General features: G+C 38.5%; 58 protein-coding genes, 2 tRNA genes and 2 pseudogenes (2 of these 62 cut by a window edge). 33 read left to right on the top strand and 29 right to left on the bottom strand.

Annotated features, from left to right (window positions below; genetic code table 11):
• Both FY048_RS09060 and FY048_RS09055 read left to right on the top strand, forming a co-directional pair.
• A protein-coding gene (locus tag FY048_RS09060) for an ion channel (RefSeq protein ID WP_003654029.1) crosses the window boundary here: on the top strand, window positions 1-437 show its 3' portion. Its footprint begins 256 nt before the window's first position; the window shows 437 of its 693 coding nt (coding positions 257-693); its start codon lies beyond the left edge, outside the window; the stop codon is at window positions 435-437.
• Window positions 438-604: 167 nt separating this feature from the next.
• Window positions 605-2572: a BCCT family transporter gene (locus FY048_RS09055; protein ID WP_446090904.1), complete on the top strand. Its 1968-nt coding sequence runs from the start codon at window positions 605-607 to the stop codon at window positions 2570-2572.
• A 60-nt stretch (window positions 2573-2632) separates the two neighbouring features.
• Here FY048_RS09055 and omp33-36 read toward each other — a convergent pair whose 3' ends face one another.
• Window positions 2633-3541, bottom strand: a complete 909-nt coding sequence (gene omp33-36 / locus FY048_RS09050) for a porin Omp33-36 (protein WP_005038066.1) — start codon at window positions 3539-3541, stop codon at window positions 2633-2635.
• Between the two features lie 1007 nt (window positions 3542-4548).
• Between omp33-36 and FY048_RS09045 the strand changes: the two genes are divergently transcribed.
• Both FY048_RS09045 and FY048_RS09040 read left to right on the top strand, forming a co-directional pair.
• On the top strand, window positions 4549-6258 hold the full coding sequence (locus tag FY048_RS09045; protein ID WP_446090903.1) for a GGDEF domain-containing protein: 1710 nt from the start codon (window positions 4549-4551) through the stop codon (window positions 6256-6258).
• A 254-nt stretch (window positions 6259-6512) separates the two neighbouring features.
• Entirely contained in the window at window positions 6513-7469 is a 957-nt protein-coding gene (locus tag FY048_RS09040; RefSeq protein ID WP_446090902.1) for a helix-turn-helix domain-containing protein, read from the top strand.
• A gap of 48 nt (window positions 7470-7517) precedes the next feature.
• Here the strand turns inward: FY048_RS09040 and uvrA are convergent, their stop codons facing one another.
• Window positions 7518-10349 carry an excinuclease ABC subunit UvrA gene (uvrA, locus tag FY048_RS09035; protein WP_446090901.1) on the bottom strand — a complete coding sequence of 944 codons (2832 nt, stop codon included), beginning with the start codon at window positions 10347-10349 and terminating at the stop codon, window positions 7518-7520.
• A gap of 295 nt (window positions 10350-10644) precedes the next feature.
• Between uvrA and FY048_RS09030 the strand changes: the two genes are divergently transcribed.
• The 4 genes from FY048_RS09030 to FY048_RS09015 all read left to right on the top strand — a co-directional run bounded on the left by FY048_RS09030 (window position 10645) and on the right by FY048_RS09015 (window position 13041).
• Window positions 10645-11247, top strand: a complete 603-nt coding sequence (locus tag FY048_RS09030) for a TetR/AcrR family transcriptional regulator (RefSeq protein WP_132070575.1) — start codon at window positions 10645-10647, stop codon at window positions 11245-11247.
• 3 nt (window positions 11248-11250) lie between these two features.
• Window positions 11251-12228, top strand: coding sequence for a zinc-binding dehydrogenase (locus FY048_RS09025; protein ID WP_209831738.1), 978 nt, complete (start codon window positions 11251-11253; stop codon window positions 12226-12228).
• 65 nt (window positions 12229-12293) lie between these two features.
• Window positions 12294-12647, top strand: coding sequence for a DUF1304 domain-containing protein (locus FY048_RS09020; RefSeq protein WP_004639914.1), 354 nt, complete (start codon window positions 12294-12296; stop codon window positions 12645-12647).
• 52 nt (window positions 12648-12699) lie between these two features.
• Entirely contained in the window at window positions 12700-13041 is a 342-nt protein-coding gene (locus tag FY048_RS09015) for a GlpM family protein (protein WP_198496636.1), read from the top strand.
• 42 nt (window positions 13042-13083) lie between these two features.
• On the opposite strand, the gene FY048_RS09010 is transcribed toward FY048_RS09015, so the two are convergent.
• The 3 genes from FY048_RS09010 to tenA all read right to left on the bottom strand — a co-directional run bounded on the left by FY048_RS09010 (window position 13084) and on the right by tenA (window position 15105).
• On the bottom strand, window positions 13084-13890 hold the full coding sequence (locus tag FY048_RS09010; protein ID WP_446090900.1) for an SDR family NAD(P)-dependent oxidoreductase: 807 nt from the start codon (window positions 13888-13890) through the stop codon (window positions 13084-13086).
• 102 nt (window positions 13891-13992) lie between these two features.
• Window positions 13993-14364: a MerR family transcriptional regulator gene (locus FY048_RS09005; RefSeq protein ID WP_446090899.1), complete on the bottom strand. Its 372-nt coding sequence runs from the start codon at window positions 14362-14364 to the stop codon at window positions 13993-13995.
• A 66-nt stretch (window positions 14365-14430) separates the two neighbouring features.
• A complete protein-coding gene (gene tenA / locus FY048_RS09000) occupies window positions 14431-15105 on the bottom strand; it encodes a thiaminase II (RefSeq protein WP_446090898.1) in 675 nt (224 codons plus the stop codon).
• Window positions 15106-15367: 262 nt separating this feature from the next.
• Between tenA and FY048_RS08995 the strand changes: the two genes are divergently transcribed.
• From FY048_RS08995 to ssb, 3 genes are all read left to right on the top strand, one after another.
• Entirely contained in the window at window positions 15368-16450 is a 1083-nt protein-coding gene (locus FY048_RS08995) for a DUF475 domain-containing protein (RefSeq protein ID WP_045433654.1), read from the top strand.
• 147 nt (window positions 16451-16597) lie between these two features.
• On the top strand, window positions 16598-17962 hold the full coding sequence (locus FY048_RS08990; RefSeq protein ID WP_348948554.1) for an MFS transporter: 1365 nt from the start codon (window positions 16598-16600) through the stop codon (window positions 17960-17962).
• A 51-nt stretch (window positions 17963-18013) separates the two neighbouring features.
• Window positions 18014-18607 (top strand): single-stranded DNA-binding protein, encoded by a 594-nt coding sequence (gene ssb, locus FY048_RS08985; protein ID WP_004639902.1) that lies wholly within the window; start codon window positions 18014-18016, stop codon window positions 18605-18607.
• Between the two features lie 40 nt (window positions 18608-18647).
• Here ssb and FY048_RS08980 read toward each other — a convergent pair whose 3' ends face one another.
• Both FY048_RS08980 and FY048_RS08975 read right to left on the bottom strand, forming a co-directional pair.
• A complete protein-coding gene (locus tag FY048_RS08980) occupies window positions 18648-18971 on the bottom strand; it encodes an AzlD domain-containing protein (protein ID WP_004639900.1) in 324 nt (107 codons plus the stop codon).
• On the bottom strand, window positions 18968-19663 hold the full coding sequence (locus FY048_RS08975; protein WP_446090897.1) for an AzlC family ABC transporter permease: 696 nt from the start codon (window positions 19661-19663) through the stop codon (window positions 18968-18970). Before FY048_RS08975 ends, FY048_RS08980 begins: the two co-directional genes overlap by 4 nt.
• Before the next feature lie 68 nt (window positions 19664-19731).
• Here FY048_RS08975 and FY048_RS08970 point away from each other — a divergent pair, with 68 nt between their 5' ends.
• Together FY048_RS08970 and FY048_RS08965 are read left to right on the top strand one after the other, a co-directional pair.
• Entirely contained in the window at window positions 19732-20280 is a 549-nt protein-coding gene (locus FY048_RS08970) for a helix-turn-helix domain-containing protein (protein ID WP_017388639.1), read from the top strand.
• A gap of 326 nt (window positions 20281-20606) precedes the next feature.
• Window positions 20607-22049, top strand: a complete 1443-nt coding sequence (locus tag FY048_RS08965; RefSeq protein WP_446090896.1) for an amino acid permease — start codon at window positions 20607-20609, stop codon at window positions 22047-22049.
• A 66-nt stretch (window positions 22050-22115) separates the two neighbouring features.
• On the opposite strand, the gene pdxR is transcribed toward FY048_RS08965, so the two are convergent.
• A complete protein-coding gene (pdxR, locus tag FY048_RS08960; RefSeq protein WP_446090895.1) occupies window positions 22116-23615 on the bottom strand; it encodes a MocR-like pyridoxine biosynthesis transcription factor PdxR in 1500 nt (499 codons plus the stop codon).
• Between the two features lie 154 nt (window positions 23616-23769).
• Between pdxR and gabT the strand changes: the two genes are divergently transcribed.
• Together gabT and FY048_RS08950 are read left to right on the top strand one after the other, a co-directional pair.
• On the top strand, window positions 23770-25062 hold the full coding sequence (gabT, locus tag FY048_RS08955) for a 4-aminobutyrate--2-oxoglutarate transaminase (protein WP_446090894.1): 1293 nt from the start codon (window positions 23770-23772) through the stop codon (window positions 25060-25062).
• Window positions 25059-26507, top strand: a complete 1449-nt coding sequence (locus FY048_RS08950; protein WP_446090893.1) for an NAD-dependent succinate-semialdehyde dehydrogenase — start codon at window positions 25059-25061, stop codon at window positions 26505-26507. The genes gabT and FY048_RS08950 overlap by 4 nt, the downstream gene beginning before the upstream one ends.
• 102 nt (window positions 26508-26609) lie before the next feature.
• Here the strand turns inward: FY048_RS08950 and FY048_RS08945 are convergent, their stop codons facing one another.
• Complete coding sequence (locus tag FY048_RS08945; protein ID WP_446090892.1) at window positions 26610-27584, bottom strand: LysR substrate-binding domain-containing protein; 975 nt, start codon at window positions 27582-27584, stop codon at window positions 26610-26612.
• 20 nt (window positions 27585-27604) lie between these two features.
• Complete coding sequence (gene ycaC, locus FY048_RS08940) at window positions 27605-28231, bottom strand: isochorismate family cysteine hydrolase YcaC (protein WP_191104694.1); 627 nt, start codon at window positions 28229-28231, stop codon at window positions 27605-27607.
• Window positions 28232-28508: 277 nt separating this feature from the next.
• Here ycaC and FY048_RS08935 point away from each other — a divergent pair, with 277 nt between their 5' ends.
• The 4 genes from FY048_RS08935 (at window position 28509) to FY048_RS08920 (ending at window position 32384) form a co-directional block, all read left to right on the top strand.
• A complete protein-coding gene (locus FY048_RS08935; protein ID WP_016139912.1) occupies window positions 28509-29375 on the top strand; it encodes a pirin family protein in 867 nt (288 codons plus the stop codon).
• Window positions 29376-29820: 445 nt separating this feature from the next.
• Entirely contained in the window at window positions 29821-31119 is a 1299-nt protein-coding gene (locus tag FY048_RS08930; protein WP_446090891.1) for an FAD-dependent oxidoreductase, read from the top strand.
• 4 nt (window positions 31120-31123) lie between these two features.
• Entirely contained in the window at window positions 31124-31969 is an 846-nt protein-coding gene (locus tag FY048_RS08925) for an SAM-dependent methyltransferase (protein WP_446090890.1), read from the top strand.
• Window positions 31959-32384 (top strand): GFA family protein, encoded by a 426-nt coding sequence (locus tag FY048_RS08920; protein ID WP_446090889.1) that lies wholly within the window; start codon window positions 31959-31961, stop codon window positions 32382-32384. Before FY048_RS08925 ends, FY048_RS08920 begins: the two co-directional genes overlap by 11 nt.
• Before the next feature lie 228 nt (window positions 32385-32612).
• On the opposite strand, the gene FY048_RS08915 is transcribed toward FY048_RS08920, so the two are convergent.
• The 4 genes from FY048_RS08915 to sxtP form a co-directional block, all read right to left on the bottom strand.
• On the bottom strand, window positions 32613-32996 hold the full coding sequence (locus tag FY048_RS08915) for a hypothetical protein (RefSeq protein ID WP_111855155.1): 384 nt from the start codon (window positions 32994-32996) through the stop codon (window positions 32613-32615).
• A 478-nt stretch (window positions 32997-33474) separates the two neighbouring features.
• A tRNA-Thr gene (locus tag FY048_RS08910) sits at window positions 33475-33550 on the bottom strand.
• A gap of 111 nt (window positions 33551-33661) precedes the next feature.
• Window positions 33662-33988: a gamma-glutamylcyclotransferase family protein gene (locus FY048_RS08905; protein WP_446090888.1), complete on the bottom strand. Its 327-nt coding sequence runs from the start codon at window positions 33986-33988 to the stop codon at window positions 33662-33664.
• Between the two features lie 25 nt (window positions 33989-34013).
• Window positions 34014-35255: a multidrug efflux MFS transporter SxtP gene (gene sxtP / locus FY048_RS08900; protein ID WP_446090887.1), complete on the bottom strand. Its 1242-nt coding sequence runs from the start codon at window positions 35253-35255 to the stop codon at window positions 34014-34016.
• A 141-nt stretch (window positions 35256-35396) separates the two neighbouring features.
• Between sxtP and sxtR the strand changes: the two are divergent.
• A pseudogene (gene sxtR, locus FY048_RS08895) lies at window positions 35397-36342 on the top strand (multidrug efflux pump transcriptional activator SxtR).
• Here the strand turns inward: sxtR and FY048_RS08890 are convergent.
• Both FY048_RS08890 and gntB read right to left on the bottom strand, forming a co-directional pair.
• Window positions 36316-37200: a DMT family transporter gene (locus FY048_RS08890; protein ID WP_446090886.1), complete on the bottom strand. Its 885-nt coding sequence runs from the start codon at window positions 37198-37200 to the stop codon at window positions 36316-36318. The pseudogene sxtR and the gene FY048_RS08890 overlap by 27 nt on opposite strands.
• Window positions 37193-38056 (bottom strand): annotated as a pseudogene (gntB, locus tag FY048_RS08885) (guanitoxin biosynthesis L-arginine gamma (S) hydroxylase); the annotation flags it as partial. The gene FY048_RS08890 and the pseudogene gntB, both read right to left, overlap by 8 nt.
• 568 nt (window positions 38057-38624) lie before the next feature.
• Here gntB and FY048_RS08880 point away from each other — a divergent pair.
• Together FY048_RS08880 and FY048_RS08875 are read left to right on the top strand one after the other, a co-directional pair.
• The gene (locus FY048_RS08880; RefSeq protein WP_446090885.1) at window positions 38625-39368 is read left to right on the top strand and encodes a hypothetical protein; all 744 of its coding nucleotides are present in this window, start codon (window positions 38625-38627) and stop codon (window positions 39366-39368) included.
• 21 nt (window positions 39369-39389) lie between these two features.
• Window positions 39390-39782, top strand: a complete 393-nt coding sequence (locus FY048_RS08875) for a hypothetical protein (protein WP_446090884.1) — start codon at window positions 39390-39392, stop codon at window positions 39780-39782.
• A gap of 45 nt (window positions 39783-39827) precedes the next feature.
• Here FY048_RS08875 and FY048_RS08870 read toward each other — a convergent pair whose 3' ends face one another.
• Entirely contained in the window at window positions 39828-40829 is a 1002-nt protein-coding gene (locus FY048_RS08870) for an aldo/keto reductase (RefSeq protein ID WP_446090883.1), read from the bottom strand.
• A 111-nt stretch (window positions 40830-40940) separates the two neighbouring features.
• Window positions 40941-41843, bottom strand: a complete 903-nt coding sequence (locus FY048_RS08865) for a helix-turn-helix domain-containing protein (protein WP_446090882.1) — start codon at window positions 41841-41843, stop codon at window positions 40941-40943.
• 1132 nt (window positions 41844-42975) lie between these two features.
• On the opposite strand from FY048_RS08865, the gene FY048_RS08860 reads away from it, so the two are divergent.
• Window positions 42976-43524 carry a TetR/AcrR family transcriptional regulator gene (locus tag FY048_RS08860; protein ID WP_446090881.1) on the top strand — a complete coding sequence of 183 codons (549 nt, stop codon included), beginning with the start codon at window positions 42976-42978 and terminating at the stop codon, window positions 43522-43524.
• A 34-nt stretch (window positions 43525-43558) separates the two neighbouring features.
• On the opposite strand, the gene FY048_RS08855 is transcribed toward FY048_RS08860, so the two are convergent.
• Window positions 43559-44233 carry a hypothetical protein gene (locus FY048_RS08855; protein WP_446090880.1) on the bottom strand — a complete coding sequence of 225 codons (675 nt, stop codon included), beginning with the start codon at window positions 44231-44233 and terminating at the stop codon, window positions 43559-43561.
• A gap of 80 nt (window positions 44234-44313) precedes the next feature.
• On the opposite strand from FY048_RS08855, the gene FY048_RS08850 reads away from it, so the two are divergent.
• From FY048_RS08850 to FY048_RS08840, 3 genes are read left to right on the top strand one after another with little or no spacing between them, the layout of a single operon-like run.
• Window positions 44314-44676 carry a hypothetical protein gene (locus tag FY048_RS08850; RefSeq protein ID WP_017390909.1) on the top strand — a complete coding sequence of 121 codons (363 nt, stop codon included), beginning with the start codon at window positions 44314-44316 and terminating at the stop codon, window positions 44674-44676.
• Window positions 44673-45824, top strand: coding sequence for a DUF2515 family protein (locus tag FY048_RS08845; protein WP_446090879.1), 1152 nt, complete (start codon window positions 44673-44675; stop codon window positions 45822-45824). Before FY048_RS08850 ends, FY048_RS08845 begins: the two co-directional genes overlap by 4 nt.
• Window positions 45808-46689 carry a hypothetical protein gene (locus FY048_RS08840; RefSeq protein WP_446090878.1) on the top strand — a complete coding sequence of 294 codons (882 nt, stop codon included), beginning with the start codon at window positions 45808-45810 and terminating at the stop codon, window positions 46687-46689. Before FY048_RS08845 ends, FY048_RS08840 begins: the two co-directional genes overlap by 17 nt.
• Window positions 46690-46746: 57 nt before the next feature.
• Here the strand turns inward: FY048_RS08840 and FY048_RS08835 are convergent, their stop codons facing one another.
• Both FY048_RS08835 and FY048_RS08830 read right to left on the bottom strand, forming a co-directional pair.
• Window positions 46747-46965: a DUF6500 family protein gene (locus tag FY048_RS08835; protein ID WP_042895615.1), complete on the bottom strand. Its 219-nt coding sequence runs from the start codon at window positions 46963-46965 to the stop codon at window positions 46747-46749.
• A gap of 27 nt (window positions 46966-46992) precedes the next feature.
• Window positions 46993-47328, bottom strand: coding sequence for a winged helix-turn-helix transcriptional regulator (locus tag FY048_RS08830; protein ID WP_056482292.1), 336 nt, complete (start codon window positions 47326-47328; stop codon window positions 46993-46995).
• Window positions 47329-47444: 116 nt separating this feature from the next.
• Here FY048_RS08830 and FY048_RS08825 point away from each other — a divergent pair, with 116 nt between their 5' ends.
• Window positions 47445-48002 (top strand): NAD(P)H-dependent oxidoreductase, encoded by a 558-nt coding sequence (locus FY048_RS08825; RefSeq protein ID WP_446090877.1) that lies wholly within the window; start codon window positions 47445-47447, stop codon window positions 48000-48002.
• Window positions 48003-48107: 105 nt separating this feature from the next.
• On the opposite strand, the gene FY048_RS08820 is transcribed toward FY048_RS08825, so the two are convergent.
• Window positions 48108-48641, bottom strand: coding sequence for a GNAT family N-acetyltransferase (locus tag FY048_RS08820; protein WP_446090876.1), 534 nt, complete (start codon window positions 48639-48641; stop codon window positions 48108-48110).
• A 142-nt stretch (window positions 48642-48783) separates the two neighbouring features.
• Here FY048_RS08820 and FY048_RS08815 point away from each other — a divergent pair, with 142 nt between their 5' ends.
• Both FY048_RS08815 and FY048_RS08810 read left to right on the top strand, forming a co-directional pair.
• The gene (locus FY048_RS08815; RefSeq protein WP_446090875.1) at window positions 48784-49242 is read left to right on the top strand and encodes a hypothetical protein; all 459 of its coding nucleotides are present in this window, start codon (window positions 48784-48786) and stop codon (window positions 49240-49242) included.
• Window positions 49243-49322: 80 nt separating this feature from the next.
• Window positions 49323-49664, top strand: coding sequence for a DHCW motif cupin fold protein (locus FY048_RS08810; protein ID WP_446090874.1), 342 nt, complete (start codon window positions 49323-49325; stop codon window positions 49662-49664).
• Window positions 49665-49722: 58 nt separating this feature from the next.
• Here FY048_RS08810 and elbB read toward each other — a convergent pair whose 3' ends face one another.
• The 3 genes from elbB to FY048_RS08795 all read right to left on the bottom strand — a co-directional run bounded on the left by elbB (window position 49723) and on the right by FY048_RS08795 (window position 51513).
• Window positions 49723-50385, bottom strand: a complete 663-nt coding sequence (elbB, locus tag FY048_RS08805; protein WP_446090873.1) for an isoprenoid biosynthesis glyoxalase ElbB — start codon at window positions 50383-50385, stop codon at window positions 49723-49725.
• 89 nt (window positions 50386-50474) lie between these two features.
• A complete protein-coding gene (locus FY048_RS08800; protein ID WP_446090872.1) occupies window positions 50475-51287 on the bottom strand; it encodes a helix-turn-helix transcriptional regulator in 813 nt (270 codons plus the stop codon).
• A gap of 136 nt (window positions 51288-51423) precedes the next feature.
• A tRNA-Ser gene (locus FY048_RS08795) sits at window positions 51424-51513 on the bottom strand.
• Window positions 51514-51631: 118 nt separating this feature from the next.
• On the opposite strand from FY048_RS08795, the gene FY048_RS08790 reads away from it, so the two are divergent.
• Window positions 51632-53509, top strand: coding sequence for a potassium transporter Kup (locus FY048_RS08790; protein ID WP_446090871.1), 1878 nt, complete (start codon window positions 51632-51634; stop codon window positions 53507-53509).
• Window positions 53510-53564: 55 nt separating this feature from the next.
• On the opposite strand, the gene FY048_RS08785 is transcribed toward FY048_RS08790, so the two are convergent.
• Window positions 53565-53978 carry a hypothetical protein gene (locus tag FY048_RS08785; protein WP_446090870.1) on the bottom strand — a complete coding sequence of 138 codons (414 nt, stop codon included), beginning with the start codon at window positions 53976-53978 and terminating at the stop codon, window positions 53565-53567.
• A 255-nt stretch (window positions 53979-54233) separates the two neighbouring features.
• On the opposite strand from FY048_RS08785, the gene FY048_RS08780 reads away from it, so the two are divergent.
• The 3 genes from FY048_RS08780 (at window position 54234) to FY048_RS08770 (ending at window position 56299) form a co-directional block, all read left to right on the top strand.
• On the top strand, window positions 54234-55313 hold the full coding sequence (locus FY048_RS08780; protein ID WP_446090869.1) for a DNA/RNA non-specific endonuclease: 1080 nt from the start codon (window positions 54234-54236) through the stop codon (window positions 55311-55313).
• A 98-nt stretch (window positions 55314-55411) separates the two neighbouring features.
• The gene (locus FY048_RS08775; RefSeq protein WP_446090868.1) at window positions 55412-56011 is read left to right on the top strand and encodes a LysE family translocator; all 600 of its coding nucleotides are present in this window, start codon (window positions 55412-55414) and stop codon (window positions 56009-56011) included.
• Between the two features lie 45 nt (window positions 56012-56056).
• A complete protein-coding gene (locus tag FY048_RS08770) occupies window positions 56057-56299 on the top strand; it encodes a hypothetical protein (protein ID WP_252060981.1) in 243 nt (80 codons plus the stop codon).
• Between the two features lie 10 nt (window positions 56300-56309).
• On the opposite strand, the gene FY048_RS08765 is transcribed toward FY048_RS08770, so the two are convergent.
• From FY048_RS08765 to FY048_RS08755, 3 genes are all read right to left on the bottom strand, one after another.
• The gene (locus FY048_RS08765) at window positions 56310-56474 is read right to left on the bottom strand and encodes a hypothetical protein (protein ID WP_446090867.1); all 165 of its coding nucleotides are present in this window, start codon (window positions 56472-56474) and stop codon (window positions 56310-56312) included.
• A gap of 47 nt (window positions 56475-56521) precedes the next feature.
• Window positions 56522-57211 carry an aquaporin Z gene (gene aqpZ, locus FY048_RS08760; protein ID WP_446090866.1) on the bottom strand — a complete coding sequence of 230 codons (690 nt, stop codon included), beginning with the start codon at window positions 57209-57211 and terminating at the stop codon, window positions 56522-56524.
• A gap of 132 nt (window positions 57212-57343) precedes the next feature.
• A protein-coding gene (locus FY048_RS08755; protein WP_446090865.1) for an AraC family transcriptional regulator ligand-binding domain-containing protein crosses the window boundary here: on the bottom strand, window positions 57344-57671 show its 3' portion. Its footprint extends 677 nt past the window's final position; 328 of the gene's 1005 nt are visible here — the last part of the coding sequence; the start codon falls outside the window, past its right edge — the gene reads right to left on this strand; it ends in the stop codon at window positions 57344-57346.

Here is a 57671-nt window from a genome sequence, read left to right as displayed (position 1 = left end):
ATGGCAATTTATACGTTCAGGTTTTTGCACATGGCTGTGAAGCGCTAGCCTACTTTTCAGCAGCTTATGGCTTATTTCGTTATATGTTTGCCGATCAGTATTTAACAAGAGACGAGTTGTTTGCGGCAGCAGCGGTTTTTACGCTTATTGCTTGGGGTTTTGCATTTTTATATAACATTTGTCAGCTTATTCTTCCGTCTAGCTTTCAAAATCCAAATAACGTTCACCATTTACAGACGTGGTTAGATCTATTATTTCTCAGCTTTAGCTTGCAATCGGCTACAGGTTTATCTGACTTAATGCCTCTGAGCCCACCAGCGCGCGTTTTAGCCATGCTGCAAATGTTCTGTGGAGTCATGTATTTGGCTTTAATCGTAACTCGATTAATTGCTTTACAATATATTACCCACCTCCCTAAAAAAAATTCAGATAAATAATGGAGGAGGTGTTTTAATTTATTTACACCTTTGTAACTGCAATATTCTTTAAGTTTATTTAGAGTGTTATCGGCTTTCTCTATTGAAAGCCCTAGCTTTGTTCATTCTATGAATATCTTATCGGCATTTAAGCCTGTCACTTGTCATTAAAATAACATGGAGGATTTATGCCTTCCAAACAGTCCGGTTGGTTCGCAAACGTTAATCCTAACGTATTTTTTGGTACGGTCATTATTATTGCTTTGTTTTTAGCAGTAGTGGTGATTGCTCCGAGTTCTTTTGAGCTTCTAACGCAACAATTAAAACAATGGATCACTGATTCATTTAGCTGGTTTTATGTTTTATCTGTTGCTTTCTTTCTCATCTTATTGATTTATATCGCCTGTTCATCGATTGGACGTATTAAATTAGGGCCTGATCATAGCCAGCCTGATTATAATAATGGGTCCTGGTTCGCCATGCTGTTTACAGCAGGGATGGGGATTGGTTTGATGTTCTTCGGTGTTGCTGAACCCGTCATGCATTACGTTAACCCCCCAAGTGGTGAGGCTCAAACGATTGATGCAGCACAGCAAGCACTAAGAGTAACCTTTTTCCACTGGGGGTTACATGCGTGGGCGATTTACGCTGTAGTCGGACTGGCTTTAGCTTATTTTGCCTATAGACATAATTTACCTTTGAAGACCCGTTCCGCACTTTATCCTCTGATTGGAAAAAAGATTTATGGCCCATTGGGCGATAGCATTGATATTTTTGCAACGATTGGAACCGTATTTGGTGTCGCGACATCTCTTGGTTTTGGGGTAACCCAGATCAATTCTGGTTTGCATTATTTATTTGGTGTAGAGCAAAGTACTCATGTTCAAGTTCTACTCATTATTTTTGTGAGTATTTTGGCCTCTTTATCCGTATTTTTAGGTCTGGATAAAGGTGTAAAACGTTTATCAGAAATAAACTTAGTTCTTGCTGTAATTCTATTAGTATTTATTTTTATTGCTGGCCCAAGCATTTATTTACTTCAAACCACTATTCAAAACACTGGGCAATATCTCTCTAACCTTTTTACCATGACGTTCAATTTATATGCCTATCAGCCAAATGGATGGATTGGGGGCTGGACGATCTTGTATTGGGCTTGGTGGATTTCTTGGTCGCCATTTGTGGGAATGTTTATTGCCCGCGTGTCACGTGGTCGTACCATTCGAGAATTTATTGTTGGAGTTTTGCTTATCCCAACAGGCTTTACCATTATTTGGATGGGCTTTTTAGGAAATGCTGCATTATTTAGCATTATCCATGAGCATCAAACCACCTTAATTCAGGCGGTTCAACAAGATTCATCAGTCGCATTATTTGAATTTCTAAATCATTTACCTTTCTCTGGGGTAATGAATGTCTTGGCAACTGTTTTAGTAGTTTTATTTTTTGTGACCTCGGCCGACTCAGGTGCATTAGTCACCGACTATTTAACTGCAAAAACAGAAAACTCACCGACTTGGCAACGTCTGTTCTGGACAGTGCTTATGGCTGTACTCGCCATTATTTTATTATTGGTGGGTGGGTTGGCTGCACTTCAGTCCTCAATCATTATGAGTGCATTACCATTTACTGTCGTCATGCTGTTAATGAGTTGGGGATTAATCAAAGCATTGCATCTTGATGTCACTAAAATGACTGCTATCCAAGAAGCACGAATCACACCGCGTGCTATTCATAATCCACGAAGCTGGCAACAGCGTCTAGGATTAATCATGCACTATCCTCATAGTGAAGACGAAGTAAAGCAATATATTGAAAATCAGGTAAGCCGTGCTTTTGAAAATATTAAGCATGAATTGAAACGCCGTCATTTAGAAGTTTCAATTACTCAGCTTGAAGATGGTATGCAGCTTAGGGTAGACCATCACAATGAAATTAATTTTATTTATAAAGTTGTTTCACGTGAAACATTGCCACCAAGTTTTCTTATGGGGCGTATAGAAGCAGAAGATGGGCAATATTTCCAAGCTGAAGTTTTCTTAAGAGAGGGTGGTCAGAACTATGATGTAATGGATTGGACGCAAGAAGATTTAATTCAAGACATTATTGATCAGTACGAACGTCATCTGTATTTCTTAAATATTGTGCGGAGCTGATATTTAGGTGTAAAAAAAGGACTCAATTGAGTCCTTTTTTAATTCGATTTCTAAATTAAATTAGAAACGGAATTTAGTATTTAAGCCGATAGTTTGTGTATCGTAGCTAGTAGACGCATTTTTAACGTCAGCTTTCATGTACGATGCACCAACTGCTAAAGCAGGAGTAATGAAGTAGTTTACGTTACCACCCCAAGCTTGACGGAATTCACCAAGGTCATTACCTTTGATGTCAGCTACGCCATCGTTACCCACGAAAGATGCGCCAACACTTAACTTAGGAGTTAAGTAAAGGTCAGTTTTTAAACCGTATTGGTTTTCTTCACCGAAAGCACCAGCAGCTTCAAAACCAATTGCCATGTTAGTTCCATCGATTGGACCTACATATTTAGCACGTGCAGTAATAGCATCTTGGTCATTTTGGATCGCAGCAGTTTGGTTTACAGCAGAGTAGATACCGTTGCTGATGATGCCAAAGTTGTCTAAAGCGAATTGGTTAGCAACACTTGTATAACCAACAGTCATCAAGAAGTTAGGTAACAACATAGCACCAACTTCTAATGCATAACGGTCACCGTTGTCATCTTTAGAGAAGTTGTTTTTACCATCAACATCAGTGTGGTTGTAAGTTGCACTAGCATATACAGGAAGGTAAGGAGTAGGAACGTAAGCCTCACCTTTAACGCCGTATGTACCAACGTGGTAGTTTAAACCATTGTTTTGGTCATACTGCTGGTAGCTATAACCTAAAGATACGCTAGAAGCTTGATTCAAGAAAGCTGCTTCAGCTAATGGACCTTTAGCGGTATCAACATTTTTTAAATAGAATGTACCAGCAACGTCACCAGTGAAGTTTTTATCGTTTGCAGTTGTGTCAACATATTCAGATTGACCTTGAACTTCAAATTGATAAGCATGAGCACCGGTCATGGCTAATAATACAGCAGTGGCTAAACCAAGTTTTTTCATAATCATTTCCAGCAATAACAAGAGATAAAGCTGGGGTCATTGTATTGTAACAATTTATGAAGTCAATAATGAAAAAAAGGAATGTTAAAGATATTTGACACTTATGTTAAAATTGGTGAAAAACTAATCAAATGAAAAGTAAATTGTCAACCTGATAAAAAAATGAACATTTACAAGAGGCTAATAATTATATTTCATAGGGAATTTAGAAATAAATGTTTAAAAGTTATTACAATTATTATTGGAAAAACAGATTATATTAATCGGTTTTAACATTAACAAAAGTATAATATTGTTTACAATGCGAATAAAAAACCATCAATTTATTATCGAATTTGTAATATTTTGAGGAATAGTTAACAATATTTCGATTAGTTTAACTAAAAAATTTAACTATTTTTAATTATTATATAAGTGAATAAAATAAAAGAAATCTCTATTTTAAGTTGAAAAATCGATTAAATTTTGAATTCTGATTAATTTAATCGACTTTACAAAAGTAGAGATAAGTCACATAATTCAATTGCAAAGTTCACTACCTAACGTTTTTAGGGTTTAAAGTGCTTTCCCAGATACGATGTGCGTAACACATCAGATTTTACGAGCTCAGCTTTCCCCAAGGTTGAGCTTTTTTTTATCTATAAGAAAATCTTAAAATTATAATAATAATTACATGAAATTTATTTAAAAAAATATTAGGCCAAAAAGAACCCAGCTTAAAGCTGGGTAGTGGATGCTGGGAGAAGTGCATCCAAGAGGATATTTAAATATGTTTTACTATCATCACTAAATTTCTTTCATCTGTAAAATAGAGTTTTTTTATAAAAAACATTCAATTTTTCGATACTAGTTATTTAAGCTTACTAAAATGTAGAAGCCGTATAATTATTAAAAGAGAAATGAAGGTTTTATTGATGAAATTCTAGTTATTAAAATGCTAGGATGAATTTAAGCCTAATTTATATCGTAGTAAAAATGGCAGGACATTTACGGAGTACCAGCTAGAAATGTCAGGGTTACGTTCAGAGCATATTAGTAATCGACTGTTCTTTTTTATGCTGGTTATTATTTTGTCCTTATTATTCATGGCGATTCCCCTCATTGTGGGAAGCTATCAGGATTATATAAAAACTAGACAAGCCTTAGCCGAAATAAAAAGTTTAAGAGCTGTAGCCGATATTGCCTATAAAATTTCTAAGGAGCGTGCTCCAGCTAATAAAATGATGTCGAGCAGTCCTCATGATTTATTAAAGAATCAGCAAGAATTAAAAAAATTTCGTTTAATTGTTGATGCGCAAATTGATACAAGTATCCTTATCTTACAACAAGCAGGTTATGTTTCATTAGCAAATGAGCTGCAAACCAACTTCAAAGAAAATCTTAGACAAGCTCGGCATGTAGTCGACTACTATGGTGAAATTCCATATGGAGCACGAACTTCCGTCCAAATGGATAATGCTATTTTAGGGATGTTTGGAGCATGGGATAATTGTAGGGAAATACTGCAAAAACTGATGTTGCAGCTAAAAAGTAAAGATAGCCGTATTTCTAATTACTTTACACTCATTATCGTTCTGACGGACATGCGTGATCAAGCGGGACGGATGGCATCTAATATTATTGCTCCTGTGAGCTTTAATGAAGAAATTCCAAGTAATAATCGCGCACGCTCTCTACAAACTCAGCATCAATCTAGATATTTATGGATTTTGGTTGATACCTTGCAACCTGAACAGGCAAAGACCCCTGAATACCGTCGGTTATATGCCCGAGTGAAATCAGAATTTATAGATAAGGGTATTCCGATTGTACAAAACCTATTAGAAGAAAGCCAAAAAGGGGAGCCATATGATTTAAATGGCACTCAATTGACAGAAGCAATCGTGGGTAAATTTACCACTGTGGTTGATTTACAAAGTTATATTCTTGATGAAAGTGTCGTGATTGCAACTCAAGAAAATGTAATTGCTCGAAATGGTTTTCTTTTAACTTTATTAATATCTTTAATTTCTTTAGCTACAGCGTTACTTACGCTTAATTATGCACAAAGAAGGGTATTTTCTCCTTTAATAAAAGCAAGGACTTTAATTTTAGATTTATCGCGTAGTTCTAATCATTGGACAGATGAGATGAATATGACAACAAAAGGTGAATTTCTTTCCCTTTTTGAAGCGATTGATCGATTACAGCGTATGTTGCAGCAGCGCGATGCTTTTGAATTTCAATTAAAGAATATTGCCAATACAGATCCATTAACTGGTGTGTCCAACCGTCTAGCTTTATCTGAATATTTAAAAATTGTTGAAAGTTACCCTCAAAAATTTACGCAGACCTGTTTAATGATTATAGATATTGATCGTTTTAAACAGGTGAATGATCAATATGGGCATATTGTGGGTGACCATGTCATTGTCAGTATCGCCGAGCAATTAAAGCAAAATATTCGAAGTTCAGATTTAATTGTTCGTTATGGCGGAGATGAGTTTTTAATATTATTAGAACAGGTGCAATTTGTAGATGCCCGTCTTTTAGCAGAGAAAATTCGGATTGCGATTTCCTTAGAAGAGATTTGTTTATCTGGTTCAGATGAAAAATTGCATGTGTCTGTAAGTATCGGGTTTGCTATAGGTGCGGCGAGTTGGATAGAGCTTTTAGAGAAAGCTGATCGTTCACTATTAAGAGCTAAGGCCCGAGGTCGGAATGCAGTTGAGGGGTAAGGTCTTATTACTATTTCATAAAAGAATTTATATAACTTAATTTGTGTATGCAGATTTCCTTACCTTACCATTAGAATTCAAAACTCTGTTTTTTAATAATATTTTCAATTAATTATTTGGTTTTCTTTTAATTTTATCTTATGAAATATTCTATCCATTTTTATAGTTGAATTTTTGAATTTGTTTTCAGTGGGTTGACATGGTTTTAAATGGGGTATAACTTTTTGTATAATTTATACGTATAACTTTTAACAATGAAATTATCTGCTTTAAAAAAAGTTCGTCTAGCAAACATGATGACTCAAACTGCAGTTGCAAAAGCTATGGGAGTCAGCCAACCTAATTATCAACGTTGGGAATCTGGAGCTGCCTCTATTCCTAAGAGTAAGCAAGCAAAATTAGCGAAAATTCTAAATTCAACTGTAGATGAAATACTTGGTAATCCTCGACCTTTTGATAATTTAGGAATTCATGATGAGATTAGTGATGAAAATACATATTTTGGAGAAATAGCATTTCATTTCAGATCTGGAAAAGGGCTTTTATTCCCAATTACTGAGGCTGAAAGATCTAGACTACACTATCGATTGAATAGTAAAGGCGACTTTATAGTTGTTGAATCTCTAGATAATAGAATCGCCTTTATTCGTCGAGCTTCAATACAAGATGTTTATCTCTCAAGTGAAGCATTTGATACTTTTGGTCCTGAAAAATATAAAGATTGGTTAGGATTGGATAGAATTGAAGATGAGGAATGGCTGGTTATAGAGAATATTGAGTGTTTAGAGTATGTAACAGATCTAATAAGTGAAGAAAAAGTAAAAAACTATGTAAAGAAAATACTTTTAACCGAAGAAGAGTTAGATGCATTAATTGAACAAGATCATATAAAGAAGGAAGATAGGGAAAAGGTTAAAAGAGATGCATCTAAACAATTAAAAAAATTGTATGCCAGAGCAACAGAAATTCAATGGCAATTTACTAATGGAAAAATAAGAAGAGAGCCGATGTTTGAGGATCGCAAGTTGTATGAGGCTTTTTCCTGTCTTGAAATAGATCCAGAAGATGCAGACGAAATTATCTATTTACCTACAGAGGGATATCATAGGACAATTTTTATAAATATTTTAGAATTAGATTATATTTTTATTCCCGCACATAAATTTAATTATGGTCGTTTAGAGAGTTTAGAAGAAGAATTAGGTGAATAATAATCAGGCTAGAGGTCATTTAACCTTCTAGCCTAATTTAATTAAACTTTATTTAAGCATCGGTTTTAAGAAGCGCCCAGTGTGGGAAATCTCAACCTCGGCCACTTGTTCAGGTGTACCTTCAGCAATGATCATGCCACCGCCTGAACCACCTTCAGGACCTAAGTCGACAACCCAATCCGCTGTTTTAATGACATCAAGGTTATGTTCAATCACCACAATGGTATTACCCTTGTTACGTAGCTCATGCAAAATGTCGAGTAACTTAGCAATATCGTGGAAATGTAGACCTGTTGTTGGTTCATCCAAGATATATAAAGTTTTACCCGTATCTCGTTTAGCTAACTCACGTGCGAGTTTTACACGCTGTGCTTCACCACCAGAGAGCGTGGTTGCAGCTTGACCTAAACGAATATAGCCTAAGCCCACCTGAGTTAAGGTTTCTAAACGGCGATGGATGACTGGAATTGCACTAAAGAATTCAGCAGCATCTTCAACAGTCATTTCTAAAACATCAGAAATGTTTTTGCCTTTATAGCCGACTTCAAGCGTTTCACGGTTATAACGTTTGCCATGACACGCATCGCAAGGCACATACATGTCTGGTAAAAAATGCATTGCAACTTTAATCATGCCGTCGCCTTCACAGGCTTCACAGCGGCCACCTTTCACGTTAAACGAGAAACGACCAGCACTATAACCACGCGCTTTTGCCTCTGGCGTTTGAGAAAATAACTCACGGATTGGCGTAAATAAGCCTGTATACGTTGCAGGATTAGAGCGTGGTGTACGTCCAATCGGGCTTTGGTCAATATCAACGACTTTATCTAGGTGTTGAAGACCATCAATTGAATCAAACTTCTCGGCTGTTAATGTCGTTGCACCATTGAGTTGTGTAGCTGCCAATGGAAGCAAAGTACGGTTAATCAGCGTCGATTTTCCTGAACCTGAAACGCCAGTCACACAAGTCATAATGCCGAGTGGAATAGTTAAATCGACATTTTTTAAGTTATGGCCTGCTGCACCTGAAAGTTTGATGAATTCATCTGGACGTGGTGATTGAGTCCGTTGTTTTGGTATCTCAATTTTGCGTTTGCCCGAAAGGTATTGACCTGTGAGTGAGTCAGCATGGTTAGCCAATTCATCATAAGTTCCTTCGGCAATAATCACGCCACCATGTATGCCAGCTCCCGGACCGATATCAATAATATGGTCGGCTGCACGAATTGCATCTTCATCGTGTTCAACAACTAACACCGTATTACCTAAATCACGTAAGCGAATCAGCGTTTGTAATAGGCGATCATTATCGCGTTGATGTAAGCCAATCGATGGTTCATCGAGTACATACATCACACCCATTAAACCTGCACCAATTTGCGAAGCGAGACGAATACGCTGAGCTTCACCACCGGACAAGGTTTCTGCCGAACGAGCGAGGCTGAGATAATTTAAACCGACACTGACGAGGAAATGTAAACGCTCGCGAATCTCTTTAAAGATTTTATCGGCGATTTCACCTTTAGCGCCTTCAAGATTGAGATCTTGATAATAGTTTTCAGCATCACCAATCGACATCTTGGTGATTTGTGCAATGGTCTTATCTTTGACTCGAACGTTGCGTGAAATTTCATTTAGACGTGAACCGTCGCAGGCATCGCAAGCGGCATTCGATAGATATTGGGCTAAATCGTCTCGTACATAGTTACTTTCAGTTTCACGGTAACGACGTTCAAGGTGCGGCAAAATTCCTTCAAAAGGTTGTACGCGCGTGTGTTTGCGGCCACGTTCATCGATATAACTTAAATCGACTTTTTCTTTGCCCGTACCTTGTAAAAATTTCTTTTGAGTATCTTTATCTAACTGGTTCCAAGGCGTATCAAGTTGGAAACCAAAATGGTCGGCAACTTTTTGCAGCATCGAATAATAATATGGACGTTGACGATCCCAACCACGAATTGCACCTTCACTAATCGCAAGCTCAGGATTTGGAATGAGCTTTTCAGAGCTAAAATGACTGCGTGTACCTAAACCATCACAAACAGGGCAGGCACCAAACGGGTTGTTAAATGAAAATAAACGAGGCTCAAGTTCTGCTACAGCTCGATCACATTTAGGACATGAGTGTTTTGCAGAAAAAACGCGGTCTGGGTGTTCGCCATTCATCCATGACAAAACAGCAATATCACCACCTAAACGTAAAGCAGTTTCAAATGATTCGGCAATACGGTTACCTAAATCTTCGCGTACTTTAAAACGGTCAACTACAACTTCAATGGTGTGCTTTTTCTTTTTGTCGAGTTCAGGTGGCGTATCAATATCAATGATTTCGCCATCAACACGCGCACGAACAAAACCTTGGCCTTGTAGCTGTTCGAACAAGTTGCTGTATTCACCTTTACGTTCACGAACTACAGGGGCAAGCAACATCAGTGCTGTGCCTTCTTCAAGTGTTTTTACTGCATCGACCATTTCAGAAACAGTTTGCGCAACCATCGGCAAGTCGTGTTCAGGACAGTAAGGTGTACCGACACGCGCATAGAGCAAGCGTAAATAGTCATAAATTTCGGTAATGGTACCCACGGTTGAACGTGGGTTATGACTGGTAGATTTTTGCTCAATCGCAATCGCTGGAGATAAACCTTCAATCGAGTCTACTTCAGGCTTTTCCATTTGCGATAAAAACTGACGGGCATAGGCCGAAAGTGATTCGACATAGCGGCGTTGTCCTTCGGCGTAAAGGGTATCGAAGGCAAGAGAAGATTTTCCTGAACCTGATAACCCCGTAATTACCACAAATTTATCGCGTGGAATATCGAGAGACACATTTTTTAAATTATGGGTACGTGCGCCTCGAATACGGATATGACTTTGGCTCATAAAACATCTCAATTATGTATTAATGAAAATTTAGGTGTTGATTGATCAGTCTCGTGCAGTGTGACTGGTTATAAACAACAGACCCTATATATGATAACGATTTAAAATTGTTCAAGTGGTACAAAATGATTTAAAGCGACAAATTGTGACGGTTAAACGACAATCGACAAAATTTGTTTAATTAAGCAGGTTGTATTTTTAACATTCCTCTCTTTTGATTTCTACTCTTAGCAAATTTTAATGAGCAACATAATTTTACTAGACGACTGGTCTAATAGTGGAGTATTGTGTATGCATGAAACGACTAAATAAAAGTGAAACCACGCGACAACACATTTTGGATACCAGTTTTGAGCTGGTATTACACAAAGGATTTGTCGGCGTTGGTTTACAAGAAATCTTAAAGGCTTGTGACGTACCTAAAGGTTCGTTCTATCACTACTTTGCTTCGAAAGAGGCGTTTGGCTGTGCGTTGCTAGAGCAATACATGGCTGACTATAAAGTTCGTATGGAACAACTTTGGCAGCACAGTGAACAAAGTGCCCACGCCCGTTTAATGGCGTTATGGCAGGCATGGATTGATGATCCGGTAAATGGTAGCTGGGCTGAAAATTGCCTGATTGTGAAACTGGCAGCCGAAGTTTCCGATTTATCGGAAGACATGCGCCAAATTCTCAATGAAGGTGTGTACAAATTAACGCAGCGTCTGGCTTTGCTACTCAAAGAAGGGCAACAAGAAGGGTCAATTCCAAAACACATTGACCCTTTAAAAACTGCGCAAGTCATGTATCAGTTATGGTTAGGTGCTGCTTTACTCACGAAATTATCGCAAGACAAAGCACATCTACATCTAGCTTTAGAAACTACCCAACAACTCTTAAAACCGATAGAGGAATAAAGCATGCGAAGTATTATCCATGGTAATTTTGGCGAACCTGTAGACGTTTTAGAGCAGGCGGATATGCCAAAGCCAGAACCAAAAGCAGGCGAAGTTCGTATTAAAACAATCATGTCTCCAATCCATAATCATGATGTATGGACGGTACGCGGAAGTTATGGCTACAAGCCTACTTTACCCGCTATTGGTGGTAGTGAAGCCGTTGGTATTGTAGATGCGCTGGGTGAAGGCGTTACTCATGTACAGGTAGGGCAGCGTATTGCAGTTGCGGCTGTGCATGGCAGTTGGGCTGAATACTTTATTGCACCAGCGCAAGGGCTTATTCCACTCAATAATGAAATTGATGATGAAACAGCAGCACAGCTGATTGGTATGCCAATTAGTGCTCTCATGTTATTGGACTTTGTAAATGTTCAACCGGGTCAATGGCTCATTCAAAACACGGCAAATGGTGCAGTAGGTAAAACGGTTGCCATGATTGCACAGGCACGTGGTTTACCAGTGATTAATCTGGTTCGTCGTACTGATGCAATTGCAGAGATGCAAGCTTTAGGCATTCAACATGTTGTAGCAACCGATCAGCCTAACTGGAAAGAGCAAGTTAAACAGCTTCACGGTGACCAACCTTTAATTGCTGGTGTAGACTCGATTGGCGGAAGTGCAAGTGGTGAGATGCTGAACTTGCTTAGTGAAAATAGCCTATTGGTTTCGTTTGGCAGTATGACAGGTGAAACCATGCAAATTTCATCTGGTGATCTCATCTTTAAACAAGCAACTGTAAAAGGTTTCTGGGCGAGTGTGGTCAACAAAGAAATGCCAGCAGAACGTAAAAAAGAGCTTATTGTCGAGTTATTAACGCTAGCAACTCAGAAAAAATTAACTCTGCCTGTTGAAGGTGTATTTAGTTTTGATGAGATTAAAACTGCTGCCCAAAAAGCAACACAAGGTGCTCGTCAAGGCAAAGTATTGTTAAAGCCGTAAAATATTAAAAGATCAGTCGAGAGACTGATCTTTTTTCATATCTTTAAAATAAAAAGGAAAATTGTATGATCGGACAAGTTTTAGTGGGTTTAATTGCAATATTACATGTCTATATTTTAGTGTTAGAGATGTTTTTGTGGGACAAGCCCTATGGCATGAAAGCCTTTGGAAATAATGCAGAAAAAGCAAAACTCACCAAAGTCATGGCACAAAACCAAGGTCTTTATAATGGCTTTTTGGCTGCGGGTTTATTCTGGGCTTTATTTGCAGATGCACCGTTTGCGACATCGATTGCCAACTTCTTTTTAGGTTGCGTGCTCATTGCAGGTATCTATGGTGGACTGACAGCCAGTAAAAAGATTATTTATATTCAGGCAGTTCCTGCACTGATTGCTTTGGTTGCTGTTAATTTTCTCTGAAAAGCGCACAATACAGCGTTTTGATATGGAAATGACCAGATAGGATCAGCGCATGTGGGCGTTATTTTTAAAATGTATGTTGGGGGCTGGGGTTGTTCTCATCATCTCGGTTTTATCGAAAAGTAAGGCATTTTATATTGCAGGTTTAGTCCCGCTTTTTCCTACCTTTGCTTTGATTGCCCATGTGATTGTTTATCAGCAAAAAGGAGCTGAGGCTTTACAGAAAACAGCGCTGTTTGGCCTATGGTCACTTATTCCATATGCCATTTATTTAGTGGCGGTCTATGTACTTGCAACGCGTTTGTCGATGTGGTCATGTCTAGGCTTCGCAACACTGTGTTGGGTAGTTGCCGCGGCAGGTTTAATTTATGGCTGGCAACTATTTCAGCATTAAAAGATTAAGAGATAGCCCTTAATCTTTTAAATTGAACTAGCTTTATGACGGATCGACAACGCGGGTTCTGAGCATCCCTTCAACTAAATTGATCATCTTTTTGCGAGAAAGAATTCGAGGCAGTTGAGACGTTAAATAGTTGCTACAACCTACAACAAGAGTTGGTTTATTCTTATCTAATGCTTTAACCGTTGCAGATACAACATCCTCAACTGTAGAGCTTTTCATACCGCTGGTATCGGCATTAGCGACCTGAGTAAAATTGGTTTCCGTATTGCCCGGACAAACTGCCAAAAATTTAACACCCGAAGATGCATATTCTCCTGCGAGCGCCTCAGTAAATTGTAATACGTAAGATTTACTTGCCCCATAGACGGCAATATAGGGGAGAGGTTGGAATGCTCCTGTAGATGAAATATTAATCATGATGCCTTTTTTGTTAGCAAGCATGTGAGGCAGGAATAAATAACATAAAGACGTTACGCTGCTGATATTCAGCGTGATCATTTCTTGATAGGTAGATACAGATTGATCTAGAAATTTAGTCCATTTTCCAAATCCTGCGTTGTTAATTAAAATTTCTACCGATAATTTTCTAGCTTGCACTTCATCAAATAATATTTGAGCTGAATTCGCTTGAGCTAAATCTAAAACGATAACCTCAACATTTACGTTATATTTTTTTCTAAGTTCATCAGCTAAATCATTCAGCTTTTGTTCGGAGCGTGCAGTCAAAATTAAATGAATGCCTAAAGATGCAAGTTTTTGAGCATAGGCTTTGCCTATTCCTGAAGATGCTCCTGTAATTAATGCTGTTGAATTTTTAAATGTAGAAAGATGAGCGCTCATTTTATTTATCCGTAATAAACGAAGTCATTACGATAAACCTTTACCCTAAGGGCAGAGTCAAGCACTCATTTTGAAAGCTATTTCAAATTTTAATGGGCTGTTTTAAGCTGAAATCTTATTGGTAATATAAGTGTGAATAATCTCATTCTCAAGTTGCTTTAAATCTTCTTGTAAACGCGTTAACGCTTCTTTTTGCTTAATAATTTGTTGATTCTTTTTCTGAATGAGCTGTTGTGCAACTTCTACAGGAAATCGATTATTTTTATATTTTAAAGCTGACAAGTCATACAGTTCTGAAAGGCTAAATCCGACAGCTTGCGCGAGGCGAATCATCTTAACTGATTGAACATCAATCGCTTCATAAATACGATAATTTCCCTTTCTTTTTGCCACAGGTAGCAAGCCTAATTTCTCATAATGCCGAATGGCTTTAGGAGTGGCTCCAGTTAAAGATGCTAATTCGCCGATATACATATCTGTCTCGCATTTTAGTGAAAATCGATCAGAGTATTGAACCATCTGACCGATTCTTTTGAAGTTTTAAATATGATCTAAACCTAACCATTGTCTTTGGTGGTAGGCACTATCCCAAAATAACCACTCAAGTTTTGCACCCATGGTGTACGCGGCATGCATTTTCTCTAAAGTATCTGCATCACAACGTGCTGCAACTTTATCAACTGTCGCAATTACATTGCGAACGGCAGTATGGAACTCTTCGCCTGCATAGGTATCGACCCACGCTTGATAAGGGTTATTAGGTATAGATTTGTTCACAATATCTTTACCGACTTCGGCATAAATCCAGAAGCAGGGTAAAAGTGCAGCCAGTACCACAGGATAGCTCTCAGACCAAGCAGTTGCGGTTAAAAATGAAGTGTAATGATGGCCGGCCAACGTTAATGGCGTATTTTTAAATTCGTCTTTGGTTACGCCAAAATTTTTCATGAAGTCATCATGTAAACTGCGTTCAACCACAATTGCAATTTTAGCTGCATCTGAAAATTGCATGATATCGTCAGCATCAAAAGCCTTTGCTGCTGCAACGGCTAAAACGCGGCCATAGGCCACTAAATATTGAGCATCTTGAATGACATAATGACAAAACGCTTCTTTATCTAAAGTTCCACTGGCAAGTTCCTGATTAAAAGGCAGGTCTAGAATTTTCTGATATAAATTTAAATTACGTTGCCAGAGTTCTTGAGAAAAAAGCATAAAATCATTCCATTTAAAATAAGACAGCTGAACCGGATTTTAAATCAATTTTAAAATACAAAAATAATAATGATAGATATATCGCAAGAAAATATTTAATACGATTAATAAGTTAATTAAAAATTATAAATTTCTTTATTAAACATAGAGATAAAGTAAAGGTAATAACGGCACAAAACAACATCGTTTTGTGGTTAATTATCGATATAATAGCCACGGTTTTAAGAAAGATTAAATTTAGTTCTTGGTATAGGTCTGATCCATGAAGCATTTCCGATTTTCGATATTTTTTACGGTGGTGTGTTTAGCGCTATCCGCTTATTGGGGTTTTACCCATGGACCTGAAGCAGGCGTGTCTACCATGCTTAAAGCTTTAACGATTACAGCCATTTTAGCTGTAATGGAAGTTTCTTTATCTTTTGACAATGCTGTTGTCAATGCATCGGTTCTGCGTAATTGGGATCCTTTCTGGAAAATGCTGTTTTTGACGGTGGGTATTTTAATCGCCGTTTTTGGTATGCGTTTAATTTTCCCAGTGGCGATTGTTGCCGTGACTGCGGATATGGGAATGATTGAAGTGGCTAAATTGGCACTCAACGATCCAAAAACTTATTCTGAACGTTTAATGGCCCACCACGCTGAGATTTCAGCTTTTGGTGGAACATTCCTATTATTGGTTTTCTTAAACTTCTTCTTTGATGAGGAAAAAGAAACTCATTGGTTCAGATGGCTTGAAGCTAAACTTTCTAGCTTAGCTAGCGTACCGGCAATGTCTGTTTTTATTGCTTTAATTGCGATGTTAATTATGGCAGCCAATGTTGATGAATCGCAGCGCCTTGTTGTGACTATGGCTGGTATTTGGGGCATTGTGGTTTATATCGGTGTAGAAGTATTAAGCCATATGTTAGGCGGTGAACCTGAAATTGATGAAGATGGCAACGCCATTATGAAAGATGGATCAGGCGCTGCTTCTGGTGTAGTTAAAGCGGGTATCGGTGGCTTCTTATATCTAGAAGTATTAGATGCATCTTTTAGTTTTGACGGTGTGATAGGTGCATTTGCAATTACCAGCGATGTTGTCGTGATTATGCTTGGTCTTGCAATTGGTGCTATTTTTGTCCGTTCAATGACAGTTTATCTTGTTGAAAAAGGCACGTTAGATGCTTATGTGTTCTTAGAACATGGTGCACATTATGCAATTGGTGCTTTAGCATTCATTATGATTGCAAGTGGTACAGGCGTACATGTACCGGAAGTGGTAACAGGTTTAATTGGTGTAGCATTTATTGTTTGGGCTGTATTTGCTTCAATTCAATATAGTAAACGCCATTCACATTCGTCTTAAGTTAATTTTCAGTAAAGATGTTTAGAATAAAGAGGCTAAATGCCTCTTTATTTTTTTAAGCTGAAATCGTTAATTTAAATAAGGCGTCCCGTATTTTTAGAAACGAATCGGCTTATAATTTGCCTAGTTTGATAAACGTGTATTGATATGATGAATGCTTTGGAACGTCGCTCAACTTTTGCCTTAAGTAGTATTTTTGCGCTACGCATGTTGGGTTTGTTCATGATTATTCCTGTCTTTTCTGTAGTCGGGCAGTCATATCAATATGCGACTCCAGCACTCATTGGTTTGGCTGTGGGTGTCTATGGTTTAAGTCAGGCGATTTTACAGATTCCATTTAGCTTACTTGCTGACCGTTTTAGCCGGAAACCTCTTGTGGTGCTTGGCTTATTACTCTTTGCTATTGGCGGTGCAATTGCCGGTTTATCTGACACGATTTATGGCGTGATTATTGGCCGTGCCATAGCAGGTGCGGGTGCAGTTTCAGCAGTCGTGATGGCGCTTTTAGCCGATGTGACGCGTGAAGAGCAGCGCACTAAAGCCATGGCTGCCATGGGCATGAGTATTGGTCTGTCTTTTGTGGTGGCTTTTAGTCTTGGACCTTGGCTCACAAGCCTTGTCGGCATTTCTGGTTTGTTCTTTGTCACGACCATTATGGGCTTAATCGCGATTTTGATGCTCTTGCTTGTACCTAAAGTGACTCGTCATCATCGTAATTATCAGCAAGGCTATATGGCGCAGCTTAAGCAAGTCATTCAAATGGGTGACTTAAACCGTTTGCATGTCTCGGTTTTTGCACTGCACTTACTGCTTACCGCCATGTTTATTTATGTGCCTTCACAGCTCATTGAGTTTGCACATATTCCTTTAGCAAGTCATGGTCTGGTGTATCTGCCGCTGTTAGTAATTAGTCTGTTCTTTGCATTTCCAAGCATTATCGTGGCTGAAAAATATCGCAAAATGCGAGGAATTTTCTTAACTGCAATTACAGGGATTATTGCAGGTTTACTGTTACTCATATTTGGTTATCAATCAAAATATGTATTACTCGCAGGCCTAGGTATTTTCTTTATTGCCTTTAATGTGATGGAAGCATTATTGCCATCGTGGTTATCAAAATGTGCTCCAATCCAGTCAAAAGCGACTGCTATGGGTGTAAATGCCAGTAGTCAGTTTTTAGGTGCTTTTTTTGGTGGCACACTAGGTGGTCAATTATTGATGTTACATAATACTGCGATTGGATGGAGTGTCTTAACAGGGATTGCTATAATATGGTTGCTAATTAGTTTTGGTTTAGCTCAGCCGCGGTATTTGTCATCTATTGTGTTGCCATTGCCGCAAGTGCAACAGGTGAATGAGTGGACCACACAGCTATTGGCAATTCGTGGTATAGAAGAAGTTGTGGTGATGCCTGACCAGCAAGTTGCTTATATTAAAGTCGATAAACAGACTCTTGATGAGGCTGCGCGACGTGATTTAACGCAGTTGTTCGGTAAAGAGGTAGCCATTTAAGCATAACTCTTATAAAGTAAAACATAGAAATGTATAGGATGAAGACAGCTAATGCGTGGTGTAAATAAGGTTATTTTGGTTGGTACTTTGGGTCGTGATCCTGAAACAAAAACCTTTCCAAATGGGGGTTCGTTGACTCAATTTTCAATCGCGACAAGTGAAGCTTGGACCGATAAAACTTCAGGTGAACGTAAAGAACAAACAGAATGGCACCGTATTGTTTTGCATAACCGTTTAGGGGAAATTGCTCAGCAGTTCTTACGTAAAGGTTCTAAGGTTTATATTGAAGGTTCATTACGCACGCGTCAGTGGACTGATCAAAATGGTCAAGAGCGCTATACAACAGAAATTCGTGGCGAACAGATGCAAATGTTAGATGGGCGTCAACAAGGTGAACAAGGGTTCGCTGGCGGTAATGATTTTAATCAACCACGTTTTAACGCACCTCAACAAGGTGGTAATGGTTATCAAAATAATAATAACCAAGGTGGTGGTTATAACCAAAATAGTGGTGGCGGCTATGGCAGCAACCCAGCTGGTTTTGGTAATGGTGGCAACAGCCCGCAAGGTGGTGGCTTTGCTCCTAAAGCACCACAGCAACCAGCTTCTGCACCAGCAGATTTAGACGATGATTTACCGTTCTAATCAAAGTTTCGAAAAAGGCGAGTATATCTCGCCTTTTTTATTACTCAATTCCAAGCAAACGTAACAGTGCTGTACCAGCGGCTGCCAAGCAAATTACCAATAACAGCGGTACTTTTTTCCAAACTAATAAAAGCGCAAATCCAACACCCAATATACGCGCGAATCCCGCAAAATCTTGGCCTTCAAAAAATGTCGTCGTGACCGCAATCGCACAGAGCAAAACAGTTGCGCCGTTTGACAATAAAACTTGGTATTTTTCAGAAAAAGTAAACTTGGCACCTAAGTGAAAACCAGCAAAACGAATCCCATATGTTCCAAGTGCTAGCAAGCCTATGCCCAAAATAATCAGTAATTGTTGACTCATTTTTTTCTACCAAATATCAAGCCAAAAAGTGAAATCAGAATGGGAAGTCCTGAGGCCAAAAAAGGTGTGGTAATCAGTGCCAAAGTTGATCCAGAAAATGCAGCTTTTCGAGTAGATTTATTCTTTAAAGCATTAAAAGTAAGTGCAATTAAAATGGCAGGGAAAATGGCATCTAGACCAAATGTTTTTGGGTCTGGAATAGCAGTTCCAATAAAATAACCCGCCGTTACACCGAGAGGCCAACTCAGCATAATGCCTATACCACACAACCAATAAGCGGCTTTTTTAGTCTCGAAATCAGGCTGTGCCATGCCAAACAAAACGCTTTCATCGTTCATGATATGGGCCCCGAAATATCGAGAGAATTTACCTCTGATTAATTCATTGACCGCAATCCCAAAAGGTAAATGCCGTAAATTGACGAGTAGTCCTGCAATTGCAGCAGCAATTGGGCTACCACCTACTGCTAAAAAACCAATAAAGATAAATTCAGCAGTTCCTGCGAGCACAAATATGGATAGGCAAAGCGGGATCCAGAGCGCTAAGCCATAACTTGCAGCCAGTGAACCTAAAGACATACCAACGACACTCGTCGCTAGACACACAAAGAAAATCGAGCGGGTAGTATCTTTACTAAGTTTCTTAATGAGAGTGTATGTGGTCATAGCATGATATAACGAACGATTTTCCATTATAATGAATAAGTCTGATTGTTTTGTCAAAACGAACGATCGTTTTTTTTATAGAACGGATGTGGTGGATGTCTCAGCCAATTGAAATTATTGCTAAAGGTTTAAACCGTGAACGCCAAAGAGCGGGGCTTTCTTTGGCAGAGGTTGCTCGTCGTGCAGGCGTTGCCAAATCTACACTTTCACAATTAGAGGCAGGGCAAGGTAACCCAAGCATTGAAACCTTATGGGCACTTTGTGTTGCACTAAATATTCCTTTTGCGCGTTTGATGGAAGAGCCAAGCAATCAGGTGCAAGTGATTCGTTGTGGAGATGGCCCAACCGTTAGCTCTGAAATTGCCAATTACAAAGCGATTTTGTTGGCGACTTGCCCGCCACATGCGCGTCGAGATGTTTATTTACTGATTGTTGAACCGGGTGAAGACCGTCTTTCAGAGCCACACCCCGTTGGTTCTGTGGAGCATATTATTGTGGTGGAAGGTAAGGCTCTGGTTGGTCTAATTGATGAGGCCGTTGAGCTCGGCGTTGGAGATTACATTTGTTACCCTGCCGATCAAAAACATATATTTAGAGCTTTAGAAAAAGGTACGAAAGCTTTATTAATTTCTGAGCAAAACTAAATAATTCCAATCTAATTAATATAAAACTTATTCATTTTTAAAATAAAAACTAAAAACCATTTCCCTACATGCAATCTAAAAAGAGCCAATTTTGCGTATAAATTTTGCAATTGGCTCTCTCTTTTATTACAAAAATGGCTCTCGTTTCTTCAGGGCCGAAACGACAAATTAAAGCCATTGGAAGTATGCATACGGAAGCGCCGGATAAGCTCAGTGAATTTTCTGTTTTAGGAATTGGGCAAAACGGCTAAATTTTTAGGGGATATAGTTGGCTTCGGAGGATTTCCGAGATTGGCCGATATCCTCCATATATTAAGGAAAATGATATGGCAGCTCATCAAAATGGTTCTGAAGCCAATCACTCCCAAAGTTTAAAACATGGACTTAAATCACGCCACCTAACGATGATCTCAATTGCAGGGGTTATTGGTGGTTCTCTATTCGTGGGCTCAGGTAGCATTATTTACAATACGGGCCCTGTTGTTTTTCTAACTTACGCTTTGGGTGGTCTGCTCGTTTGGTTCATCATGCGGATGTTAGGCGAGATGGCCGTTTTAAACCCAGACAGTGGCTCTTTCTCAACTTATGCAGACCGCGCGATTGGTCGTTGGGCAGGCTTTTCAATTGGCTGGTTGTACTGGTGTACTCTCGCAATGCTCATGGGATGGGAAGCCTATGTGGCAGGTAAAATTCTAAACAATTGGTTCCCATTTATACCAATCTGGGCCTATATGGTCGTGGTCATTGTCGCATTGGTCGCAGTCAATTTACAAAACGTGAAAAATTATGGTGAATTCGAGTTCTGGTTCGCCCTTATCAAAGTTATCGCGATTGTTATTTTCCTTGTGATTGGTAGTTTGGCCATCATGCATTTATGGCCGTGGGGTAATCCGGCTGCTTCTGGTATTAGTAACTTAACCTCTCAAGGCTTTATGCCAAATGGAGGATCATCCGTCATTACCGCCTTGCTTGGGGTCATGTTTGCCTATATTGGCGCTGAAATTGTTACTGTAGCGGCGGCAGAATCGGCAAATCCCTCTAAAGAAATTCGTAAAGCTTCTAACTCAGTGGTTTGGCGAATTATTTTGTTCTATGTGGGATCAATGTTTGTCGCGGTATGCTTAATTCCTCACAACAATGAACTTTTGAAAGATTCGACTTGGGGAACCTATAGCGTAACGTTAAGTGCACTTGGTATTCCGGGGGCTCGCCATATTGTGAATTTTGTGGTGTTAACGTCGGTGTGTAGCTGTTTTAACTCAGCACTTTACACGTGTTCACGTATGTTGTTCTCTTTAGCTAAACGTGGTGATGCGCCGAAAAGTTTTGGTTCTGTGAACAGTAAAAGCAGCCCGTGGGTTGGTGTGATTGTTTCATGCTTTTTCTCTGTGATTGCCGTGATTTTAACTGCAACCAAGAGTATGGATGTTTATGACTTTTTCATGCTAACGACGGGTGCGGCAACATTGTATGTGTACCTGACCATTGCTTACTCTCAACTTCGCATGCGTAAAAAACTAGAAGCTGAAGGGGTGAAAATTGACTTTAAAATGTGGATGTTCCCTTATCTGACTTATGTGGTGATCTTTGCAATTATTGGGGCAATTCTCATCATGCTGATTGAAGGCACATATTTCAAAGAAGTGATTTACACCACAGCATTGTTCGGCATTATTGTGTTCTTCGGAATATTGTCGGAAAAACTGGGTTGGGGTAAAGAGCGTAGAACAACTCATCTTACTCATACTCAAGAAGAAAAGTTAGTTTAATATTTTAGAAACCAAAAGAGCCTCTTTATGAGGCTCTTTTTTATTCAGTATGATGAGATTAAAGAATTAATTCAGGGTTGATACACCTGCCTCACGTAAGCACTGGAGTAGCACACCAAAAGCCATCACCATGTCTTTTTCATTGACGCAGGCAAAGCCCATGAGCAAACCACGTTGCGCGTGGGCATGTGATTGCATGTAATACTGTGAAAGTGGGCGAACTTTGACACCACGTTCAAGTGCAGTGGCTGCAATCGCGACATCATCGCAAGAGTTTGGTAGTTTTAAAACCAGATGTAACCCTGCTGCTTCATCGTATTCGTGGATGAATTCAGGCCCTAGGTAGCGTTTAATCAGGCTCACCAAGTAATCACGCCGTTTGCCATAGAGCAGACGCATACGACGAATATGAGCTTCATAATGGCCTTCACGAATAAATTCTGCTAGGGCCTTTTGCTCAAGCAAATGTCCACCACGATACAGTTCAGCTGCCACAATACGTAGCGGTGAAAAGAGCGGCTTAGGCACTACCAGATAGCCAATTCTTAAAGATGGATAAATGGTTTTACTAAACGTGCCCATGTACAGCACAGGTGCATCATTTTCTAAACCTTGTAAAGACGGATACGGTTGGCCTGAGAAACGGAACTCACTGTCGTAATCATCTTCTACAATCCAGCTATTGTGCTGGCGGGCAATCTCAATCAATTTGCGTCGACGATCTAGGCTTAAATGCGAACCCAGCGGATATTGGTGCGATGGTGTGACAAAAATTAATTTGGGTGGTTTTGCTGGATTTTCTTCGGGAATAATACCTTCGGCATCGACTGGCATGGGTTGAATATCTACGCCATTAATACGTAGCATGTTGCGCATTCCCCAATAGCCCGGATCTTCAATCCAGATGCGATCACCAATATCGCTAAGTGCACGCGAAACTAAGTCAATCGCTTGGTGAATACCTTCGGTAATAATAATCTGGTCAGCATCGCACTGGACTGAACGTGCAACGCGTAAATAGTCTGCCAACGCACTTCGAAGCTCAATACATCCACCCGCATTGCTGTAAATTAAGCGGGTAATGTCAGGCTCTCGGCTTAGGCGGGCCTGAATGCGACTAAAAATATGATGTGGAAACTCAGTTACGTCGGGCGCTCCTGGCACAAAAGCTCCCCATTGGTGTGGCGAGGCTGCGGCATAGCCTAATAAGTTTGAGCCACGGTTGGAGAGCGTATAAGAGTTTTGAACTTTTGGACTTGAAGCTGCTTTTTTCTTATTTTGTGTATTTAAAAAACTCTCTGGTAATTTTTCGGCAACCCACGTGCCATGGCCTGTACGAGCCTCTAAATAGCCTTCAGCCTGTAGTTGTTCGTAGGCGGTAAGAACTGTATTTCTCGAAACATGAATTTCACTGGCTAAGTCACGTGAAGCGGGCAAGCGTGTTTTAGGCTGAATGACGCCATCAATAATGGCGCCACGCAGACAACGGAAAAGGCGCTGATGTAGTTTACCTTCGGTGTCCTGTTGGAGCCGTTGTAATAAATGATCTCCAAGCAAACTACGCAATTGGCTCTCTCCTACAGTTAAAAAATGGCTCTCGTCAGTTGCCGCCAGACGAGCGAAATTACATGCATAGGCAGTCGTTGTAAAGCACCCTGAAAATTAAGCACAGGATGTAAGACCAAAGCTGCAACTGATGATGAAAATATGAGGGAATCAAATGGATAATCAACATTCTGCACTTAACACACGTAAACAGCAAGCAACTCCACGTGGTGTAGGCGTGATGTGTCAGTGGTATGCGGAAAAAGCTGAAAACGCGACGCTTTGGGACAAGGAAGGCAACCAATTTATCGACTTTGCTGGTGGTATTGCGGTTTTAAATACAGGCCATCGCCACCCTAAAGTCATTGCAGCGGTGACTGAACAACTCACTAAATTTACTCATACTGCCTATCAAGTAACACCTTATGAAAGCTATGTGGCTTTAGCTGAGCGTATTAATGAGCGTGCGCCAATTGCGGGTCCTGCGAAGTCAGCTTTTTTCACTACAGGCGCAGAAGCAGTTGAAAATGCTGTGAAGATTGCTCGTTGTTATACAGGCCGTCACGGCATTATCACTTTTGGTAATGGTTTCCACGGTCGTTCATTTATGACCATGGCAATGACAGGTAAAACTGCACCTTACAAACGTGATTTCGGTGTTATGCCAGCGGGTGTGTTCCACGCACGTTACCCTGTGCCTGCTAAAGGTATTTCTGTAGACGCGGCAATTGAAAGCGTTGAAGATATTTTCAGTGAAGATATTGCACCACACGATGTTGCAGCAATCGTACTTGAACCAGTACAAGGTGAGGGTGGCTTTCATGTTGTACCAGCTGAGTTCTTAAAACGTTTACGTTCAATTTGTGACAAGCACGGTATTTTATTGGTTGCTGACGAAGTGCAATCAGGTTTTGCCCGTACTGGTAAATTGTTTGCGATGAACCATTTCGAGACTAAAGCAGACCTCATCACTATGGCGAAAAGCTTAGGTGGTGGTTTCCCAATTTCAGGTGTTGTTGGTCGTGCAGAAGTCATGGATGCACCAAACCCAGGTGGACTAGGCGGTACTTACGCAGGTAGCCCGATTGCGGTTGCTGCTGCGCACGCGGTTATTGATGCGATTGAAGAAGAAAACTTATGTGAACGTGCAAATGAACTAGGTGCTGAGTTAGTTGTTGCACTTAAAGATATTCAACAAGCAACAGGCGACATAGTAACTGATATTCGTGCATTAGGTTCAATGGTTGCAGTAGAGCTTGAAACGGCTGAGCAAGCAAAAGTTGTACAAAACTATGCAATGGAAAACGGGTTGTTACTTCTTACTTGTGGTAAATACGGTAATGTAATTCGTTTCCTATATCCATTAACCATTCCTGCTGAGCAATTCCGTCAAGGCCTTGATATCCTGAAACAAGGTTTTGCGACACTCAAAGCAGGTAGTGCAAAAGCGATGGAGCAATCTGCATGATTCAAAATAATTTGCAGTATTTATTAAAACATCCTGATATTTCATTAGAAGCACCTGCATCAAATGACTATATCGAGGTGAATGATGCTGCTACGGGTGAAACTTTGGCATGGGTGAAAACCTATGACCGCGCAGGGGTTGAAGCCGCAATTAATCGTTCAGCAAAAGCGCAGGCCGCTTGGAAAAAGCAAACTGCCTTGGCTCGTGCTGATGTGTTATTGGCATGGTACAACCTCATGCTTGAGCACAAAGAAAATATTGCTCAGATTTTAACGGCTGAGCAAGGTAAACCATTGGCAGAAGCACGTGGTGAAATTGGTTATGCAGCATCATTCATTCGTTGGTTTGCAGAGCAAGCCCGCCGTGTTGATGGTGAAGTCTTAACACCTACTTTACCGAACCAACGTTTGCTCGTGATTAAACAAGCGATTGGGGTAACTGCTGCGATTACGCCGTGGAACTTCCCAGCTGCCATGATTACGCGTAAAGCAGGTCCGGCAATTGCTGCGGGTTGTTCAATGTTGGTTAAACCAGCAGAACAAACGCCGTTAACAGCATATGCCCTTGAAGTATTGGCATTACAGGCAGGCTTACCAGCAGATGTTTTAATTAACATTAGTGGTGATGCGGTTGAAGTGGGTAAAACCCTATGCGAAAGCGATATTGTTCGTAAGTTAAGCTTCACGGGTTCAACCCAAGTGGGTCGTATCTTGATGCAACAATGTGCGCCAACCATTAAGAAACTTTCACTTGAACTTGGTGGTAATGCACCAGTTGTGGTATTTGACGACGCTAATCTTGAGCAAGCTGTTCAGGGCATTATGGCAAGTAAATATCGCAACAGTGGTCAGACTTGTGTTTGCGCTAATCGTATTTATGTTCAAGACGGTATTTACGATGCGTTGGCAGACCGTTTGGTTGAAGCCGTGTCTAAATTGAAAGTTGGTGACGGACGTCAAGAGGGTTCAACTCAAGGACCTTTAATTGATGAAGATGCAGTTGCAAAAGTTCAGTCTCATATTGCAGATGCAACCGAGAAAGGCGCGACAGTTCGTATTGGTGGTCAACGCTCGGCACTTGGCGGTACATTTTTTGAACCGACTGTGTTAACTGGCGTAACGCAAGACATGAAAGTATCTAAAGAAGAAACTTTTGGTCCACTTGCACCACTGTTCCGCTTTAAAACTGAAGATGAAGCAGTGGCAATGGCGAACGATACTGAGTTTGGTTTAGCTGCTTATTTGTTTACTCAAAGCACAGCTCGTCAATGGCGAGTGGGTGAAGCACTTGAGTACGGTATGGTCGGCATTAACACGGGCGCAATTTCAAATGAAGTTGCTCCGTTTGGTGGCGTAAAACAGTCAGGTCTAGGCCGTGAAGGTTCAAAATTCGGCATCGAAGAATATGTTGAAATGAAATACCTCTGCGTAGACTTATCTGAGTAAGGAACAAAGCGAGTTCGTTTTGTTCTGAACGAAAACATGCAGTTATGCTGTATGTGATGTTTCACAAAAACCGGTCATGCCCATTCATGACCGGTTTTCTATTTAAGTTGACAGATATCCTTCATGGCTTTCCGGTAAACGTCTGAGTTCTTCAATCAGTGTTTCAATGAGTTTCTCGACCACAAGGCGTTGGCCTTTTCTAGATACATAAACCAGTTGTAGCATGCCTATATTCGACTTCCAGTCAGGAAGAATATGAACAAGTGTGCCTTTACGAATTTCAGATTCGACAGTTAAAAAGGGAAGGTCGGCAATGCCTAACCCGTCCATCACTGCATAGTAAACACCTGCCAAGTCATTACTTTTTATTCGTGGTTGATAAGGCACATCAACCGATTCACCATTTCGAATATTACATAAATGCCAAACAGGGTTTTGTTTTTGAGTGCCTAAGCTAATACTTGGAAAGTCTTGTAGCTCAGAATGATTTTGGATTACTCGGCCTTGAAGTAATTCAGGCGAAGCCACTAGACAGTGATCGGTTTTAATCACATCACGAACAATTAAATTCGAATCTTCATTGGGTTCAAAATTGGTCCGAATCGCGAGGTCGATATCATCATGCAAAATGTCAACTCGACGGCTCGTCAGCTCGAGTGCAATCTCAACTTTTGGATAGATTTTTAAAAACTGATTTAAAATTTTTCTAATTTGAAAATGCATCATTAAAGGTGGGCAGCTTACTTTTACTAACCCTTGAGGTTCACTTTTTTGCTTTAACAAAACGTTTTCTGCGCATTCAACTTGAGCTATAACCTTGCAGCATTCTTCATAGAACTCTTGGCCTAAATCGGTCACTTTAAAATGGCGAGTTGTTCTTTGAATCAGGCTGACATTAAATTTATTTTCAAGGTCAATAATACGTCGGCTGAGCTTAGATTTACTAATATTCTCAGCTTCACTGGCCGCACTAAAGCCGCCATGCTTTACGACTAAATAGAAATAATAAAAATCATCAAAAGAGCTTATCAATGTCAGATCAATCCATTTAAATTTAAGATTAGAGCGCTTAAGCACTCTAATCTAGGCAATAGAACTTATTTTTGCGATGTATTAAAGCTATAGCTGGTCATCAGGTTACGATAATCAGGAATATGATTTGAGAAGAGTGCACCTAGACCTTCCACATCATTACGCCAATCACGGTGTAACTCACATGCCATACCGAACCAAGTCATAAGCTGAGCGCCTGCTTTTGACATACGGTCCCAAGCAGCATCACGTGTTAATTCATTGAAAGTACCAGAAGCATCGGTAATCACAAACACTTCAAAACCTTCAGCGAGTGCAGATAAAGCTGGGAATGCCACACAAACCTCAGTGACCACACCAGCAATAATCAGTTGTTTTTTACCTGTCGCTTTAACCGCTTTTACGAAGTCTTCATTGTCCCATGCATTGATTTGACCAGGACGTGGAATAAATGGCGTATCTGGAAAAAGCTCTTTTAATTCTGGAACTAAAGGGCCGTTTGGACCGTTTTCAAAACTCGTAGTAAGAATAGTCGGTAAATTGAAATATTTCGCAGCATCTGCAAGTGCTAATACATTATTTTTAAATTTATCTGGATCGATATCTCGAACTAAAGAAAGTAAACCTGCTTGGTGGTCAACTAAAAGAACCGCAGCATTATCCTTGTCTAAACGCACGTAATCTTGAGCCATTTTTATTTCCTCGTGTTATCAAAATGAATAATTAAAAATTATTAAGTTAGGTCATCATTGCCTAAAATTATGCTAATTGAGTTTTATGTCGTGATTAAGTCTAAAAAATAGGATTAAGAATTTTAAAAATAGGACGATCTTAAAAAGAGCACCTCAAACTTTATGATTGTCTCATAGATGAAATAATGTGTTGCTAATCCTGATCTATAAACTGCAATTATTGAGGCGTAAAATCAATCCCAGTTCAAGAAAATCCTACATATATAGGAGAGATCAGATGAAGAAATTTCTTGGTGCATATCAAAATAACCAGATGCATTGGGTGGGTGATGGTTTCCCTGTATATAACCTATTCTCTTATGACCGTTTAGGCCAAACCCTAAGCCCATTTTTGTTACTAGATTATGCAGCGCCTTATACTTTCTCGCCAACCAACGAACAGCAAGGTGTAGGTTCGCATCCACACCGTGGCTTTGAAACAGTGACAATCGCCTACCAAGGTGAAGTGACTCATAAAGACTCGAGCGGTGGCGGCGGAACCATTAAAACTGGTGACGTGCAATGGATGACTGCGGGTGCAGGCGTGTTACATGAAGAGTTCCATTCTCCTGAATTTGCAGAGCATGGTGGTCTTTTTGAAATGGTGCAATTGTGGGTAAATTTACCTGCTCATTCAAAAATGACACCTGGAAAATATCAAGCAATTGAAGCCAAAGATATTCCAGACATTGCACTAGACGAGCATGGTAGCCATTTGCGGGTGATTGCTGGTGAATATGCAGATGCAAAAGGTGCTGCAACTACATTTAGTCCATTAAATGTGTGGGACGGTAAATTGGCTAAAGGTCAAAAACATACCCTCTATGTACCTGAAGGTCACACCACGCTTGTTGTGGTATTAGATGGTGCAGTTGTGGTCAATGATGCGAATCGTCTTGAGGGTAAAACCGTTGCGATTTTGTCTCGTGAGGGTGTTGAGTTTAGCTTAAATGCAGAAGAAGACACTAAATTCTTAGTGTTGACTGGTCAACCACTTAACGAGCCAATCGAAGGTTATGGTCCATTCGTAATGAATACCAAAGCCGAAATTATGGAAGCGATTAATGATTTTAATCGTGGAAAATTCGGTTCACTCATGCAATAAGCATAAATTGTTTAATTGCGCTTAATTCGCTATTAAAGCAAAGTAATAAAAAGCCCGCTATCAAGTGTGAATAGCGGGCTTTTTCGCTGTAAAGGTTCTGTTTTTATGATGGTTTTCATTGTTGTTTCGGCATTGTTTTGTGTGATTTGGTTCTCATTATTGTGGCTCTATGATATCTCAAAAAAAGGCAGTTGTAAAACAGATGATATAAATATAGTTAAATTATCTTATTTTATTTAAAAGATTTTTTTTAAATTTATAAAAAATATCAGTTTTTATATGGCTGTATTTTTTTGTAAAAAAATATAAAAAATTAGCCGACTCAGTAGTTAAAAATTTTCTATATAAATTGATGCAAAAAATAAAAATCTGGTAGTTTTTAATACGGTGTTTTTTTAGGGTATGAGTGATAATCAAAAAAATTCTCTAAAAATGGGACATCATTTTGAATATCGCAATTATTGGCAGTGGAATGGCAGGTCTTGCGGCAGCAAGAATTCTGAAAGATGCAGGACATACGATCACGATATTTGAAGCACTTCCTGGCCGGGGAATGGATAGCCATAGTGTTGAGTTCGATGGTGGAATTATTGATGCACCATTGCGTGTGATGAATCCACATTTGTGGAAAAACACGCTCAGCCTTGCTGCTCATTTAGGTATTAAAACCTTTCCGGTTCGTACTTATATGTCATGTAGCTGGTTATTTGAAGACCGTACTGAAACATGGTTAACCACATCTCGTAGCCGTATTGGTAATTTCCCGATTATCAATAACCGTAAAGGCATCCAGCAATATGGCTGGCGCCTTGTGAAAGGGATGTTGCAATTAAAAACTGCAATCCACCAGTTTTTCAAATCTAAAAATCAAGATATTACTCTCGCTGAATTTATTAATCAGAACGATATCGAAGAAGTATTTTGGCATGGCGTTGTAATGCCGGTGCTCTATACCATTTGTACGTGTAATCCAAAAACAATTGGCGACTGGCCTGCAAAAAACTTACTTGAGTTTTTACGTCACTTAACTGATGGCGACATGCTATTGCGCATGAAAGGTGGCACACCTGCATTTGTAGACAGCTTAATTAAAGATATCGACATTCATAGCGGATCAGCGATTAAGAACGTTGAATTACAAGGCGAAAAAGTACTGGTTGAAAACAGCCAAGGTGAAAAGAACCTATTTGATCGAGTGATTGTTGCAACGCCAACGTCTAAAATTGATGAGTTTTTAAACCCTGAACAATTTGCTGAAGATATGAATTTGCTTAAGCAATTCCGTTTTGAGCAAGGTGATCTTGTCATTCATACAGATGCAACAGTAATGCCGCCACGCCGTAAAGACTGGTCAGTGCTGAGCTATATGATGGATCGTAAGTTTACGCGTCAGCAATTCACAGTTTGGATGAATGCGGTTGAGCCTACGCTTGTAGGCAAAAATCCAGTGTTCCAGACTTGGCGTCCGGTGACTGATATTGACCCTAAAAAAATCATTTCAAAAGTGACCTTAACGCGTGCAGTCGTTGACTCACAAACAATTGCTCTAAATAAAGAATTGCAACAACGCCATTTAGACTTAAACCGTAAAGTATTTTACTGTGGTTCATGGTCTTGTGATGGTTTACCAATTTTAGAGTCAGCAGTTACTTCCGCGATGCATATTGCTGAAATTTTAGGTGCACCTTTACCATTTGTAGGTTTAAAGCCTCAGGTCGAAGTTGCCCCAGAACTCGGTTACTAAAATTGTGAAAATAAAAGTCCGAGTGGCTCTTTCTCGACTTATTCCCCATAAATATGCAATTGATGCATCAAGTTTGGGAGATGATGAAGAGCTTGCTTGGACAAATTTGGGTTTTTGGAAAAATACCCAAAACTACCGTGAAGCTTGTTGCCAATTGGCAGATCATTTGGCACAAGCTGTCAATTTAAATTCAAAAGATCATCTCTTAGATTTAGGGTGTGGGCGAGGCGCAAGTTTGTTGCACTGGTTACAGCACTATCAACCCAAAAGCCTTAGTGCAGTTGACCTACAAGCTGAATGCGTTAATAAAATTCAAAGACTTATCCCCGAAATAAGCCAGATTTTTTGTGGTTCATTTTTAAATTTAAAACAATTTGAATTTAAACAACGCTTCGATGCTGTCTTGTGTATCGATGCGGCTTATCACAGCAATTTAAATTCATTTCTAGATTCAGTCACTCCAGTTTTAAATTCAAAAGGCCGATTAGGTTTTCATTATTTAATGCGTGCCGACTCATGTCAAAACATGACCGTCTTGCAAGAACAAAAGCATCGTTATTTACTCAAAGCAGCGAATATCGCTTGGGATGCTGTACCAACTGAAGAAATACTAAGAACGACTTTAGAACAACAAGGTTTTGCCAATATCCAAATTGAAGATTTATCCGAGCCTGTATTACTCGGTTTTTCGCAGTATATTCAAAATCAGCAAAGACAAAATCAAAGCCGAGGATTGGCAAATTTTAAAATTCAAATGACTGCAAAGTTATGCCAACAACTCTACCAAAATGGCTATGTACGTTATATTCAAATTACAGCAATAAAAAATAGGATGAGCCATGTCAGCTAAGTATCAAGGATCGTGTTTATGTGGAGCTGTGAGCTACCAAAGCGAAGCAGAGCCACGCTATAGTTTTAATTGCCATTGTCGAGATTGCCAGAAGGCAACAGGTTCGGCATATGCACCAATTGCTTTTTTTCACCAATCTGAATTGAAAGTGAATGGTGAACTTAAATATTTTGAGACTTTAGGATCTTCTGGCCGACCTATTAAACGAGCGTTTTGCCCGGCTTGTGGTTCTCAACTTTTTGGCTTACCTGAAATTGCCGCTGAAATGATTTCAATACGTGCAGGTACGCTTGATGACCCGAGTCTCTATCAGCCTAGAGCAGAAGTGTTTGTGAGCCAAGCCTATGCTTGGGATACGTTGAACCCAAACCTTAGACATTTTGAAAAAATGATAGAGAAGAAGAAAGAAGGATAGAGGCATTCTGACAAGCTCGTACGCTTTTTCTTACATACATTCGGGAAATTGGCGTCTTTTTAGAACTCTATAAATTACCTATCATGAACTCATCAGGAACAGGAAGTTCCGAAACGTAAAACAACAACAATAAGTTTAAGCATCAGGATGTGAGGTATTACAGGAAGTGTACTTAGTAACGAAATACGAAAAAAGCCCAACAGGATGTTGGGCTTTTTTCATTTTGTATTAATAAATTTGTTTGCCACCTAATGCTGTGCAATCAACTGGTGTATTCCATTTCACGGCAGTACCTGTAAGTACAGGACGTACAATACGCCACGGCCAGAAACCAAATCTTTGGCTTTGATGATAATTAATCACTACATCTGCACCGTATTTACGAGCAATGATCGCTAATTTAGGTTTTACTTCTTCAAAACCACCATAGGTTCCTTTTGCAGCTTTAATACGTTTAATAGATTTATAGTGCTCTGCTGAAGGAGTACCCTCAATTAAGCAAATAGGTGGAATTGTAGTAGTTTGCATCTGAGGTTGAGATGTAGTGTCTTGAGCATATGTTGTTAAAGGCAACGTTAGAAATAAAGCAGGTAAAATAAAACGAAGTTTCATACTTTTCCGTATTGGTATCTTAATGAATTAAAGTTTATAAAATAGGTCTTATTCATATGACCTTATTTGGTGGCGCATTATAATCGTATCTTTTTAATATTTCTTATTTTTATCTTATATTTTTTAATAAATTAGCAGCATCATGTTTCACTTTTAAAAGAATAAATTCGTTTTAGAAATTTATTTTGAAGCTTAAGTTTATAATAAATATTTATCAAATTTAAAAGAACAGAGTTTTAGACAAGAGCTTTTTATCGAAAAGATATTCTTTAAAATATTATTAATATGTTTTGCTGTAAAACTATAGCGAAAGCAAAAGAAATGGTTATTGAATTAGAGAAATATGAAAAATAATTTGAAGGGTGTAGATCAATAGTTCTGCACTCAATTTTTTGGTAATAATTATAAATTTTTAAGTATTTCAAAACCTACAGACAACAAAAAACCCCATAAATCAAATATTTATGAGGTTTAATGATGGTGCCGACACACGGATTCGAACTGTGGACCTACTGATTACAAGTCAGTTGCTCTACCAACTGAGCTATGTCGGCGACGTGGAATGAATTTTACAGTTTCTTTAAAAAAATACAAGCCAAAAAATGACCACTTAAATTTTTTCTATCAATTTTTAAATGTTTATGTGCTTGAGCGTTAGAAATAACTTAAGACTTCAACACATAAATAAAAGAATCAACATGTTCTCCACTATTTAAAGTGACCTGTACAGGTACTCTTTCATATTCTTCGCCTTCAAAGTCATCAAGTAATTTCCAGTTTGCATTTAAATGTTCTGAGCTAAAAACAAAACCTTGAACTTGATTGATACTTTCATCAAGCACAATTCCCGGATAGCCTAAATCTGCTCCCCAACCTTCATTATGTAAGGTTCCGTTGACCCAACCTTCTGCCCATTGTCCGCCAATATTTTCAAGTATATGGGCATTAAGACGACCTGGGCCTAAAGTGCCATAAACAAATAAACTCGACATGTGATTTTCCTTTATTTAAAAATTATTAAGCTTTTGCGTGTGATGTATAAACCACTAAAAATATTCCAAGTAACGACAGCACAACGGTTAAGACTACAATCGCACCCCAGCCGCCGTGTAACCAGAACCAGCCACCTGCTGAGCCGACAATACTTGAACCCATGTAGTAAAACAGTAAGTACAGAGAACTGGCGTGGGCTTTGGCTTGTTTGCTTTCAGCACCAACGGAACTACTGGTGAGTGAGTGGGTAATAAAGAAACCCGTGGTAATAAATGCAATGCCAATAATAATGCCGAATAGTGAGCTGAGTAGTGTCATGAGGCTACCCACAATCATTAAGGCAAAGCCGCTCATCATCATGGTTTTTTTACCGAAGCGATCGGCTAATGTACCTGCTAATGATGAAGACACCATACCAAAGCTATATGACAGAAAAATAAGGCTAATTTGAGTCTGACTCAGCGAATAAGGCGCTCCACTTAAACGGAAAGTAGCGTAGTTAAACAAGGTCACAAACACACTCGTGAGCAAGAAACCAATGGCAAACAGGCGTAATAATTTAGTATTACTTAAATGGGTCCGCCACATTTGCAGGTGAAAATCTAAATTTAAACCTTTTTTCTGTACAAAATTACGCGAAGCAGGAAGTAAATTCAAAAAGGCAATTGAGCAAATAAAACAGATTGCGCCAAGTAAGCCTAAAGCAGTTCGCCAAGAAAAATACTCAATCAAAATACCCATGCCGACACGGCCCATCATTCCACCAAAGGCCGTACCTGCAATATACAAACCCATGGTTTTACCCAAGTGTTCAGGTGCGATTTCTTCGGCAATCCAAGCCATAGTTACGGCTGGTACACCGCCAAGCAATAGACCTTCTAGTGCTCGTGCTATGAGTAAGCTGTGCCAGTTAGGTGTAAACATAGCCACAATATTAAGAATAGCTGCACACAGCATTGAGCTGAAGATGACACCACGACGACCAATTGCCTGTGAAAAAGCGCTAGATAGCACAATTGAAATAGCTAAAAGGGCAGTCGTTAATGACAAAGCTAAAGAGCTACTCGCAGGGCTAATCTGGAAGCTTTGGCTAAATGCTGGCAGGAGCGGTTGTACGCAATAAATCAGAGAGAAACTGGCAAAGCCTACCAAGAATAAAGCGAAACCTGCATGTTTATAGGCTTTAGTCCCTTTGTGAATCCATTCGCGGGAAAGAACAGAAGTTGCCTCAGTGCTTAAGGTACTGGGTGTAGATGAAGAGCTCATATCATGACCATGACAGAAAAGAAGTGCAGTGCTGTAGAAGCGGTGCTGCATCGAGAAAATTCGATAAATAAAAATTAGCAATTTAGGAGGTATTTTTCTAATATATTTAACAATAGGTCATGATATGTTTTATATATAGCGATGGAACTAAGGCATATACGCTACTTTTTAGCGGTAGCAGAAGAAAAAAACTTTACCAGAGCAGCGCATCGTTTAAATATGAGCCAGCCGCCTTTAAGCATGCAAATACGGGACTTAGAGGAAGAGCTAGGTGCAGATTTATTTATTCGTTCTCCGCATGGGGTGGAGTTGACTGAAGCTGGACTTGCCTTTTTAAATGCGATTCAGCCTGTACAACAACGTGTAGAAGATGCCGCTAACTTGGTTAAACAAGTTGCAAATGGTGAAGTGGGCCAACTACGTTTAGGCTTTACAGGTACCTCAATGTTGAATCCTCTAATTCCTAAATGTGTTCGCTATTTCCAGCAGCAATATCCTAAAGTGGATTTAAAACTTGAAGAAGCGAACACCTTGCTACTCATCGATTTATTACTTGAAGACCGTTTAGATGTTGCGATTATTCGATCACCTCGCAATATTCCAGACAGTTTAATTATTCAAGAGTTATTGGCAGAGCCGTTAATTGCTGCTTTACCTTCTGAGTCTTTAAGTTTAGATGATTCAACGCAAGAAATTGATTTAATTGCACTACGAGAGCTTGATTTTATTGTCTCGCCACCTTCAATTAGTGCAGGGCTTTTCGATGCGATTAAACAAGCCTGCCATGAGCGCGGCTTTGAACCCAAAATTGGACAAAATGCCCCGCAAATTGTGTCAATTTTATCGTTAGTCTCTGCAAATTTAGGGGTGTCTTTGGTTCCAGAGTCGACCAAACAATTGCAAATACAGGGCGTGGCTTATCGTTCTTTGAAAGCGCCAGTACCTACGGTGGGTTTAGGGCTTGCTTATAAAAAACATGCCCCTTCACAAATGGCAATTAATTTTGCCAGCGTGGTGCAAGTGGCTTGTCACCATGCAGACGAATATTAATGAAATTGGTTTATGCTTTAGGCGCTTTGTTAATTAAAACAATGCCTGAAATAATGAAAATCGCACCATATAAAAACGATAAGGTCGGCTGTTCATGAATGAAAACCCAAGCCATCAGTGCGGCAAAAATGGGTTCAGAAAGTTCGGTCACTTGTACTTTTGCTGCGGGTAGATATGTTAACGCTTTGGTTGTGCAATAAAATCCAAGAATGGTCGGCAGAACAGCCAAGCCAATTAAACCTAAAATAATATTGGTATTAAAAGTAATGCTATGGAAGTTAATTAAAAAGGGAACGGCAAGATAAACACTACCAAAAAGTAATAAATACTTAGTTAGGAATAAACCACCGTTTAATCTGAATTTTTTAATTAATACTGAAAATAAGCCATATCCAATACCTGCAATAGAGGCATTGATCAGCATTAATAAACTATTTTCACCTTTCCATGAAATTAAACTAATACCTGCTACAGCTAGTAATGTTCCAGCAATAGAATGAATATAAATACTTTCTTTTAAAACTAATCTACCAAAGAATAAAGCTGAAATAGCGGCTGAAGCCATGAGTACCACAACTACATTGGCCGCAGCACCATGGTTGTAGGCAATGGTTTCGAAAAAGAACAGTGAAAAAATACCCAAAAAAGCACATATCGCAATTTGGACAAAAACACTCAGTTTGCTTGGAGTACTGCTAATAAAAGCAATTTTTTGGCTAACAGGGACTTTAAATAAAAACACACTTAAAAAGAAGAACGCGATAATTGTTTTTAGAAAGGCAATGTCTTGTGGGTTTAAACCACTGTGCATAAGTAATTTACTAATGACACCAATAGATGCATTTAAAGCCGCTGCACAAAGTGCAAATAGCGTTCCAATAACTAGATTATTCACTCTTATAATTCTTCCAAATCTTAAACCACATAGAGTCTACATTATTTCTGGAAAAAAATATTCCACCAAAATCATTATTCAAAGCTCGATACTCTTTATCTTCTAATAAAACTTTATGAGCCTCTTTAAGTCTCCAGAAAGGAATGGCAGGAAATAAATGATGTATTAAATGGTAGTTTTCACTATGCATGCCAGTTAAAAAATGTTCAATTGGATGGCTGAATCGATTTCTACTAGCACTAATATTAACTCGTGCAGATTTAATCATAGGATAGTGTTCAGCAAGTTCAATAAACCAAGTAATTAGTTGAAATGTAGTTAAATAAGGTAATAGCCAATAAAGAAAATAGAATTTATACCCAAAAAAATATGAACCAATACTAATAAAGGTCAAATTTATAAATAGCATTTTAATAAATTCAATTTTAGTGGATGCACTCATTAGTCGATGTTTAATAAGATAAACTAAACTGGATTTTATATTTAAAAATAATAATTTTGACCAAAAGAACTTCCATAAGTAAGATGACTTTGAATAATTTTTAAATATTCCAGATTTCTTATAATAATTAAAATCTGGATCTGCATCACTACCAAGTTTAATGTGATGATCTTTTACATGTGATTTAAAATAACTATCCCAACTTTGGAAAATTAAATAACCTGAAAAGTAAGTCCCTAATATCTTTCCAAATTTTTTATTTTTAGTTAATGCTGAATGGGATGCCTCATGTAAAATTGTTGCTAAAGCTCTTTGTCTACTACCAATGACTAAAATAGTTATTGGTAAAAACCAAGAAGAATATTCACTTAACAGGATAAAAATAATGATAATGAAATAGTCAGTAATTAAGGCAAGGGGGTCATGCTAATTATCATAGCTATATAGCTTCTTTATATCTTGCAATATAGATTTATCAAATTTCTTTTTTTCCATGAGTTTAAAGTTATTGAGATTATAATGGCATGGGATATTAATTTAAACTTATTTGGTTTTGATAAAATAATTGTTATTCAATTGTTAATTATTTTTTTAATATTTAGTTTTATTATTTTAATTAGAATTTCTAAAAAATAAGATAATATTTTTAATTTGTAGGGTGTATTGGAGCGTAGTGTTTTTTATCTTAAGTTTAGTTAATAATTATATTAAATATTGCTAAATAATTTTTAATATATAGTTTGCAAAGCGCAATTTGTCAAAATCATCATTCTAATTTGAGTCTGAGTGAATCTTCTTAGTTGAGATTTGGCTAAATTCTAAAAATCAAAAGGCTTGGATTTAAAGTGTTCAGGCCTTTTTAAATGGTGTAATGAAAGTGCCTAATTTAAATAGCATTGTAAGGGACTTTTGTTTCAGAGAATTGTGATTTATAGAACTAACTCATATTATATAATTAGTTAATTATTAAAGAATTTTAAAAGTGATTAAATCTATTATTTCAGGTTGCGCGGTTCTCACACTTTCGGCTTTGGTGGTCACGCATGCAGAGTTTTCTTTTGAACAAGAGTTACAGCAAAGCTGTAATAAAGTGAAGCAATACGCGAGCTTGGGTAAGAAAAACTACGACCAAAAACAATATAAAAAGGCGCTCGAAAATTTCCAGAACCAAGCCTCTTGGACTGCATTTTGTAAAGCCAATGCGGATGAAACCACAGTTAAATTTACCGACCGTGATATTGAAGTTGCCAACAATAATGTGGGCTTAGCCTATGCCAAATTGGGTCAGCTACTTTGGGCAAGGTCGTGGTTTATGCTCGATGAAAAATCAAAATCGAGCCAGTTTAACCTTAAGCAATTGCCAACACCTAAAGCCTCAAATGATTTGTCAGGTGAGTATGTACGTTATTCAGGTTTTGGTGAGTGGGATCACATCACGGTAAGCCGTGAGAAGGGCCAATATGCAATCAGCTATGCTGGTTTATATATGGGACTTAGAAGCTTAATTTATGGCCCAAATATGGGGGAGTTCGACACCAAAATGCCGAGCAATAAAAAGCAAATCGTCTATAAAGATCAAGATTGTCGCATTCAACTCGACTTTAAAACCAACGCGAAATTAGGAAATTATATTCAAGCCAAACAAAATGAAGGTGAGTCAGGTTGTGGCTTTGGACATAACGTTTATGCAGACGGAACTTATTTGAAAGTTGAGTCTGGAAAATAAAACTAAAAAACAGGGAATTGAATGATGAATATATTTGCACGGTTGCTACTCGTTTTTACAATTGCGATTTCATCTCAAATTTACGCCGAGCCAACCAGTACATGCAAAGAAGTGAAATTCCAAAAAGCCGATGAGGCGTGGAGTGGGCACTATTATTTAAATGGCGTGATGGAGGTTGGTTCGGAACTTTTACTTCAGCCAGACGGTAAGTTTAAATGGATGTTGGCTTATGGCGCTTTAGACCAATATGCCGAAGGGACTTGGTGGAAAAATGGTGACTGTATTGGTTTAAAACCAGACTCTAAATTTAAAAAGAATTTAAGTATATTTCCAGAAAGTCTGATGATTTCGGATAAATTGTTGGACGTGACTTGGAACGATGGACGCCAGCAGGGTAGTTATAGCAAGGACTAAATTAAAAAGTCCGACACTGAGTCGGACTTTTTTATGACTTATATTTTAGTGATTAACCGCCGCAAGTTGCTCGGCGTTATAGCGCGCCCCCATGTTTGGGTATCTCGCAATAATCGCTTCAATTTCTGCTAAATCTGCCGCTGTTAAATGAAGCTCTACAGCACCTGCATTTTCCACGAGACGTTCGATTTTACGCGTACCCGGAATTGGAATAATGTCGTCACCTTGCGCCAAAATCCAAGCCAAAGCCAGTTGAGCTGCTGTCGCATTTTTGCTTTGCGCAAAGTCGCTAAATGCTTGCGCTAAGCTTTGGTTATTTTTCCAGTTGTCGCCTTGATAGCGTGGTAATTGGCGACGGAAATCGTTTTCGTCTAGGCTACCCACATCAAGCGTATTGGTAATTAAACCACGCGATAACGGTGAATACGGCACAAGGCTAATACCTAACTCACGAATAGTTTGAAAGTGCGTATCTTCCAGTTCACGAGTAAGCAATGAATATTCATGTTGAACCGCTGCAATCGGGTGAATCGCATGCGCTTTACGAATAGTTTCAGCCGAAGCTTCACTAAGTCCTAAATAACGAACTTTACCTTGTTTCACCAAGTCAGCCATTGCGCCAATGGTGTCTTCAACTGGAATGTTTGGGTCAATGCGGTGCGCATAATACAAATCAATCACGTCGGTATTTAAGCGTTTTAAACTGTTTTCGACCGCAACTTTAATCCACTCTGGAGAACCGTCGATATAAGACTCTAAAGAGTTTTGTGGGTTAAGGTTGTCTTCTTTATAACGAAAGCCAAATTTGGTTGCCAAGAACACTTTGTCGCGATGTTTTTCTAAAACTTTTGAGAGCAAAACTTCGTTTGCGCCGTTGCCGTACATGTCGGCAGTGTCCCAAAAGTTAATGCCGAGGTCTAATGCCTTTTCTAGGGTTGCAATGCTCTGTGTGTCATCTGAGGCACCATAGGCAAAGCTCATTCCCATGCAACCTAAACCAAGTGCTGATACTTTTTCGCCTGTTTGTCCTAAAGTTCTATATTTCATTTTTCACACTCTTTTTGCAAAATCACTTGAGTAGAAAAACTATAAAATGCTTTGGCTCAAACTGACGTATAACATTCAAACCAATAATTATAAAATTCAAACAATCTGTTTTTAGGCCACACAGTCTTCACGGAACTTTTTAGGTGAAAAACCCGTATTTTTCTTAAAGAAGTTGGTGAAATACGCTGAATATTCAAAGCCTAAGCTATAGGCAACTTCAGAAATATTCCAACTGGTGTGTTGTAGTAGTGCTTTGGCTTCTTGCGTAATGCGCGAGCTAATATGTTCAGATGTGGTTTTGCCTGTGGCTTCTTTTACAGCTCGATTTAAATGGTTCACATGTACCGACAGACCATAGGCATAGTCATTTGCTGTTTTGAGTTTAAGCTGAAAATGGGGTGAGTCGATTGGGAACTGGCGCTCTAATAATTCAAAGAATAAATGGCAAATCCGAACCGCAGCATTGCTATGTTTTTCAAACTGTTGGGTCGGTTGCATTTTCATGGCTTCATGCACAATCAGGTGCAAATAGTTTCTTAAAACGTTGTATTTATGAATATAGTCTGAATTTATTTCAGTCATCATCTTTTTGAAAATAAATGAAATTTCTTCAACTTGTTGGTCGTTTAAAAAATATAGCGGGTCACCGTCGACTTTAAAAAGCGGTGAGTCTTTTAAAAAGCTTTGTCTAGATTCTTGATTTACAAACTCTTCGGTAAATAGACAAAACCAGCCTGCCTGTTCGGGCGAATTAATTTCCCATGCATAGGGAACCATCGGGTTTGAAAACAATAAAGCAGGGCGGTCTACCCGAATCCAGCGGTTGGCATAGTGGAGGTCGCCTGTGCCTAAAACCAGTGAAATTTTATAATAATCGCGGCGGCTATAAGGCGTGAGAAACGAGCAGGCATCGCGTTGGAACACGTTAAAATGTCCAAACGAAGTCGATGGAACCGAGTAATCGCTATCTCTGGTTAAAGAAAAGCGGCGATAAAAATCATGTATGGTTTCCATGTCTTTGCCTGCATGCATTATCAATTTATTTAAAGTTATAAAATTCAAACTTTATTTACTGTAGCTTTTATTTATAACGTGATCAATCTGTTCATTTAAACAGTTTTGAAAATGAATGATAAATTAATAATGAAATAATGACCCAATGGAAATAAAAATATTTTATAAATTAATAATATATGAACATTGACACTTAAAATATTGAGAATTATTCTTTGCCTGCAAACTACTTTAGGGTAGAGCGATAAGGGGACACTTTCAAGTGTGCTGGTGCTGTACCCAGTCTGCTAACCCCTTTTCGTTTTGCCGCCATTCTATGGTAGAACGATAAGGGAACACCTTCAGGTGTGCTGGTTTCCTTTTGTACCAGTCTGCTAATCCCTTTTCGTTTTGCCACCATTCTACGGTAGAGCGGTAAGAGGACACTTTCGGGTGTGCTGGTTCTGTGTGTCCAGTCTGCTAACCTCTTTTCGTTCTGCCACCATTTTTATTATTATCATGATATTCTTAAATTTAAGTTGAATGACTGTTTAGCTTAAATATCTAATTGAATGAAAACAAAAATTATTTAACCAATTTCTATTCAACCTTACATTGACACTCCAAAACTCGCGGATTATTCTTTGCCTGCTGGTCACATTACCAGTCGGTTTTAGCAGGCCGTATTTACCCAACGCACACGAAAAAGTCTCTCTTTTTTGTGGGCATCCCTACGTGCCCCCCTCTGCGGCGGAACGGGAGGGGGACATCTTCGGATGTGCTGATTTTTGGGTAAATCAGTCTGCTAACCCCTTTTCGTTTCGCCACCATAATCATTTAGCAGTGATGTGGCGAAGCTTCTTTATTACCCAAAGGAGTTCGCTAATGCGTACTATTTCATCTCTCTCATTGGCAACCTTTGCCAAAATCTTTACGTCTATATGGCACTGGTCTTTAAAAAGGTTTAATCGACTCTAGGTTTTAAGCCATAGGTCATTACGACTAAAAAATCATAGCAACAATAAAACCCGAGATAGGCGAGCACACCATTTTTGTGCTGCTTTCGCATGCCTGTTTTTAGCGCTCAATTTAAGAGTGACGGCATTTCTATCTCTTTTACATACAACAAAAAATTATTTTAAACGGTATAAAAATGCCAAATTTAGAAGCATCATTTAGAGCATTAAGCGTGCTCCACGCAGCAAAAGATTTATTTAATCAAAATGGGTTTTACATCGGGATAGATCGAATTATTGAGGAAGCCAAAATCCCCAAAGCCACTTTTTATAACTATTTTCACTCCAAAGAAAGGCTCATTCAGATGAGCTTAACTTTTCAAATAGATGCCTTAAAACATGAGGTGTTTTCAATTATTCATTCGTACCGTGAACTCATGGCATTCGATAAACTCAAGAAAATTTATCTCTTACATGCGAACTTAGATGGCTTTTATCGGTTGCCATTTAAAGCCATTTTTGAAATTGAAAAGATCTATCCAGCAGCATATAAACTCGTGATTGACTACCGAAATTGGTTCATTAAAGAAATTCATAAACTGCTTTTAACTGTAAAAGCGGCTGCTACAGTTGAAGATGCACACATGTTTTTATTTGTGATTGATGGCGCGATGGTTCAGCTTTTGGGGACCAATAACACCGATGAAAGGGATGTGTTGCTCGACTATTTTTTAAATCGGGTTTGATAGAGGGAAGGCCTGACGAGAGTTGGGCCTATTTTTAAAGATTATTTATTTTATTATTCAAGATTATAGAGTCATTGTTTAAAAATTCTCCAAAAAAGTATTCGTCTTTGGTTTGAAAGAAGAAGTCAAACTCTTTACTCATCATAGAATCATGTTGTGCTTGTTCACGAAATATAGGAGATATTTGGTTTATATAGTAATAGATACAGTCAGTTGCATTATTAAATGCATTTAATGGTTTTAAATTGGAATGTAGTTCTGTTAGTGCATTAAGGATAGGGCTAATATCTGGATTAAATGTCCAGAGTAAAATTTCATTTTTCTCGCATCTAATTACTTCATATTCTTCTAGATTGTTGGGTTGAATTGAGTGAATTTGTGCTCCATTTTTACTATAAGTTGAATATAGTAATTTTGTGATTTCTAACTGAGAATGTATGATTTCTTGTTCACGAATTAATCTAGAAGCTTTCAATAAATTTGGTAGTTCATGGATGTTATGTTTCTTAAATTTATTAAAAGAATGCATAACATTTTGAATAAGGTTTAATTCGCCAGTTCCTGTAATAATACCGTTTTCCCATGGAAAGAGCTTTTGAATACCATCTTGATATAAATATGAGCCATTATCCTGATGAGGCACTGCACTACGGGTGTCTGCCGCAATCACAATACTATCCTCAAGTTGAATAGCAAGAATAAAGGTCATAATATTAAGTTGGTTAAATTAATTTTCATGGAATCTATTTTAGAAAGACAAATAAAATTTTACTAGATAGGGTTTTGTATATGGCTGGCGGCTCTCAAATTATTATTAATAAAAATGGTATTACCTTAATTACACCAGCAAAGTTTGAAGTAAAAGCTGGGCAACATCTATTTAAAGGTGGGGCTGAGGTAGGAGTAAATATTCAAGGATTACCTGCTTATGAAGCATATAACGAAAAGTTTCAAATGTTATTACCTTCTGGTGAACCCATGAAAAAAGTAGACTATAAAATTTCTACAGATGGAAATGAGTATATCTCTCAGGCAGATGAAAAAGGTAGGTCTAAACGTATTCACTCTTCTACACAAGAAAATTTAAAGTTGGATTTAAATTGGATAAGTTTCGAGGCTGATTCTGCTGACAATGATGGTGATGCTAAATGAGTGGAAGTCTTGATTGGGACAGTAATACCAATACTACAGAAAATAGCTGTAAAACTGTTCAATGTGATTGTTCAACTTTCTGGGAAATTTATCAGCAAGAAGCAATAAAAAGAGTTTCTAATCTGAAAAATGCAAATCATTACAAACTCGAACCCGGGTATGAAGCTAGAGCAAGGCGTATCGCTTCTGTCTATGCCAGAATTTATTTAGAACAAGAAATTTCAGGGATTAAACAATTTAGAGGTCGTTACTATTGGATGGGACTTGGAGCATTTGCCTCTAAAACAGTAGCTGCTATTTTTAAGCATGGGTTGACTGCATGGGGTTATAAGTGGGCGCCTGTGATTTCTGGTGCCGTAGGCGGTGTTTTAACAGCCCCTGTAATTAACTCTATGATTCGAGATCCGATACATTCTTTTGCTAAGGGCAATTTATGGCTATTTATGGATATTGCACCATGGCACTATGCATGGAGCGCTTCATCAGCCTCATTTAAAAGTTGTAAGAAAGCCCGAAAAGTATCTGGTTTTAAACATATTAAAAAAGAAGTCGAGAATTTGCCTTGGTCTAACTCTTTATCAGTTATTAAACAATTAGGATGGACTGACCAGATAGAAGAGGGTTTTGGATATTTACCTGATATTGAAAGTACTTTTAAGCGAGCAGGGAAAACTCGAAACGATAATTTTAAAACGGCCGCTAAAAATCTTTTTGACCATCTAATGGCGATTGCAGTTCAAGAACAATATAATATTTTACAAGAACTTGTGTGGAAGGAATGGAAAGTCCAGAAGCAGGCCTCTTTACAACGTATTACCGGCCTACCAGATAGTACCCTTGTTTTATCGAGTGATTACGGCGTCGATGCAGTAAAGCCAAATAAACAAGGACAGCATAAAGGACGTCATGCGGGTGTTCTATCGCAATTACCTGAAACGGTTTATAGCGAACCATTAGAGGGAACACAAGTTGAGAATTATGATAGCCGTATAAAGTGGATTAAGGTTGCGGCTGGTAAATACCACCGCTTAATGCAAAGTGATAAAGGGAGAGATTTTTTAGAAAAAGAATTAGGAGTTATTGCAGGATGGGGGGATAGCAAAGCAGAGTTTAAAGTAGGGAAAGATAGTAATGATGGCAAAATTTAAACAATATTTCTTAATTTTTATTTTTGGATTATTACTTTCCGCTTGTCAGCCAACATCAGAACATAATGAGAATTTGACTATGAATCAGCAGTCCTACACTTTGCATATGGGTGAACAAGGTGTTCAAGATTTTTTAAAGTATAGTGATGGCGATGTCGATAATCACCCAGCTGGCGTTAGCTTTAGAGAACTTCAATTTTCACCTCCTCATTTAGGAAAATTAAAAATAGAGAATGGTGCTAATAGTTTATTAATCGAGCATGTTTTTTCTGTATTAGGTACTCAATATGATAAAAATGAAGGGATTCAAGTTTTAGATATTGATGCCGGACTAACAAAAGAAGAATTTGCTACCCCAGAGCAGATATATCAAAGCTATGTAGCTTTAATGAAACGTATTAATCAGGCTGGCTGGAAAAACTATTTCTTCACCGATGCTCCGCGTATAGCTAAAGAAGATAATATTAAACATCTATCGAAAAGTCGTGATGTCATTGACCCAAGTTATATTTTTAGTTTTGAAGAGTGGAAAAATATAATAAACAATAGCCCTACAAAATCATTGGGTTATAGGTTGTATGCTAATGGGGTTATTTTAGATATCAGTTTAAAAAGAACCGCTAAGAATGAACGTAATGAAGAGCAATATATGCTTAGATTTAGCTTTCAAAGTGTTCGTTATAATGAAAGAGACTCAATTTCTGACTCTGATAAAATGACACCTAGTGAATTCGAGCAAGCGTTTAAAAAGAGATTAATTGAAAATAAAAAATATAGGGAAAAGGAAGAGAGAAAAGCCAAGGCTGAGGGCTATCATATCGATGAAGAATATACAGATCCTGATGTTTGGCCATATGTTAAGTAGATGTTTTTTTAAATAATGAAAAGGCTTAAATTTAAGCCTTTTCGAATAACTCTAATTTTACTGCTCACTCAAAACCAATTGTTTAATTTTAACTGCCTTCTCAAAGTGATCTAGCTTATGTAACATAATCCACCAATGAGCTGCTTCCATCAGTAACTCAGGGTTATCATTCTTATTTTTAAAAAAAGCATAAAAAGACAGACCGACATTGTCTCCCTTCTTTTCAATTTTATCGTCGCATCCCTTAATAAAAATTTCTCTTAATTCATTTCTCATATTTAGTATCACTTTAAGTCTATAAAACTAAGACGATTTATTGCGCTCGCCCCAATCGCACATCATATCTAATAAAGGAATCAAAGACTGTCCTCTTTCTGAAAGACGGTACTCGACTTTTGGCGGAATTTGAGGATATTCCTTGCGATGAATTAGTCCATCTCTTTCCAATTCTTTAAGTGTATTGCTGAGCGTTCTAAACGAAATATTGCCAATGCAGCGTTGCAGCTCATTAAAACGCATGACGGTTTTTCCATAAAGCCAATACATAATAATCATTTTATATTTGCCATTAATCAAAGAAAGGGTGTAGCCAAAACCCGTATCTTCTAATGGCGTATACGTTGGAATGCAGTCGTCCATTTTTAAAATCTACACTATCTTTTAGTATAGTATATAACATAAATTACCGTACTTATATTTAGGAAAGCACACTTCTATAATCGATTTATCTACTTTTCGATAAGAGTGTTTTCATAATGAAAAAGACATTAGTCATTGTTACCCATCCTCACATAGACCAGTCTGTTGTAAATAAAAGATGGATTGAGGAACTACAAAAACATCCCGATCAATTTACGGTTCACCAAATTTATCAAGCCTACCCAGACGAGGTGATTGATGTTGCCAAAGAGCAAGCATTGGTAGAAGAACACGAAAATTTAGTATTTCAATTTCCAGTGTATTGGTTTAACTGTCCACCGCTTTTGAAACAATGGTTAGATGAAGTTTTGGCGTATGGATGGGCTTACGGCTCAACAGGCGACAAGCTCAAAAATAAAAAGTTTATGTTGGCTTTATCTGCTGGTGGGCAAGAACAAGTTTATTCAGAAAGCGGAGAGTATCAAATTTCTTTGGAGAAGATTTTTACCCCATTTGAACTAACAGCTTTATATGTTGGTGCATTCTATCAACCGCTTCATGCATTTTATGGTTTAGACACAAACCCTTCTGAAGACGATGATGTTCCGACTCACCAAGACATAGACAATAATGCAATTCAGTATGTTCAGAAGTTGTTAGCGTTGTCTGAGTAAGTTTAAAGGTAGGAAGGCCTAAACGTGAGGTTTGGGTTTTTGTCGTAAAGGTTATTTTTAAAATTAAAATAAGTAGAAATCTTCTTAGACATTAAATAACGAGTATTACCTAAAATAAGGATTTAATATTTCATATAAAACATGCTTTTCTAGGTTAGGATCTCCAGAGAATTCTGGATGAACGAACTCTTTTACTTTTGTCATTCCTATTTTTTTCATTACTGATTCTGATGGTTTATTTACAGTAGCTGTAAAAGATACCACTTTACTCAATTTTAATTTTTTAAAAGCATACTCTAAAGTTGCTTTTGCTCCTTCAGTTGCATAACCCTTTCCCCAATGTTTCTTAGCTAAGCGCCAAGCAATTTCAATGCATGGCGAGAAATCAAATAAAACTGGTTGGTTGTGTAGACCTATAAATCCAATAAATTCATTAGTATCTTTTAATTCTACAGCCCAAATACCCCATTTATTTCTATCGATAATTTCTGAAGCTATTTGGATCAACTTTAGACTTTCCTCTTCAGTTAAAAGAGTTGGTAAGTATGTCATCACTTCAGGATCCATACTCATATCCATAAAAGGTAACTTATCGCTGTCTTTCCATTGTCTAAGTAGTAAGCGTTCTGTTTCTAGCATAATTTTAATTTTGCCTTATTTATTTTTTAAATTAATCTAATTCTAATATAGCTTAAAAATCAAAAGACCTAAATTAAATTGATTTAGATCCTTCTGCAAATTAATTTTGATCTAGCTAATTTTTAATTAGAAAGGAAGCCAAATGCCAAAGTCTAGAATCTATATAACTATAGGACTACTTCTTGCTGGATTATGCTTGTTTGTAGCCTTTAACTCATATGAGAAAAAGGCTAATTCTGAAAAAGAAATGGCAAGTCGAACAGCTATTTCCTTTTTAAATTCACTTTCTAATGGAGATTCAGCCACAGCATATAAATATGTTTGGTCAGGTGAGAAATCAAACATTCGAAGTGCTGAAACAGCTAAGGTCTATAAAGACTCAAAAGTTCTAAAAGTCCTAGAAATTCGTTACGACTCACCAAAAAATAGGCCTGACTACTATCAACAATTTTATAAAATGATTTCACTCGCCATAAAGATAAAAACAGTACATGCGGATGTTACTGGTGATCCTACGGGAAACTATATTTTGTTTGTAACTGTTGTGCAAAAAGATCCGAAATCTAATTGGTTAGTTACTGAGTTGGGCAGTGGACCTTAAGAAATAATATTTTTAAATCGTTTGCAAAAATTAAATTTGTCTGTAAGTTGAAAATACAATAATACGTCTTTGGAAAAATTATGAATATCGCGCCTTTTCCATTTCAAATTACAAACTGGGAAGAAATTGAAGTCACTGAATATAGTGGTGAAACAGGAAAAGCTTATTGGAAAACTCAATTTTTTGGTGAAGAAACAAATAAAATTAGAGTAAGACTTGTCGAGTACTCAGCAAATTACTTAGCGGACCATTGGTGTGAAAAAGGGCACATATTATTTTGCCTAGAAGGGGAGCTAGAAAGTAGATTGAAAGATGGTCGAACATTTACTTTAACTTCAGGTATGAGTTATCAAGTAGGCGATAACTCCGAACTCCATCAGTCTTTTAGCCTGAATGGGGCGAAGTTGCTTATCGTTGATTAGATTTATACAAAGAACACATCAAATGAGGAATAGAAATCTCTATCCCTCATAAAACATCTTAATTTGCTAAAGTTGTCATGGCAGTAACTAAACTTGTAATTCCTAAGAAGACATCTTTTAAACAAGCTTGGTCATCCATATAGGCAGGCGTAGTAACAAATAAGTTTTGTTTATCTACCACGCAGTCTGAGGTTTGGCAGACATGATGAATCGCACCCGTTTTTTCAATTTCCTTAGCAATGTTTGTGTCAGATCCTAAAGTGATATGTGGGTGTAAGTCTCCAAACGTAAGCGCCAAGAGCGCAGGGGAAATACAAATTGCCCCAATAGGTTTCTTGCTTTGATGAAACGCTTTTAGAATTGAGGCAACTATAGAATGTACTCGTGCCTCTGCGCCTTTAAAGGCAAAAGTTGATAAATTTTTTGCGACGCCAAACCCACCGGGAATAATAAGTCCATCAAAGTCATTTTCATCAAGTTTATTGAGTGTGGAAATTTCACCTCGGGCAATTCGTCCCGCTTCTTGTAAAATATTTCTGCTCTCACCTTCGCTTATTTCTCCACTCACATGGTCGATGACATGAAACAAAGGCTCATCGGGTGCAAAAATTTGATATTCAATATTTGCTGTGTCTAAAGCCAAGAGGGTTAAAACAGATTCTCTAATTTCAGAACCATCTAAATAACCACAACCCGCTAAAATTACCGCTACTTTTTTCATCTGCTTTCTTAAGCCCCTTTTTTAGTGTGCAAAAGATCTTAAGTTTTCTTCTTAAATTTTTTTATACGCAGATTTGCCATAATTTCGCCTTAACTGAGCATTTTGGTCTTACGTAGTTCACGAGGGGTGATCCCAAACAAATTTTTAAATTGTTCTGTAAATCTAGATTGAGACTGATAGCCACACTCAAATGCAATATTTCCAATGCTGTTATTGGTGGTTTGAATTAAGTGCAATCCATGCCCCAGCCTTAATCTATTACGAATGTCTTGAATGCTATTTCCTTCACTTTTAAGCTTTCTTCTTAACGTCGATGAACTCATGAAAAGTTGGGAAGCAATAAATTCAGCTGTGAGTTCTGTAGATAAATGATCAGAAATTAATGCCTGAACTTTTTCACTCAAGCTTATAGTCATATTTAGGCTAGAGATATCGGTATAACCAGAATGATAAATAAGCTCTAAAAGTTCTCTTCTTCTAAATTTAAAAACAGAAGGCGGGGCAATGAGAGAAAAATCTATAAATTGAGAAAGTGCATTTTCTAGTAAGGCGGTGAGTTGGCCTTGTACAAATTTTTTAGAAGTTCCTGATGGATTTGGGAGGTCTTTAAAGTCGTCAAAGTCGAACTCGATGAGGAACGCGAAATATTCTTCTTGATTTGGAATATTGCGCATATCAATGCTGGCGCTATTTGATAAAAATATAAAAGAACCAGCTTCACATACAATATTTTCAGTTCTTCCTAATTCTTTAACGCCACTAAAAATAGCGATGAGTAACGGTTTCGTAATCGGAACATTTCTAATTTTTTGTTCTTTGTAGGCTGAATAAATTGAAAAAGGTAAATTTAAATGGTTATGTAAGTTAATTGCTTGTTTAGCTAAAGAAGTGAGATTTTTCATTGATTTGAAATGTTTGATTTAATCTATGGCTTAAATAAGATGAAAAAGTTATCGGTTTTTTCGAGGCTGTTTTTTAATATTTGGTTAATAAAAAAGCCTAAACCGATTAGGTTTAAGCCTCTTTAAATTTCAATTCTGGCGGTGAGAGAGGGATTCGAACCCTCGATACGCGCAAACGTATACACACTTTCCAGGCGTGCTCCTTAAGCCACTCGGACACCTCACCAAGGCGTGCGATAGTAACTAAAAAAACGAGTTCTGCCAAGATTTAAGATGAGCATTACAGAAAAAAAATAATAGAGGTGATAAGATTGCGATAAAAATCATATTGGTTTAATTACACAATGCAAAATACGGCCAAAAAAGCAACCTTGCCTGCCACGGCTTTGGCAGCTCTTGGGGTGGTCTTTGGAGATATTGGAACAAGTCCACTCTACGCCCTAAAAGAGTCCTTCCATGCAGCGCATGGGTTGGGAATTAAGCCTGAAAACGTATTAGGAATTTTATCCATTATTTTTTGGTGCTTAATGCTGATCATCAGCATCAAGTATGTCGCTATTGTCATGCGTGCAGATAACAATGGCGAAGGCGGAATCATGGCCTTACTCGCATTGAACTTACGTAAAGCCAAAATTGCCGATAACAAAAAAATCTACATGATTGCGATTGGCTTTATTGGAGCATCGCTGTTTTTTGGTGACGGTATTATTACTCCAGCCATTTCGGTACTCTCGGCAGTCGAAGGCTTGTCTATTGCAACCGATGTGTTTGATCCATTCATCATGCCAATTGCGATTACCATTATCATCGCGTTGTTTTTGGTACAAAAACACGGTACGGCTTTTGTCGGTAAGTTTTTTGGCCCGATTACGATGGTGTGGTTCTTATCATTAGGAATGTTAGGTCTTCACAGTGTCATTCAAACCCCTGTGGTGTTGGGCATGTTTAGTCCACATTGGGCGATTCAGTTTATCTACCACCAACCCCTAATGACCTTTTTCGTTATGGGTGCTGTGGTTTTAACAGTGACCGGTGGTGAAGCACTTTATGCCGATATGGGACATTTTGGACCAGTTCCAATTCGTCTAGCATGGTTCTTTGTGGTGTTGCCGTGCTTGGTTTTAAACTATGCAGGTCAGGGCGCATTGTTGCTCAGAGATCCAGCGGCGATTCAAAATCCGTTCTATTTATTGGTTCCTCAGTGGGCACTTTACCCAATGATTATTATGGCGACCATGGCAACCGTAATTGCCTCTCAAGCTGTAATTTCTGGGGTGTTTTCACTTGCTCGCCAAGCGATTCAATTGGGCTATTTACCACGTTTAAGTATTAAACATACCTCTGAGTCAGAAGAAGGCCAGATTTATGTTCCTTTCTTAAACTGGTTACTTTTAATCGCAATTATTATCTTAATTTTGATTTTCAAAACCAGCTCAAACTTGGCAAGTGCGTATGGTCTCGCTGTAACTTTAACCATGCTGTGTGACACGATTTTAGTTGCTGTGTTCATCTATTCAGCTTGGAAGTGGAGCATGCCAAAAGTGCTACTCCTGATTATTCCATTCTTTGTTTTAGAGTCGGTTTTAGTCGCGGCGACTTCACTTAAAGTGTTGTCGGGCGGTTGGGTGCCATTATTGATTGGTGCGATTGCTGTGACCATCTTAATGACATGGAAACGTGGTCGTGAGCTGACGTTTGCCAAGCTCGAACACGATACTTTGTCGTTAGATTTGTTTGTAAAAAGTATTGGTAATAGTGTGCATTGGGTGCCGGGTGATGCTGTCTTTATGACGGGTACGCCAAACGTTGTGCCACATGCCATGCTTCATAACATTAAGCACAATAAAGTGTTACATCAGCGCAATATTTTGGTGACTGTAGTCATTGAAGATGTACCGTTTGTTGCAGCAGAAGAGCGTATTTCGACAGAAGCCCTAGCTGAACATTTCTATCGTATTAAAATCTTCTACGGCTTTAAAGATGAAATGAATGTACCCAAAGCGCTTATGCAAGCTTATGAGCAGTTAGGTCTTGAATATGACTTGATGCACATCAGCTTCTTTATTTCCCGCGATCGTATTGTTCATTCGGTGGGCGACGGTATGTCTCCATGGAGAGAGAAACTATTTATCTCTATGCAGCGTAATACCAGTCCGGTGAGTGACTTCTATCAGATTCCAACCAACCGTGTGGTTGAGTTAGGCAGTCAAATCGAAATCTAAAAATTGATGTAATAAAAAAACCAAGACAGATGTCTTGGTTTTTTTATGGCTCTGATTATTGAGCTTGAACAGGTGCATCTGCTGGCAAACCACCATCTTTTGCCATTGGGTCTGCCGACTGAGTTGGATCTTGTGGCGCTGGAGACGCCTGATCTTGTGCAGGTGGCACCGCATCCATTGGTGCAGCCGGAGGTGCCATTTCACCGCCTGCTGGAGGCGCTGGTGGAACGTCTGCCGGAATAGGAGCACCCGTAGGCGCTGCATTTGTCGGTGCAGCAGAAACTTGCTGTACTTGTCCGCTATTGACTAAATCGCTAATAGAGCCGGGTTGGCCATTTACCGTTGTAATAACTTTCACTTTAGACAAACTTTCTAAAGTATCTCCTGGCTGGACTGCTGGTTCAGCCAAAGCGGCCATACTACATAATCCCGTGATTACGCCAATACCAATAATCTTTGAATGGATCATTAAGTGGACTCCGATTATATTTTTATCCAAATTTGTGGAGCTAACCATGTCATAAGCAATCAGTGTTTTTCAACGAAAGATACGCAATTCGCGTAATTCAATAGCCAAAGCCTCTCATAATTCCAACAGATTGTTACGTAAGGGGAAATGGAGTTACAAAAAAGATGACCATGTTTTAACCATTTGAAAGATAAGAGATATACTTAAAAAAGCAGGATTGTTAAGCTGCGTGTGGACCGTGGTATTGATAGAAATATGGCAAGTAAAAAACGTAGTAAAGGTACAACCTCATTCTCTCTAAGTGAGCATTTTGGCAAGATTATTCTTGCTTGTATTGCTGCGGGAAGTTTTGCGATTGCATTTGGTAGTGAAAAGATTTCGCAGTGGTTTTCACCTTTAAGTACTAACTCGACTTGCCTTAATCAGTTTTATCGTGAAGTGCCACCCGCTTTAAATAAAGAAAGTTTAAAAAAAGACAGTTATCCGCTGTGCTTTAATGGCTTTAATGTCTTGTATTCAGGCATCTCTAAAACGCCGTTATGGTCGGCTGAACATCTAAGTCCGGAACGTTTAAGCGTTAAAATTAAGCGTGAAGATAGTTTTCATGAAGAAACCCGTATTGATCAAAAGCATCGCTCACTTTTAAGTGACTATCGTGGTTCAGGCTATGACCGTGGTCATATGGCACCGAATGGCGATATGCCAAATAAAAACTCACAGTCAGATAGCTTCTCGCTAAGTAACATGGTGCCGCAAGCGCCTAAAAATAATCAGGAAGTTTGGCGTAAACTTGAAGAAGCGACACGCGCCCTTGCGACTAAACAAAAACAAGATGTATATGTTGTTACTGGCCCTGTTTTTGAGGGCAAACGCCTTAAAACGATTGGCAAGGGTGTCATTGTTCCAACAGCTGTTTATAAAGCGGTATATATACCAAAAACGGGCGCTATTGGGGCTTACTACGCACCCAACAATAACTCTCTACAAGTGAAAGTGGTCAGTGTTTGCTACCTTGAAGAACGCTTAGGCGTTAACCTGTTCCCGCAGTTAACGGAGCAGCAAAAGCGTAATGTCTATCGTCTCCCTTTAACGGTAACTTCGGTTAAGCCAAATCAGAAGTTAGACTATTTACATTGGGATGGTGAGAGCCAGTGTGAACAGGACTTAAACGCCGATCAAATTAAAGCTTTACAAGACCAATTTAAAAAGCAAAAAAGTGGCTCATCAGAACCAATGGAAGCAAAAGTTCCCAGCATTGATGAAGAAACTAGAAAAGCGATTGTGAAACAATTGGTTGATGCCTTGGTGAACTATTTCTTGCAAATATTGAAATAAGCAGCTTTTTTTGATTGTTATTGCAACATTGTAAATATTTAAAATAGAATCCATAGACAGATCTGTCTATGGATTCTATTTTAATAAGGACAATAACAATGTTTGCTTCGATGTTTCTTTTTTCATTTGCAATGTCTATTACCCCCGGTCCAGTGAATACCGTCATTTTATCGACCAGTTTAAATCATGGTTTAAAAAGATCGCTTCCTTACATTTCAGGCGCCACAATCGGTTTCACCTTACTTTTGATTTTTATGGCATTTGGTCTTCAAAGTTTATTAACTCAGTTTCCTGTTGTATTAAAAATTCTTGCGATTTGTGGAACGCTATTTGTCTGTTATATCGGCATAAAAATTATTCTTTCTGCCACCAATATTTCAATTTCAAGTGCTCCTGTAGAACAGATGATCATTCCTAATTTTAAAGATGGTTTCTTGTTACAGTGGCTCAATCCGAAAGCATGGTTAGCTTGTGTGTCGGGCATTACTATGTTTACAAGCATTGAAAACCCGCAGTCGTTGCCGATCTTTATCGTTATTTACTTCTTCACTTGCTATGCGTGTTTATTCTTTTGGGGGCTATGTGGCGATAAATTTTCAGTCGTATTGAATCAGGGCAACCGTTTGAAATATTTTAATATCTTGATGGGAGCATTTTTAATTTTATCGGCACTTTTAATTTTGATTGATTTTTTTTAAATTGGTCGTATTACACTGTGAAGATATAACAACGAGACAAGACCTATGTTTAAGCCATTTGAAAAGGGTACAGAGTCTTCTTCAATTGAAGATTTAACATTAGAAAATGATGTCGATTGCGTCAGCATTTATGGCAACTTGCAAATCACCAAAGACAAAGTCGGATTAGAACAAGCGAAGGCTTTACAGAGCTTTTTAAACGAAGTGGTTGCGACTTTGGAAAAAGAAGAATTGCCAGAGAAAATTGAACGTCCAGCTGAACAAGAAATTAATAATCCGTTTTTGTAATTTATGCATTTTATGAGTGATGTTTAGCATAGTTATGCTGCCATACAGTCTTTAATACCACGTTAGGTCTTATTGAGTTTGTATAGACATTTCTTACTTTTGAAAGCCCAAAAGTAAACAAAAGGCTTTGTTGATCAGAGGGTAAATCCATGTACCCCTGCTCAACAGGTGACATCCATGTCACCCACCGCGATAGCATATTGAGGCTATAGATATAAAGAATTAATCCTTATCCCCAGCAACAACCTTATAAATAAGTGCACCAATTACAGCACCCAAAATCGGTGCCACCCAGAACAACCACAACTGACTTAAAGCAGCAGTTTCAGCAAAGAACGCCACACCTGTACTACGTGCAGGGTTCACAGAAGTGTTCGTGACTGGAATACTGATTAAGTGAATAAGCGTTAAGCCTAAACCAATCGCAATAGGGGCGAAGCCAGCAGGTACACGACCATGTGTTGATCCTAAAATAATGATTAAGAAGAAAGCTGTAAGTACCACTTCAATAATAAAAGCAGAACCTAAGCCAAACTTGTTTGGTGATAAATCACCGAAACCATTTGAAGCAAAACCACCAACACCGCTAAAGCCCGCTTGGCCTTGAGCAATAATGTAGAGAACAAAAGCAGCAGCAGTCGCACCGACCACTTGAGCAACAATATAGGGAATTAAATCTTTAGCATCGAAGCGGCCGCCGACCCAAAGGCCAACACTTACCGCGGGATTAAAATGTCCACCTGAGATATGCCCTAGAGCATAAGCGCCTGTGAGTACGGTTAAACCAAAGGCAAGGGCTACACCTGCAAAGCCAATACCAAGTTCAGGGAAAGCTGCGGCTAATACTGCGCTACCACAACCACCAAAGACTAGCCAAAACGTACCTAGAAATTCAGCAAAATATTTATTCATTCTGATTACTCATTTATTTAATCTATTTTAATTAATGTGAAATACGTCACATAAATTTAAAGCATGTGACTATATGAAATTTTTGTTTTCAGTGTTGTTTTAATCAAGAAAAGATTTGTAAGTTTTGGTAGGTTATTCTTTGTCTAAAAAGTGTTCTCTCCATTGCTGTGGTGTTTGATCAGTCCAATGTTTAAAAGCTCTTTGAAAAGCACTTTGTTCCGAGTAACAAAGCAAAAGCGCAATCTCTTGTAAGCTTAAATGCGGGTCTTTTAAATATTCAGTTGCGAGCATGAACCGCACTTGCTGAACACGTTCTTGAAAGGTGGTGTCTTGTTGTTGCAAGTGGCGTTGGAGTTGTCGGACCGAAAGGCCGAGCTGAGCAGCAATATATTCAATTTGATATTGATTCTTTTGTAGTCCAGTCAAAATTGAATGCTGTAAACGCTGATCAAGTTGGGTT

The sequence above is a fragment of the Acinetobacter sp. 1124_18A genome (genome assembly GCF_052824995.1).
This window is presented reverse-complemented; position numbering and strand designations above follow the sequence as displayed.

Coding starts and splice junctions, on each gene's coding strand:
- sxtP (WP_446090887.1), bottom strand. CDS start 35,255: ATGAGCTCTTCATCTACACCCAGTACCTTAAGCACTGAGGCAACTTCT.
- ycaC (WP_191104694.1), bottom strand. CDS start 28,231: ATGGCTCAAGATTACGTGCGTTTAGACAAGGATAATGCTGCGGTTCTT.
- FY048_RS09005 (WP_446090899.1), bottom strand. CDS start 14,364: ATGTATATCGGCGAATTAGCATCTTTAACTGGAGCCACTCCTAAAGCC.
- FY048_RS08770 (WP_252060981.1), top strand. CDS start 56,057: ATGTTTAAGCCATTTGAAAAGGGTACAGAGTCTTCTTCAATTGAAGAT.
- FY048_RS08840 (WP_446090878.1), top strand. CDS start 45,808: ATGATGGCAAAATTTAAACAATATTTCTTAATTTTTATTTTTGGATTA.
- FY048_RS08820 (WP_446090876.1), bottom strand. CDS start 48,641: ATGCTAGAAACAGAACGCTTACTACTTAGACAATGGAAAGACAGCGAT.
- FY048_RS08870 (WP_446090883.1), bottom strand. CDS start 40,829: ATGAAATATAGAACTTTAGGACAAACAGGCGAAAAAGTATCAGCACTT.
- FY048_RS09015 (WP_198496636.1), top strand. CDS start 12,700: ATGTGGGCGTTATTTTTAAAATGTATGTTGGGGGCTGGGGTTGTTCTC.
- FY048_RS08920 (WP_446090889.1), top strand. CDS start 31,959: ATGTCAGCTAAGTATCAAGGATCGTGTTTATGTGGAGCTGTGAGCTAC.
- FY048_RS08825 (WP_446090877.1), top strand. CDS start 47,445: ATGAAAAAGACATTAGTCATTGTTACCCATCCTCACATAGACCAGTCT.
- FY048_RS08950 (WP_446090893.1), top strand. CDS start 25,059: ATGATTCAAAATAATTTGCAGTATTTATTAAAACATCCTGATATTTCA.
- gabT (WP_446090894.1), top strand. CDS start 23,770: ATGGATAATCAACATTCTGCACTTAACACACGTAAACAGCAAGCAACT.
- FY048_RS08810 (WP_446090874.1), top strand. CDS start 49,323: ATGAATATCGCGCCTTTTCCATTTCAAATTACAAACTGGGAAGAAATT.
- FY048_RS08995 (WP_045433654.1), top strand. CDS start 15,368: ATGAAGCATTTCCGATTTTCGATATTTTTTACGGTGGTGTGTTTAGCG.
- FY048_RS08905 (WP_446090888.1), bottom strand. CDS start 33,988: ATGTCGAGTTTATTTGTTTATGGCACTTTAGGCCCAGGTCGTCTTAAT.
- FY048_RS08845 (WP_446090879.1), top strand. CDS start 44,673: ATGAGTGGAAGTCTTGATTGGGACAGTAATACCAATACTACAGAAAAT.
- FY048_RS08975 (WP_446090897.1), bottom strand. CDS start 19,663: ATGGAAAATCGTTCGTTATATCATGCTATGACCACATACACTCTCATT.
- FY048_RS09040 (WP_446090902.1), top strand. CDS start 6,513: ATGAAATTATCTGCTTTAAAAAAAGTTCGTCTAGCAAACATGATGACT.
- FY048_RS08800 (WP_446090872.1), bottom strand. CDS start 51,287: ATGAAAAATCTCACTTCTTTAGCTAAACAAGCAATTAACTTACATAAC.
- FY048_RS08875 (WP_446090884.1), top strand. CDS start 39,390: ATGATGAATATATTTGCACGGTTGCTACTCGTTTTTACAATTGCGATT.
- elbB (WP_446090873.1), bottom strand. CDS start 50,385: ATGAAAAAAGTAGCGGTAATTTTAGCGGGTTGTGGTTATTTAGATGGT.
- FY048_RS08790 (WP_446090871.1), top strand. CDS start 51,632: ATGCAAAATACGGCCAAAAAAGCAACCTTGCCTGCCACGGCTTTGGCA.
- FY048_RS08775 (WP_446090868.1), top strand. CDS start 55,412: ATGTTTGCTTCGATGTTTCTTTTTTCATTTGCAATGTCTATTACCCCC.
- FY048_RS09025 (WP_209831738.1), top strand. CDS start 11,251: ATGCGAAGTATTATCCATGGTAATTTTGGCGAACCTGTAGACGTTTTA.
- FY048_RS08780 (WP_446090869.1), top strand. CDS start 54,234: ATGGCAAGTAAAAAACGTAGTAAAGGTACAACCTCATTCTCTCTAAGT.
- FY048_RS08835 (WP_042895615.1), bottom strand. CDS start 46,965: ATGAGAAATGAATTAAGAGAAATTTTTATTAAGGGATGCGACGATAAA.
- FY048_RS08970 (WP_017388639.1), top strand. CDS start 19,732: ATGTCTCAGCCAATTGAAATTATTGCTAAAGGTTTAAACCGTGAACGC.
- FY048_RS09010 (WP_446090900.1), bottom strand. CDS start 13,890: ATGAGCGCTCATCTTTCTACATTTAAAAATTCAACAGCATTAATTACA.
- FY048_RS08860 (WP_446090881.1), top strand. CDS start 42,976: ATGCCAAATTTAGAAGCATCATTTAGAGCATTAAGCGTGCTCCACGCA.
- FY048_RS08915 (WP_111855155.1), bottom strand. CDS start 32,996: ATGAAACTTCGTTTTATTTTACCTGCTTTATTTCTAACGTTGCCTTTA.
- FY048_RS08785 (WP_446090870.1), bottom strand. CDS start 53,978: ATGATCCATTCAAAGATTATTGGTATTGGCGTAATCACGGGATTATGT.
- aqpZ (WP_446090866.1), bottom strand. CDS start 57,211: ATGAATAAATATTTTGCTGAATTTCTAGGTACGTTTTGGCTAGTCTTT.
- omp33-36 (WP_005038066.1), bottom strand. CDS start 3,541: ATGAAAAAACTTGGTTTAGCCACTGCTGTATTATTAGCCATGACCGGT.
- FY048_RS08765 (WP_446090867.1), bottom strand. CDS start 56,474: ATGTCACCTGTTGAGCAGGGGTACATGGATTTACCCTCTGATCAACAA.
- FY048_RS08935 (WP_016139912.1), top strand. CDS start 28,509: ATGAAGAAATTTCTTGGTGCATATCAAAATAACCAGATGCATTGGGTG.
- FY048_RS08990 (WP_348948554.1), top strand. CDS start 16,598: ATGATGAATGCTTTGGAACGTCGCTCAACTTTTGCCTTAAGTAGTATT.
- FY048_RS08865 (WP_446090882.1), bottom strand. CDS start 41,843: ATGGAAACCATACATGATTTTTATCGCCGCTTTTCTTTAACCAGAGAT.
- uvrA (WP_446090901.1), bottom strand. CDS start 10,349: ATGAGCCAAAGTCATATCCGTATTCGAGGCGCACGTACCCATAATTTA.
- tenA (WP_446090898.1), bottom strand. CDS start 15,105: ATGCTTTTTTCTCAAGAACTCTGGCAACGTAATTTAAATTTATATCAG.
- FY048_RS09045 (WP_446090903.1), top strand. CDS start 4,549: ATGTCAGGGTTACGTTCAGAGCATATTAGTAATCGACTGTTCTTTTTT.
- FY048_RS08850 (WP_017390909.1), top strand. CDS start 44,314: ATGGCTGGCGGCTCTCAAATTATTATTAATAAAAATGGTATTACCTTA.
- FY048_RS09055 (WP_446090904.1), top strand. CDS start 605: ATGCCTTCCAAACAGTCCGGTTGGTTCGCAAACGTTAATCCTAACGTA.
- FY048_RS08830 (WP_056482292.1), bottom strand. CDS start 47,328: ATGGACGACTGCATTCCAACGTATACGCCATTAGAAGATACGGGTTTT.
- FY048_RS08855 (WP_446090880.1), bottom strand. CDS start 44,233: ATGACCTTTATTCTTGCTATTCAACTTGAGGATAGTATTGTGATTGCG.
- ssb (WP_004639902.1), top strand. CDS start 18,014: ATGCGTGGTGTAAATAAGGTTATTTTGGTTGGTACTTTGGGTCGTGAT.
- FY048_RS09020 (WP_004639914.1), top strand. CDS start 12,294: ATGATCGGACAAGTTTTAGTGGGTTTAATTGCAATATTACATGTCTAT.
- FY048_RS09030 (WP_132070575.1), top strand. CDS start 10,645: ATGAAACGACTAAATAAAAGTGAAACCACGCGACAACACATTTTGGAT.
- FY048_RS08965 (WP_446090896.1), top strand. CDS start 20,607: ATGGCAGCTCATCAAAATGGTTCTGAAGCCAATCACTCCCAAAGTTTA.
- FY048_RS08815 (WP_446090875.1), top strand. CDS start 48,784: ATGCCAAAGTCTAGAATCTATATAACTATAGGACTACTTCTTGCTGGA.
- FY048_RS08980 (WP_004639900.1), bottom strand. CDS start 18,971: ATGAGTCAACAATTACTGATTATTTTGGGCATAGGCTTGCTAGCACTT.